This is a genomic window from Bradyrhizobium australafricanum (genome assembly GCF_020329495.1).
Taxonomy (GTDB): Bacteria; Pseudomonadota; Alphaproteobacteria; order Rhizobiales; family Xanthobacteraceae; genus Bradyrhizobium; species Bradyrhizobium australafricanum.
Genome location: NZ_JAGKJL010000006.1, coordinates 57,672 through 115,342 on the forward strand (window position 1 = coordinate 57,672; position 57,671 = coordinate 115,342).

The window sequence follows — 57,671 nt, forward strand, 5'->3', positions numbered from 1 at the left end:
ATGCGCATCGGCCGCCTGCGCATCCCCAACGTAGGTCAGGGCTGAATTCTCGAGATTGAGCACGAAGGTCTCGCCGGTATCGGTGAAGCTCCAGTTCAGCACGATGCGCTTGCCCTCGGCCTTGGGGCCGTTGAGGCGGATGCCGAGCACGTCCCAAAGCTGCTCGGTGCGCAGCGCGGCTAGCGTCTCGCGCGGCATCGGCGAGCGCGGCGGCGTCTTCGGCATGCCCTGCCGCAGTTCCTGCGCGCCGAACAGATAGGCGTTGCGCCAGGTCGAGCTTTCCGCGGCATAGCCGAGCTGCTCGAACGTGTCGGCGAGGAGCGAACGCGCGGCCTGATTATCAGGCTCGGCGAACACGAGATGGCTGACGGCCTGCGCCACGAAACGGAATTCGCCCTTGGCAAAATCCGCCGCGGCGCGTTTCAGGATCGCGTCGGCGCCGCCCATATACTCGACATATTTCTTGCCGGCCTCGACCGGCGGCAGCGGATCGAGGTTGACCGGATTGGCATCGTACCAGCCGAGATATTTCTGGTAGATCGCCTTCACATTGTGCCTGATGTGGCCGTAATAGCCGCGGCCGTGCCAGGCGCCCTCCAGGCTCTGCGGCAGCCGGATCGTCTCGGCGATCTCGGCTGCATTGAGCCCATGGTTCATCAGACGGATGGTCTGGTCATGGGCGTATTTGTAGAGGTCGCGCTGCTCGCGGATCATGGTGTCGATCCGCTCCCGCCCCCACACCGGCCAGTGGTGCTGGCCGCACATCGCTTCCGCCTTGCCGCCCCACATCTGCAGCGCCTCGCCGAGATATTTCGACCAGGCCAGCGCATCGCGCACATCGGCGCCGCGGAACGGCAGCAGATTGTGGAAATTGTGCGTGCAGTTCTCCGCGAGATTCAACAGCTTGTAGCGCGGGATGAAGAAATGCATCTCCGCCGGCGCCTCGCTGTTCGGCGCCATCTGGAATTCGAACTCGACGCCGTCGATCACGCGCTTGTCGCCGGTCGCGATGATCAAATCGGTCGGCCGCAGCAGCGCCACGCCGCCCGCCGCCATGGTCTTGCCGAGGCCGCAGTCGACATGGCCGCGCACGCCCTTGGCGAGGAACGGCCCGAACTGGTATTGCGCACGGCGCAGCATCGCCGGCCCCGCGATGATGTTCTCGGAGACCGCGTGCTCCATGAAGAAATTCGGCGCGATGATCGGCACGCCCGCCGCCAGCATGGCATCGTCGAGCACACCGCGGGCGCCACCCCAATGGTCGGTGTGGGTGTGCGTGAAGATGACGGCGGCGACCGGCCGCTTGCCGCGGTGCCGGAAGTACAATTCCATCGCGGCGCGCGCGCCCTCGATCGAGGTCAGCGTGTCGACCACGATGACGCCCCTGTCGCCCTCGATCAGGGTCATGTTGGCGATGTCGAGGCCGCGCACCTGGTAGACACCCGGCACCACCTCGAACAGGCCGTGATGCATGTTGAGCCGCGACTGCCGCCACAGGCTCGGATCGACGGTCGCGGGCGCCTTCTCCTCGGACAGGAATCCGTAAGGCTCGAGACTCCAGACCACCCTGCCCTGGGCCGAGATGACGCGTGCGTTCTCGATGGTGCCGAGGAAGCCGCGCGCGGCGTCGTCGAAGTCCCTGGTGTCGGCGAACGGCAGCGCCTTCAGCGTCGCCGCGTGCTGCGCGATGACCGGCGCGGATGCCGCCTTCGGACCTTCGTGCGACGTTTCGCTTGCGGTTGTCTGGGCCATACTCAAGCACTCCCTCGATTGGCGGAAATCGGTTCCGATCGCGCTTCCCTCAGCGGAATTGCACGCCCTCGAACTGGCCGCTGCGGCGCCAGCCGTCGATATATTTGAAGTAGGCCAGCGCGCCCGCGGGATGGCCGACACTGAGCTTGGCCGCGGGACCGGGCTCACGGCCCTCATTGTTGTAGTAGCCGGGCGTGCAATCCGGCCCGCCGATCATCCGGCCGACGCCAGTCAGCAGCAGCTCGACCCAGCGATCCTCGGCTTCCTTGCCGACCTCGATTTCCATGAAGCCGTTGTCCCGCGCGTGGCCGACCATCAGCGCGATGGTCCGCGCCGCTTCGGTCAGATTGTGCGGCACGTTGGAGATCAGATTGGCGCCCTGGGTCGGCTGCACGAAGAACACGTTGGGGAAGCCGTGCACGTGGATGCCGTGCTTGGTACGCATGCCCTCGGCCCAGTGCTCCGATAGCTTGATGCCGTCGCGGCCGGTCAGATCGAAGCCCGCGCGCCGCTTGTACTCGGTACCGACCTCAAAACCGGACGCATAGATGATGCAGTCGAGCTGATATTCCTTGCCCGCAACGACGATCCCGTTCTCGGTGATCTCCTCGACGCCCTTGCCGTCGGTATCGACCAGATGGGTGCCCGGCGTATTGAACGCCTGCAGATAGGCGTCGTGGAAGCATGGCCGCTTGCAGAGCTGGCCGTACCAGGCCTTGAGATTCCTGGCAGTGTCGGCATCGCGGACGATGGTGTCGACCCGGTTGCGGATTTCCTCCATCTTCTCGAAGTCAGAATCCTCGAACGCGGCCCGCATGTTCTCCACGCTTCGCTGCTCGCGCGGCAGCAGCATGATCTTGGCGCGGATCCGCTTCGACAGGTCGGTCCAGCCGTCCTGCACCAGATCCTCCTCGGCCGATCCGCCGGCCTGGTTGGCGGTGAAATTCTCCAGCCAGCGCTGTTGCCAGCCCGGCGTCGCGATCTCGGCAAACCAGTCGGGATCGATCGGCCCATTGCCGCGCACGTCGACCGACGATGGCGTGCGCTGGAATACGTAGAGCTCCTTGCAGGCGCGGGCGAGGTGCGGAATGCACTGCACCGAGGTCGCGCCGGTGCCGATGATGCCGACGCGCTTGTCGGCAAGCTTGTCCATCAGCGCGCCTTTGGGGTCACCGCCGGTGTAGTCGTAATCCCAGCGGCTGGTGTGGAACGAGTGGCCCTTGAAGCGCTCGATGCCGGGTATGCCGGGCAGTTTCGGCACGTGCAGCGGGCCGGTGCCGATGCCGACATATTGCGCGGTGAACGCGTCGCCCCTCGTGGTGCGGATGATCCAGCGCGATCGCGCGGCGTCCCAATCGAGGCTCGTCACCTCGGTGTGGAACAGCGCGTTGTCGTAGAGATTGAATTGCCTGCCTATCCGCTGGCAATGCGCGAGGATCTCGGGCGCATGCGCGTATTTCTCGGAGGGCATATGGCCGGTCTCTTCGAGCAGCGGCATGTAGACCATCGACGCCGTATCGCACTGCGCGCCGGGATACCTGTTCCAGTACCAGGTGCCGCCGAAATCGCCGCCCTTCTCGACAATGCGGACGTCCGTGATCCCGGCCTCGGTCAGCCGCGCCGCGGTGGCGAGCCCGGCGAAGCCGCCGCCGATAAAGGCGAAGGTGACGTGATCGGTCTTCGGCGCGCGCTCAACGACCGGCGTGTAGGGATGGTCGAGATAATGCGCGAGCTGGCCCTTGATCTGGAGATACTGGTCATTGCCGTCGGGACGCAGCCGCTTGTTGCGCTCCTCCTGATACTTCAGGCGCAGCCGCGCCTTGTCGATCGCGGCGGGCTTTGCGTCTCGGGCTTGCTCGGTCATCGTCATCGGAGGGCGCCTCGCTCCAGCGGTCCTTATTCTCGGCAGATAAACCGATATCGATACGATTTGCAAATTCATTCCGATATATTGACAAATCCGACCATCTGAGACCAATATTCCGTATGACAGCATCTTCCCCTGCCGAGGTTCAGGCGGATCCGTCCTTTGCAACCACCCTGGCGCATGGCCTCGACGTGCTGGCGGCGTTTCGCCGTCATCCCGGCTCGCTGTCGAATGCCGAACTCGCGTTGCATACCGGCCTGTCGCGACCGACGGTGTCGCGGCTGACCTACACGCTCGAGCAGCTCGGCTATCTCAGGCGCGACACCAAGGGCCGCTTCGTGCTTGGGCTGGGCGCGCTCGCCGCCGCCTATCCTGTGTTGTCCGCGCTGAAGGTACGTCAGCTGGCACGTCCGCTGATGCGCGACTTCGCGACCTATGCCGGCGGCACGGTGTCGATCGCGATGCCGTTCGGGATCGACTTCATTTATGTCGAGACGTTGCGCACGACGGATACGGCGCCGCACGTGCCAGACGTCGGCTTTGTCAGCACGCTGGCGCCGACCGCGGTCGGGCGCGCCCTGCTGTCGCTGTTCACCGAGGACGAGCTCGGCGCCTATGTCGCGCGCGTCAAGGCCGAGCGCCCCGACGAGTTCGACTACGTGCAGAAGCGCACCTTGCCCGACATCGAATTGTGCCGCGAGCGCGGTTTTGCCGTCTCGCTCGGCGAATGGCGGCGCGAGATCTTCGGCGTCGCCGCCCCGCTCTATCGCACGCCGACCGGCGAATGCCTGTCGGTCAATTGCGGCGTCCCTTCCTTCCGCTTCAGCGCCGAGCAGATCGAGCGCGAATGCGGCCCGCGCATCCTCGGACTCGCCCGCAGCATCCGCGCTCTGGTGGAGGAAGGTTAGGCGGCGCGCTGGCGGCACGGGCTGCCTGCCATCGCGCCACGCGACGGCCGCCGCTTCACCTCGCCCCCGCGTGCGGGGAGAGGTCGGAACGCATCGTTAGATGGGTTCCGGGTGAGGGGAGCCTTCGCAAACGCAACTATCACTGTATTCGCGGAAGCAGCTCCTCACCCCACCCTCTCCCCGCGAAGAGCAGGGCGAGGGAGCCCAGCCCCTTCGCCCTCGACGCGACAATACCACGCTCTACTCATGCGATGCCGGCCCGCTGTCGCGATAGGCCCACAGGCATTCGCGCGGCAACGCGACCTGTGCCTCGACGCCGACCTGATGGCGCGCGGCGGTGCCGAGCTCGATCGCTTCCAGCCGTTTGCCGAACAGCTCGATGCCGTAGGCGGTCTGGGTGCCCTGATATCTGCGGTCGAGCACCTTTGCCGAGAACGTGTTGGCGCCGTCGGGCCGGCCGATCGCGATGTTCTCGGGCCGCAGCGCGATCCGCACTTTCTCGTCGGGCTTGAGCGCCTGGCACAGCGCGACCTCCCCCTGCCGGCCGTCACCGAAATCGACCACCCCATAGCGGCCATTGCATGTGACGAGCGTGCCCGCGAGTTCGTTGGTGGCGCCGGTGAAATTGGCGACGAACAGATCGGCCGGACGGTTGTAGATCACGTCGGGCGTGTCCATCTGCAGCAGCTTGCCGTCGCGCATCACCCCGATCCGGTCGCCGAGCACGACCGCCTCGGCCTGGTCATGGGTGACGTAGAGCGCGGTCATCCCGGTCTGCTTGAGGATGACGCGAAGGTCGTCGCGCAGCCGCAGGCGCAGTTTGGCATCGAGGTTCGACAGCGGCTCGTCGAGCAGGAGGAGTTGCGGCCGGTACACCATGCTGCGCGCCAGCGCGACGCGCTGCATCTGGCCGCCCGACAGCGCCACCACCGGCCGGTCGGCATAGTCGGACAGTCCGACCAGCGCCAGCGCCTCCTCGACCATGCGGGCAGCATCGGTGCGCCCGATCTTGCGGTGCTTCAGCGGATAGATCACGTTCTGCCGCACCGTCATATGCGGCCACACCGCATAGGACTGGAACACCATGCCGAGATCGCGCGAACGCGGCGGCACGAGGATGCCGCTTGCCGGCGAGGAGACCACCCGCCCGGAAATGCTGATCTCGCCACCGGTCGGATGCTCTAGCCCGGCGACGCAGCGCAGCGTCGTGGTCTTGCCGCAGCCGGACGGCCCCAGCAGCACCACGATCTCGCCGGCCGGCACGCCAAAGCTGACGCCGTCGATGGCCGGGCGGCCGATCGAGAACTGCTTCCTGAGACCGGTGACTTCGAGCGTCGCCGTCATCGCTGCACCATCAGCCTATTGCCGGTAGCCAAACGTCTTGTCCCAGTCCGCGACCCACGCCGCATGCAGCTTCACATACTCGTCGAACTTCGGATACCAGAGCTTGACCACCTTTGGATCGAACCCCTCCGGATATGCCGGCGGCGCCTTCAGGGATGTGAGATTGCCGAGCTCCTTGATCATGAAGGTCTGTCCTTCCTTGGACAGACACCAGTTCAGGAACAGCTTTGCTGCATTGGGATGGGCCGCCGTCTTCGGAATGCCGGTCGCGTAGGGATTGACCGGGGCACCTTCAGGCGGAAAGAAGATCTCGATCGGCGCGCCGTCCTTCTTCTTCTGGTAGATCACGTTGTAGAGCAGCGGCGCGATCGCGATCTCGCCGCGCACCAGCGCATCGGCCGTCGGTGCGCCGGAGGGATACAGCACCGGATGGGTCGCCGCCTGCTTTGCCCAGTAGTCTTCGCCGAGCACCTGGCGCTCGAACATGATCCGCGTCCAGGTGGTGCCGCCGGACTGTGCGAATACCTGCCCGATCAGCTTGTCGTATTGCGGCTTGGTCAGGTCCATCCAGGATTTCGGCGGGTCCTTCACCAGCTCGGTGTTGTAGGCGATCGACCAGGCGATCGTCGCGCGCGGCCAGTATTTCGGCGAGATCAGCGCGTGCGGATCGTAATCGGCCGCGTTCGGCGGCGCGTAATCCTGGAACAGGTCTTCCAGCGGCTGCATCAGCGCGCGGTCGGAATGGTCGATGACATCGGCGATCAACTTGCCGGCCGCAGCCTCCGTCTTGACGCGGGTGATCAGCTGGCCGCCGGGCGCACGGACCATCTCGACCTTGATCTCGGGAAAGCGCTTGTTGAAGGCCTTGATGACCTGCTGCTCGATCTCGGCGAAGTTCGCGGTGTAGTAGACGAGCTTGCCTTCGGACTTGGCCGCCGCGATCAACTCCGCCGAGCCGAACTCCTGCGCCTGTGCCGCAGGCGCCAATGCAAGCGTCGCCACGCTTGCCAAGGCCAGTGTGGTGAAGGTTCGTCTATCCATCGCAATCCTCCCCTTATTCGTTGTTATCCGGTCCGCGCCACGTTGCCCTGCGCCGATCCGCGCGACAGCCAGTTGGCGCCGCCGATCAGAACACCGAGCAGCACGGTCTGCACCAGGCTGAAGGCCGCGGTCTTGCCGATATTGCCGCCTTCGTAATAGTCGAGCAGCAGCACCGACATCACCATGGTGTTGCTGGTGTAGAGGAACAGCGACGAGCCGAGCTCGCGGATCGCCAGCACGAACAGCAGCGTCATCGACGCCAGCACGCCCGGCCGCGCCAGCGGCAACACGATCGTCCTGATGGTGCCGAGCATGCCCTTGCCGCAGACCCAGGCGGCCTCCTCGAGCTCGCGGTGGATCTGCAGGAACGAGGTCGACAGCGCCTTCACGGTGTCCGGCATGAAGCGCGCAATGAAGGCCAGCGCGAGAATCCAGATCGTGCCGTAGAGCCCGCTCGGCACGCCGATCCAGGCCCAGAGATAGGCGACGCCGACCACCAGCCCGGGGATCGCGACCGGCAGGGTCGAGATCAGGTCGATGGCGCCGCGTCCGCTGACGCGGGCGCGATGGATGGTGTAGCCGATCGCAAAGGCGAGCGCGCCGCCGACAACAGCCGTGATGACGCCGACCTCGACCGCATTGTAGATCGAGCGCATCGTCAACGGATTGTCGAAGATGCTCTCGAAATGCGTCAGCGAATATTGCCGCATGTCGAACAGGCTCGCGACGTCGCGGATGAACATGAACTTGCGGAACGCCGCGACGATCAGCGCCAGCGACGGCAGCACCACGACGATGAGAAGGTAGACGATCCCGATCGCGAAGGTGAGCCAGCGCCATGGGCCGAGATCGAGGCTGCGCGGCCGGAACGCCTTGCCCGCGACAGTGGTGTAGCTGCGTCCGCTCAGCAATTTCTGCTGCAGATAGACCAGCAGCCCCGTGACAACCATCAGGATGATCGCGACCGCAGCCGCGGTGTTGTAGAGCGGCGGCGACCAGTTGGTGAGCTTGAAGATGTAAGTGGTGAGCACGTTCAGGTTGGTCGGCGCGCCGAGCACGGCGGGGATGCCGTAGATGCCGAGCATCACGATGAACGACAGCAGCATGCCCGAGACGATCGCCGGCATGATCAGCGGGAACGTCACCGTGAACAGGGTCGCGACCGGGCTCGCGCCGGAGATCTCCGCGGCCTCCTCCAGGCTCGGGTCCATGTTGCGCAGCGCCGACGAGGTGAACATGTAGACATAGGGCGCGTAGTAGATGCCGAATACGAACACCAGGCCCCACATCGAATAGAGATCGACGCGCAGGTCGGAGCCCATCCACTTGAACATCGTATTGATCAAGCCGGTCTTCGGCGAACCGAGAATGGCCCAGGCCACCCCCGCGACCAGCGGCGGCGCGAACAGCGGCAGGATGCTGGCCGCGGCGATGAAGCCCTTGAACGGCGTGTTGGTGCGCACCACGATCCAGGAGAACAACAGCCCGATCGCGACCGCGATCACCGTGCCGCCGCCGCAGGCAATCAGCGTGTTGAGCAGCGCTTCGGCGACGTTCGGATTGGCCAGCACGGCGAGGAAATTGGCGATCGACAAATGGCTCAGGCTGAGACGGATGCCGTCGACCACCGGATTGGTGTCGGTGAGCGCGCCGAGCAGCAGCATGAAGACGGGATAGATGACCAGGAAGGTCAGGATCGCCAGCAATGCCGCGACCCAGAGGCCGGTGAACGCGCGGCGGCGAGTTCCCTCGCTGGCGCTTCGCATGGCTTCGCTGCGCCGGTCGGCCTGTCCGTGCAATGCGCGTTCCCTCTTGCGGCCCGATCTGACGCCGGGCCTGCTTGTATACCAACGTAGTCGATCGCGACTGTGACGCAAGCTATCCGAAAGTCGCTTCGGCGCGTTTCTGTGACGCACCATGGGAACACGAAATCGATTGATCGCGTTCGCGCGCTGCATCCACCGCCGTCGTCCCGGCGAAGGCCGGGACCCATACTCCGCGGCGGATGTCTTGAACGGGACTCGTCGTTCCAGCACGCCCGACAAGCAGCATCGGTGGTTATGGGTCCCGGCCTGCGCCGGGACGACGATGCGGGTGGGGCGGAATTCGAGATGTCAAAACAGCCACTCGGTGTCATCACCCGCGCAAGCGAAAGCGGGTGATCCATCACTGACACCTCACTCCAAGGCATTGACGGACCAATCCAGCCAATGTTGATGTGTCAGCTATGTCTCCGAACACCCGTCAGTGATCTGTCCGGGCTGAACATCGAGCCGGGCGATGACAGACGTGGATGGGACGCAGTTGCGTCGCCACAGGCTGCCGGGACGCCGGCCCGGAACGATCCGGGCTGGCGTTGGCATCCTAGGCAAGGTAATTCCCTTCGAGTGCCGGCATGATGTCGAGCACTTCGAAATAGTGGTCCCAGAATCTCGTCTCGCGCAGGTGGTCGCAGAACCACGCCCAGGCCGAGAGGTCATCGGTCTCGCAGATCATGACGTCGGTCGCCCTGGTCGAGAAGGCCTCCGGCTCGAACCAGCGCACCTTCAGCTCCGGACGGCGCTTGAGCAAAGGAATGACCTCCTCGTGCAGGAAGGCGAGGCGCTGCTCGGTCTTCAGATCGAGCCAGTGCCGCGTGGTCTTGACCATGACGAAGATATGAAACCTGTGCGGATCGTCCTCGTGCTCGGGAAGCACGGGAGACGAGGTCGTTTGCAGTGTCACCATTGATCGGTTCTCCTTTCACGCCATAATGTGAGTAATTGCTCATATTCCACTACTCGCGTTTTGGGAGATGCCCGCCATGCCGCCGAAGCGGCGTACAAAGGCCCGGAAACAGCCGCTTCAGCAGCGTTCGCGGGAAACCGTGGCGGTGATTCTGGAAGCGGCGGCTCGCGTTCTGGAGGCGCGTGGGCTCGAGGGCTACAACACCAATGCGGTCGCCGAGCGCGGCGGGATCAGCATCGGCTCGGTGTACCAGTACTTCCCGAACAAGGACGCGCTGACGCTGGCTTTGATCACGAGGTTCGAGGACGCGCTGCTGGCGAAAGTACGGGATGCGGTCGCGGCATCCGAGGGCAAGAGCCTGACGGTATCGCTCAGCCTGATCGTTCGGGCCCAGCTCGAGGCGCATGCCGAGCGCGCCGGGCTCAATCGCATTCTGGAGGCCGAGGAGGATCGCCTGCGCCCGGCGTCATCGGGCACGTCAGCGACCGGCGAATTGAAGGAACTGGTCGCCGCCCTGCTGGCGCGGCATCGTCGTGAGATCGCAAGGCCAGTCGACGATGACGCCGTCGAGGATTTGATCGTGATCAGCCGCGCCATGGTCGACCACGCGCTTCAAAACGACCTCTCGCAGGCTGCGGCCAGCCGCCGGGTGCTGCGCGCCATCGAGGGATATCTGTTCGGTCCGCGGCCGGACTTTTGACGCTTCCGGCAAGGCCGCTTCGCATACGCATCATGCAATGGCGCGGCTGGGGAACGGGATGCCGGCGTAGTACATGGCGGTCCCGGAGACATTTTCAGGCATGCTCGAGAAGACCCCGACCACCGCGGCAGCGACGCCGATCACCGATGGATTGCCTTGGGAACGCCGCCGCTGGGCGGTGGCCGCGATCTTCACGGCGCTGGCGATGGCCTCGCTCGATACCGCGATCGCCAATATCGCGCTGCCGGCGATCGCGAGCGATCTGCATGTCAGCCCTGCGGAAGTGGTCTGGGTCGTCAACGTCTATCAGATCGCGCTGGTCGCGACACTGCTGCCGCTCGGCGCGCTCGGCGAGATCGTCGGCCATCAGCGAATCTATCTCGGGGGCCTCCTGCTATTCACATTGGCGTCACTCGGCTGCGCCCTGGCATGGTCGCTGCCGAGCCTCTTGGTCGCGCGCACCTTGCAGGGGCTCGGCGCCAGCGGCCTGATGAGCGTCAACACCGCGCTGGTGCGCTTCGTCTATCCGAGCCGGATGCTCGGCCGCGGCTTCGGCCACAATGCGCTCGTGGTCGCGACCGCCTTCACGCTGGGGCCGACCATCGCCTCCGGAATCCTCGCGCTCGGCCCATGGCCCTGGCTGTTCGCCGTCAACATTCCCTTCGGCGTCGTCGCGTTGCTGATCGGCATGAAGACGCTGCCGACGACGCCGCGCGCCACCCACGCCTTCGATTTCGCCGGCGCGGCGCTGGCCTGCGCCTGTCTCGGCCTCTTCATCATCGGCATCGGCAGCGCCGCGCACAAGGCCGCGCCGGCGCTTGTCATCGCCGAGCTTGTCGGCGCCGTCCTGTTCGGATGGATCCTGACCCGGCGGCATGCCGATCATCCGGCGCCGATGCTGCCGATCGACCTGTTCCGGCGGCCGATCTTCGCGCTGTCGGCCGCGACCGCGGTCTGCTCATTCGCTGTGCAGGGCCTCGCCTTCGTTTCGCTGCCGTTCTACTTCGAGGACATATTGCACCGCTCGCAGGTCGAGACCGGCTTCTTCATGACGCCCTGGCCGCTGGTGGTTGCCTTCATGGCACCGATCGGCGGACGGTTGTCGGACCGCTATCCGGCCGGCATTCTCGGCGGCATCGGCATGCTGCTGCTCGGGCTTGGCATGGTGCTGCTCGCGACCCTGCCGGCCGAGCCCAGCGTCGCCAACATTGTCTGGCGCACGATGATCTGCGGCATCGGCTTCGGCTTCTTCCAGACCCCGAACATGAAGGCGATTATGTCGAGCGCGCCGTCGCATCGCAGCGGCAGCGCCAGCGGCATCGTCGCGACCGCGCGGCTGACCGGGCAGACCACCGGCGCCGCCCTCGCCGCGCTCTGCTTCGCGCTGGCCGACCGCGAGGGTGCGACGGTAGCGCTGGCGTTGGGTTCCGGATTTGCCGCGCTCGGCAGCGTCATGAGCTTCCTGCGTTTGGCCGTCGCTTCACCGCAAAAGTCATGACAGGTATGCGGCGCGCACAGTCCGCGGCCAATCACCACAGCATCAACTTTCTTTCGCGCTGCGAGCGCATTTTCTTGATTTGAACCGTTCCAGTTTCAAGGCCAACATCGCTCTGCAGTCCGGTCGGAGGATCGGACCATTCAGGGGATCGCGATGGCAAACCTCAAAATTAACGGCAAGACAATCACTGTAGACGTCGAGGACGATACGCCACTGTTGTGGGCTATCAGAGAGAACGTCGGACTGACGGGGACCAAATACGGTTGCGGCATTGCCCAATGCGGCGCCTGCACCGTGCATATCGACGGCGTCGCGATGCGCTCCTGCGGCGTCACGGTGAGCGAAGCGGCCGGCAAGGAGATCACCACGATCGAGGGTCTCGCGGCGGGCGGCGTGATGCACAAGGTGCAGCTCGCCTGGATCGCCAGCGACGTGCCGCAATGCGGCTATTGCCAGAGCGGCATGATCATGGCCGTCGCGGCGCTCTTGAAGGACAATCCGAAGCCGACCGACGACGACATCAACGACGCCATCACCAATATCTGCCGCTGCGGCACCTTCCAGCAGGTGCGCGAGGCGATCCATGCTGCCGCGAACGCATAAGGACGCAGCGATGAACCAGCACGTCATGCCAAAGCTCAATCGCCGCGCCTTCGTGATCGGCACCGCAACCGCCGGCGCCGGCCTCGCGCTCGGCCTCGATCTGCCGTTCGGCGGCCCCTCCGTGGTGCGCGCAGCCGACGGCGCGCCCGAGGTCAATGCCTGGGTCGTGATCCGGCCCGACGACACCGTGGTGATCCGCATCGCCCGCTCCGAAATGGGCCAGGGCACGCTCACCGGCCTCGCCCAGCTCGTCGCCGAAGAACTGGAATGCGACTGGTCGAAGGTCACGACAGAATATCCGACGCCCGGCCAGAGCGTCGCCCGCAAGCGCGCCTGGGGCGACTTCTCGACCGGTGGCAGCCGCGGCATCCGCACCTCGCAGGACTATGTCCGCAAGGGCGGCGCCACCGCGCGCGTGATGCTGATCCAGGCCGCAGCCAACGAGTGGAAGGTGCCGGCCTCGGAGTGCAAGGTCTCTAACGGAGTCATCACCCACACGCCCTCGGGCAAGACGACGACCTACGGCAAGGTCGCGGAAGCCGCGGCCAAGCTCGAGCCGCCGGCCGACGTCAAGCTGATGGACCCGAAGGACTGGACCATCGCCGGCAAGGGCCTGAAGCGGCTCGACACCGTCGACAAGACCACCGGCAAGATGGTCTACGGCATCGACGTCAAGCTGCCGGGCATGCTGAACGCCGCGATCAAGGATTGCCCGGTGTTCGGCGGCAAGGTGAAGAGCTTTGACGAGGCCAAGCTCGCTGGCATGAAGGGCGTCAAGAAGGTGGTGCAGGTCGGCGACAGCGCCGTTGCCGTCGTCGCCGACACCTGGTGGCACGCCAAGACCGCGCTGGATGCGTTGCCGATTGTCTGGGACGAAGGCCCCAACGCCAAGGTCTCCAGCGAGACGATCGCGACATGGCTCGCCGAAGGTCTCGACAATGCGCAGCCGGCCTATGTCGGCAACCAGAACGGCGACGCCAAGGCGGCGATCGCCAGCGCTGCCAAGAAGGTCGAGGCGGTCTACAGCTATCCCTATCAGAACCACGCCACGATGGAGCCGATGAACGCCACCGTGCTCTACACGCCTGACAAATGCGAGGTCTGGTGCGGCACGCAGAATGGCGAGGCGGCGTTCGCGGCGGCGCTCGAGGCCTCCGGCCTGCCGGCGGAGAAGGTCGACGTGCACAAGCTGATGCTCGGCGGCGGCTTCGGCCGGCGCGGCATGACCGACTATGTGCGGCAGGCGGTGGCGATCGCCAAGCAGATGCCGGGCACGCCGGTCAAGCTGTTGTGGTCGCGCGAAGAGGACATGCAGCACGGCAAATATCACCCAATCACGCAGTGCAAGCTGACCGGTGCGTTCGATGCCGACAACAACCTGGTCGCGCTGCACTACCGGCTGTCGGGTCAATCCATCCTGTTCTCGGTGCGCCCGGAAGCGCTGCAGAACGGCATGGACCCCGCCGCGTTCCAGGGCGTCGCGCAAGCCGGCGAGGCCGCGATCGGCTATTCGGTGCCGAACCTGCTGGTCGAGCATTCGATGCGCAACCCGCACGTTCCGCCGGGCTTCTGGCGCGGCGTCAACGTCAATCACAACGCGATCTACATGGAATGCTTCATGGACGAGCTGGCGCTGGCGGTCGGCCAGAACCCGCTCGAATTCCGCCGCAAGCTGATGAGCAAGCACCCCAAGCATCTCGCCGTGCTCAACGCCGTGGCCGAGAAGATCGGCTGGGGCACGCCGGCGCCGCAGGGCGTCTATCGCGGCATCGCGCAGGTGATGGGCTATGGCAGCTATGTTGCCGGCGCCGCCGAGATCTCGGTGACCGACGGCAGCAAGATCAAGGTGCATCGCATCGTCGCCTCCACCGATCCCGGCTATGTCGTCAACCCGGCGCAGGTCGAGCGGCAGATCGCGGGCTCCTTCGTCTACGGCCTCAGCGCGCTGTTCTACGGCGGCTGCACCGTGAAGGACGGCCGCATCGAGCAGACCAATTTCGACACCTACAACTCGATGCGCATCAACGAAATGCCGAAGGTGGAATCGGTGATGGTACCGAGCGGCGGGTTCTGGGGCGGCGTCGGCGAGCCGACCATCGGCGTTGCGGCGCCGGCGGTGCTCAACGCCTATTTCGCCGCGACGGGAAAGCGCATCCGCAGCTTCCCGCTGCGCAACCAGAACATCAGCTTCGCCTGATCAAACCGGAAGCGGCGGCCCGACCGGCCGCCGCCTCCTTTTTTCGGATTCTCGTGCATGGCCGTCACGCGTCATCAGACGCGCAGGGATGTGATCCGTGGCGCCGCTGCCGTCGCAGCGGCCGCCTTGGCGCGTCCGGCGTTGGCGCAGGCGGCGCCGCGCATCGCGGTGATCGGCGGCGGCTTCGGCGGCGCGGCCTGCGCGCGGGCGCTGCGGCGGCTCGACACCAAGCTTCAGGTTACGCTGATCGAGCCGAACAGGACTTTCACCGCCTGCCCGTTCAGCAACGAGGTGATTGCAGGTCTGCGCGAGCTTGCCGCGCAGCAATTCACCTATGACAAGGTTGCGGCCGACGGCATCACGATTGCCGCACAGGCGGCGACGAAGGTCGACGCGCAGGCGCGCAGCATCGCGCTCGCTGATGGGACAACGCTGTCCTATGACCGGCTGGTGCTGGCCCCCGGCATCGACATGCGCTTCGACGCCCTCTCCGGCTATGACGAGGCAGCGGCCGAGAAGATGCCGCACGCCTGGAAGGCCGGCGAGCAAACCATGCTGCTGCGCAAGCAGCTTGAAGCCATGGACGATGGCGGCCTCGTCGTGATCGCGGTCCCGGCTGCGCCGCTGCGCTGTCCGCCCGCCCCTTACGAGCGCGCCAGCCTGATCGCGCATTATCTGAAGACGAACAAGCCGAAGTCGAAGATCCTGGTGCTCGACGCCAAGGACAATTACTCGCAGCAGAAGCTGTTCGAGAAGGCCTGGACGGAGCTCTATCCCGGCATGATCGAACGGATCGCGCTGTCGCAGGGCGGACGGGTGACGTCGGTCGATCCGGCGACGAATGAGATCGTCACCGACTTCGGCAACTATACCGCCGCGGTCGCCAATGTGATCCCGCCGCAAAGGGCCGGCCGCATTGCTGACATCGCCAGAGCCGCCGACCACACCGGCTGGTGCCCGATCGATCCCGTCACATTTGCTTCAAAGCTCGTGCCCAACATCCACGTCATCGGTGATGCCGCGATCGCCGGCGGCATCCCGAAATCCGCCTCGGCGGCGGCAGCGCAAGGCCGCGCCTGCGCGGCCGCGATCGTGAGCGCGCTTGCCGGCAAGGCACCGGAGACGCCGCGGCTGGATGGTGCCTGCTACAACACGGTCGCGCCGGGCTACGCCTTCTCGCTGAACGGCATCTATCAGCCGAAGGAAGATCAGTACGCCGAGGCGGAGGTCACCACGAGCCCGGTCGACGCGCCGCGCGAGGTGCGCCAGCGCGAGGCAGATCAGGCGCTCGACTGGTTCAAGAGGATCACGGGAGAGGCCTTTGGCTAGGCTCGCCCTCACACTCGCCGCGGGACTGTTCGCGGCCTGCTTGCCCGCCGGCGCCGAGGAGCTGCGGCCCTACACCGTCGTGGGCGATGAGATTCCAGCATCGCTGACGGGAACCAAGGGCGAAGTCGCGCGCGGCCGCGGGCTGATCGTCGAGCGTTCCTCCACTTGCATCCTCTGTCACAGCGGCCCATTTCCCGAGCAGGCGTTCCAGGGCGACCTCGCGCCAAACCTCGCCGGAAGCGGCAGCCGCTGGTCGGAAGGACAGTTGCGGCTCCGCCTGGTCGATGCGTCGCATCTCAATGCGGCGACGATCATGCCGTCCTACTATCGCGTCGAAGGGCTCGTGCGGGTCGGCACCTCATGGCGCGGCAGGCCGATCCTGTCGGCGGAGCAGATCGAGGATCTCGTGGCTTACTTGACGACACTGCGGAACTAGGACCAATCAATCGATGGCGAATTCGGACCACACCACACGCCGGACGTTTCTGAGCCTGACTGGCGGCGCCGCCGCGCTGGTGATCGTGCGCCCCGTGGACGCGACGCCGGCAATGCTGTCGGCCGCGATCCGCAAGGTCATCGGCGAGGCCGATGTGCACACCGGCAAGGTCAAGCTCGACATTCCGCCGCTGGTCGAGAACGGCAACACGGTGCCGATGACGGTCAGCGTCACCAGCCCGATGACGGCGGACGAGTATGTGAAGAGCATCCACGTCTTCAACGAGAAGAACCCGCAGCCGAACATCGGCAATTTCTATCTCGGGCCGCGCGCCGGGCGCGCCCAGGTGTCAACCCGCATCCGCCTCGCCGACAGCCAGAAGGTCACCGCCATCGCGCGGCTGTCTGACGACACGTTCTGGTCTGCAACCGCCGACGTCGTGGTGACGCTCGCTGCCTGCACCGAGGAGGCGATCTGATGCCGTCGGCCCTGATCAATGTCCCGGCCAAGGCCAAGCGCGGCAGCGTCATCGAGATCAAGACGCTGATGTCGCACATCATGGAGACCGGCTACCGCCACACGGCCTCGGGCAGCGTGGTGCCGCGCGACATCATCACGAGCTTCACTTGCCGCTTCAACGGCAAGGAAGTGTTCCGCGCCGATCTTTATCCTGCGATCGCGGCCAATCCGTTCATCACCTTCTTCACCACGGTGACCGAGAGCGGCAAGTTCGAATTCGAATGGATCGGCGACAAAGGGTTTTCGGAGACCGCGCGGGCTTCGATCACGGTCGAATGAGGATTGCGGTCTGCATCGCGCTGCTGGCGGCGATGGCGGGCGCCGCGCTCGCGACCGAGATCCCGCGATCCGAACGCCGCTCCGGCTACAGCTTCATGAGCGCCGACAGCAAGGCGATGCAGGACGAGGACACCGCCAATCCCGGCATGCTGTCCGTGCTCGACGGCGAGGCCTTGTGGACGCGCAAGGCCGGCGCCGCAAACAAGGCCTGCGCCGACTGCCACAATGATGCGCGCGTCAGCATGAAGGGCGTCGCGGCGCGCTACCCGGCCTTCGACAAGGCGCAAGGCAAGCCGGTCGACCTCGAGGGACGGATCAACCTCTGCCGCACCGACCACCAGCAGGCCTCGCCTTTCGCCTATGAAAGCCGCGAGCTGCTGGCGCTGACCGCCTATGTCGCACGGCAATCGCGCGGCATGCCGATTACGGCCGGCGGCGATCCGGAGCTCGCGCCGTTCGTCGAACAGGGCCACGCGCTGTTCATGCAACGACAGGGCCAGCTCAATCTCGGCTGCACCAACTGCCACGATGATAACTGGGACAAGAAGCTCGCGGGCAGCGCGATCACGCAAGGGCAGCCGACCGGCTATCCGCTGTACCGGCTGGAATGGCAGGCGCTCGGATCGCTGCAGCGACGGCTGCGCGCCTGCATCACCGGCATCCGCGCGCAGGCTTATGATTACGGCTCGCCCGAGCTGGTCGAGCTCGAGCTCTATCTGATGGCGCGGGCGCGCGGCATGCCGATCGAGACGCCGGCGGTCAGGCCTTGACTACACAGCTCCATCCGCGTCATTGCAAGGAGCGGAGCGACGAAGCAATCCATCCCTCCGTGCGCTGGGTAGCAATGGATTGCTTCGCCTCGCTCGCAATGACGGCGAAATGTGCGGGCTTCAGCGCTCGGCGAACGCCTTCTCGACCACGAACTGCGCGGGCTCGCCGTGATTGCCTTCGACGAAGCCGCGGCCGTTCAGCAGCGTGCGGGTGTCGGCGACCAGCGCGGGCGAACCGCAGATCATGACGCGGTCATGGGCGGCATCGAGCGCCGGCAGGCCGATGTCGGTGAACAGCTTGCCCGAGGTGATGAGGTCGGTGATGCGGCCGCGGTTGCGGAACGGATCGCGCGTCACGGTCGGGTAGTAGATCAGCTGGTCGCGCACCAATTCGCCGATCAGTTCGTCCTGCGGCAGCTTCTCGGTGATCATCTCGCCATAGGCGAGCTCCTTGACGCGGCGGCAGCCGTGCAGCAGCACGACCTTCTCGAACCGGTCATAGGTCTCGGGATCCTTGATCACGCTGAGGAACGGCGCGAGGCCGGTGCCGGTGCCGACCAGATAGAGGTTGCGACCATCCTCGAGGTTGTCGATGACCAGCGTGCCGGTCGCCTTGCGGCTGACGATGATCTCGTCGCCTTCCTTGAGGTGCTGGAGGCGCGAGGTCAGCGGGCCGTCCGGAACCTTGATCGAGAAGAACTCCAGCGTGTCCTCGTAGTTCGCGCTGGCGACGCTGTAGGCCCGCAGCAGCGGCTTCTCGCCGATCTTGAGCCCGATCATGGTGAACTCGCCGTTGCGGAAGCGGAACGACGGATTGCGCGTGGTTTTGAAGGAGAACAGCGTGTCGGTCCAGTGGTGAACGCTGAGGACGCTTTCCTGGTTGAAATTGCTCATCGTCAGTTTCCTTGACGCGCGGGCCGGATTGGCGGCAAAATCATTTGTACACGATCGTTCGTATACAAATGAATAATCCAGCTTGATCCGGCCGTCAAGCCACGGGCACAATGGCCGGCGAAGGCGTTGAACCAAAAGGAAAAACCATGGCGCACGATGCACCCCAGGCGACCGGTCCGAGCAAGCTGGTGATCCGCAATATCGGGCTGTTGCTGTCGGGGGCCCTGGAAAAGCCGATCCTGGATGCCGATACCATCGTCGCCGAGAACGGCAAGATATCGGCGATCGGCCGCCTCAAGGACGTCGACACCGAAGGCGCCACCACCATCGTCGATGCCAACGGCACGACGGTCGCGCCCGGGCTGATCGACAGCCACGTCCACCCCGTCGCCGGCGACTGGACGCCGCGGCAGAACCAGATCAACTGGATCGACAGCTACCTGCATGGCGGCGTCACCACCATGATCTCCGCCGGCGAAGTGCACATGCCCGGGCGGCCGCGCGACGTCGTCGGGTTGAAGGCGATGGCGATCTTCGCGCAACGCGCGTTCTGGACGCTGCGACCGGGCGGCGTGAAGGTGCATGCCGGCGCGCCCGTGATCGAATGCGAGATGGTGGAGGACGACTTCAAGGAAATGGCCGCCGCCGGCGTCAAGCTGCTCGGCGAGGTCGGGCTTGGCGGCGTCAAGGACGGACCGACCGCGCGCAAGATGGTCGGCTGGGCGCGCAAATACGGCATTCAGAGCACGATCCACACCGGCGGCCCGTCGATCCCGGGCTCCGGACTGATCGACAAGGACGTGGTGCTGGAGGCCGACACCGACGTGGTCGGCCATATCAATGGCGGCCACACCGCCCTGCCCGACGACCAGATCCGCTGCATCTGCGAGGGCTGCAAGCGCGGGCTCGAGCTGGTGCATAACGGCAATGAGCGCTCGGCGCTGTTCACGCTGCGCACCGCGCGCGAGATGGGCGATCTGCACCGCGTTATCCTCGGCACCGACGCGCCCGCCGGCTCCGGCGTGCAGCCGCTCGGCATCTTGCGGATGGTTTCGCTATTGTCCTCGCTCGGCGAGCTCCCGGCCGAGCTGGCGTTCTGCCTGGCGACCGGCAACACCGCGCGGATGCGCGAGCTCGATTGCGGCCTGATCGAGGTCGGCCGCTCGGCCGATTTCGTGCTGATGGATAAGGCACAGCATTCGCCGGGCAAGAACATCCTGGAGAGCGTTCAGCTCGGCGATCTCCCGGGCATCGGCATGACCATCATCGACGGCATCGTCCGCACCCAGCGCAGCCGCAACACGCCGCCCGCGGGCAAGGTGCCGGAGGTGGTGGCGAAGTGACGTGCACCAAAGCCGTTGCGCGGAGGTAACGGGGTGAACAGCGGTGCAACATATCCGGTGTCGCCCCGGCGAAGGCCGGGACGGCGCTGAACGTTTGGTGCCACTCGTCAGTCATACATTTACTTGCTCTCAGGGTGATCGTGCTGGATCGCTTGCTCAACCCCTTGAGCGGGCTGCCAGATCGCGCGCCCGGCGGCGCGCGGCTTTGCCGCGCCGCCTGCGTAACCGAACCTTGTTTTCACCTGTCACCATTGCGGTGTATCCTGACCGCAAGCGAACCTTAGCCGGCGGCACTCGCAAGAGGCATTTTCGATCCGGATAGTTCTTGCTGCTGCGTGCCGCCATGCCGTGTTGATCTACACCAGGCAATCAGGAGGCAGCCGATGACGATGAGGCCAGATCCTACGTTCCACGCGTCGCCGAAGCTCGCGATGGAAGCGCCGGCCGAGAGCTTTGCCTACACCGTGCTGCTCAGTCCGGATTTTTCAAAGCCGGACGCACTCGCGGTGATCGACGTCAAGCCCGGCTCTCCGACCTACAGCAAGATCGTCCATACGGTGACGATGCCCAACAAGGGCGACGAGTTCCACCATTTCGGCTGGAACGCCTGCTCGTCGGCGCTGTCCCCGCTGGCCGGACACGCCTTCCTCGAGCGTCGCTACCTCATCATCCCCGGCATGCGATCCTCCCGGATCTATATCGTCGACACCAAGCCGGACCCGACGCAAGCGAAGATCCACAAGATCATCGAGCCGGAGGAAATCTTCAAGAAGACCGGCTATTCGCGACCGCACACCATCCACTGCGGGCCGGAAGGCATCTATGTCAGCACGCTCGGCGGGAGTGGCAAGGACGGCACCGACGGCCCGCCCGGCATCTTCATCATGGACTGCGAGACATTCGAGGTGCTCGGCCGGTGGGAGATCGATCGTGGGCCGCAGACCAAGCATTATGACTTCTGGTGGAATCTGCCGCGCGACTACATGGTGAGCAGCGAGTGGGCCTTGCCGCCGCAGTTCGAGAACGGCATCGTGCCGGAAGACCTGCTGTCGAACAAATACGGCCATCGGCTGCATTTCTGGGACCTGCGCGCCCGACGCAATGTCCAGACCATCGACCTCGGCGCCAATCATCAGATGGCGCTGGAGGTGCGTCCGGCGCATGATCCGGTTCGCGAACACGGCTTCGTTGGCGTCGTGGTCGATACCACGAACCTCGAGGGTTCGATCTGGACCTGGTGGCGCGAGGGCGGCAAGTTTCACATCGAGAAGACGGTGACGATCCCGCCCGAGCCTGCATCGAAGGACCAGCTGCCGCCGCTGCTGCAGGGTTTCGGCGCCGTACCTCCGCTGGTGACCGATATCGACTTGTCGATGGACGACAAGTTTCTCTACGTCGCCTGCTGGGGCACCGGCGAGATGCGCCAATACGACGTCAGCGATCCGCGCAAGCCGAAGCTCGCCGGATCGGTCCGCATCGGCGGCATCGTTCATCGTGCGCCTCACCCGAACGGACAGGCCTTTGCCGGCGGGCCGCAGATGGTCGAGATCAGCCGCGACGGCAAGCGGGTGTACTGGACCAATTCGCTCTACTCGACCTGGGACAACCAGTTCTATCCAGAAGGCATTCCCGGCGCCGAGGTGATGGCGAATGCAAGCCCGGGCGGAGGGCTCGAACTGGCGAAGGACTACTGGGTCAGCTTCCCCGACGGCTACCGGGCGCACCAGATCCGGCTCGATGGCGGTGACTGCTCCACCGACTCGTTCTGCTATCCATCGGTCTAGAGCGTTTTCGAGCGAAGTGGGTACCGGTTCGCGTGAAGACAACGCGTCAAAACAAGAATCCAGAGCCCGTTCCGATTCGATCGGAACGGAAAAGGCCTTGACGTGAGCCCGGCCGACTGGACTCCGGCCTGGCTGTGGCTGGCGGTCATTGCGAGCGGCCTCTACCACGGGATCAACCCGGGCATGGGCTGGCCGCTCGCGGTTTCTGCGGGATTGATGCAGAGGAGTTCGCGCGCGCTGGTGACCGCGCTTGGCCCGCTCGCGATCGGTCATTTGCTGGCGATGCTGCTGGTGATCCTTCCGTTCGCGCTCTTGATCACCCTCGTCGAATGGCAGCGCACGATCCGGATCGGCGCGAGCCTGCTCGTCATCCTGTTCGGCGTCTACCGGCTGATCGACCGACGCCATCCGCGCGCCCTGGCGCGGATACCGCCGACGCAACTCGCTTTGTGGTCGTTCGCCGTGGCGATCGCGCATGGCGCGGCGCTGATGCTGGTGCCGATCTATCTGGGGCTGTGCCGCGAGGCTGAAGCGGACCAAGGCCATGCGGCTGCCAACAGCCTGATCGATACCAGCCTCACGATGGCCGTACTGGTCTCCGTCGTCCATGCCGGCGCGATGATCGCGGCCGGCGGATGCCTGGCGTGGCTGGTCTACCGCTACCTCGGCCTCAAATTCGTATCCCGGAGCTGGTTCAATCTGGACACGGTTTGGGCCCTCAGCCTGGTGCTGGTGGGTGTCGTTGCGCTGGTGCTTGGTCTTGCAACGTAGTGCGGGCGCGGCACGCTGCCCGTAGGTAAGGTTGCGAGGTAATGCGCCATGAGTGACCCGTCATCCTGAGGTGCACGCGCAGCGTGCCTCGAAGGGTGAACGGCCCGGCGATATCTGCGCGGCGAAAGCCGGGCCGTCGACCCTTCGAGACGGTCGCTTCGCGACCTCCTCAGGGTGACGGTGTTAGATTTGCGTCAGCGGAGCTTGCCGAGCAGCGCGATCAGCGTCTCGCGCTCCTTGGCATCGAGCGGCGCCAGCGTCTCCCTGGAGATCACCAGCGCATTGGGCGCGGCCTTGTCGGCCATCTGCTGGCCGGCGCGCGTCAGGCTCACCAGTAGACGGCGGCCGTCGTCGGGATCCGGCGAGGTCTCGGTCAGGCCGCGCGCGGTCAGGCGATCGATCACGCCCTTGATGGTCGCAACGTCCATCGAGGTCAGCCGCCCGAGCTGGTTCTGCGAGCAGGCGCCGACCTCGGACAGCTTCGACAGCGCCGCCCACTGTGTCGGCGTCAGATTGATGCCGATCTCGCGGGCGAAGATCACGGCGTGGCGCTGCGACACCTGGCGCAGGATGAAGCCGATCTGCTCGTCCAGCACATATCCCGGCTTCGTCGCCTTCCCGTTTCGCTTCGGTGCCGCACTCCTCGCCATTGTCCACTCCGCCCTTACAGCGACAGATGCGCGTCCCGGATATCCGGACGCGCATCGAGCTCCGCCATAGTGCCGCCGAAACAGATCCGGCCGCGCTCGATGATATAGGCGCGATCCGAGATCAGCCGGGCGAAATGCAAATTCTGCTCGGAGACGACGATGCTAACGCCCTCTTTCTTCATCGCCAGGATCGCATCGACCATCTGCTCGACGATTTTCGGCGACAGCCCCTCCGAGGGCTCATCGAGCAGCACCAGCGACGGATTGCCCATCAGCGTGCGCGCGATCGTCAGCATCTGCTGCTCGCCGCCGCTCATGCGTCCGCCGGGCCGGCCGCGCATCTCGCCGAGGTTCGGGAATAGCTTGAACAGTTTTTCGCGATCCCATTGCGGCGCGCCTGCCCGCTTCGGCTGACGGCCGACCTCAAGATTCTCCTCGACCGTCAAATCCGTGAAGATGCGCCGCTCCTCCGGGACATAGCCGAGCCCGCCCCGCACGATCGCATGCGTCGGCAAATCGGAGACGTCCCGGCCCTCGAACATCACGCGGCCGGAGCGGTTCTCGACCAGGCCGACGATGGAGCGGAACGTGGTCGATTTGCCGGCGCCGTTGCGCCCGAGCAAGGCGACCACCTCGCCCTCGCCGACCTCGAGTGCGATGTCGAACAGGATATGCGCCGGGCCGTAGAAGCTGTTGAGATCCTTTACCGTCAGCTTCATGCCGATGCTCCCTCGCGGTGCCGCGCATCGTAGACGAGGCCCTCGCCGAGATAGATCGCCCGCACCTGGGCATTGCCGCGCACCTCTTCGGGCGAACCTTCGGCGATCAGGCTGCCGCGGTTCAGCACCAGGATGCGGTCGGCATGCTCGAACACCACGTCCATGTCGTGCTCGGTGAACAGCACGCCGATCGACTGCTCGCGCGCGATCCGAGCCGTCAGCCGCATCAGCTCGACGCGCTCGCGCGGCGCCATGCCGGCGGTCGGCTCGTCCATCAAGAGCAGCTTCGGCTGGTTGGCGAGCGCGATCGCAAGCTCGAGCCGCTTGACGTCGCCATAGGCGAGCTCGCCGCAGGGCCGCTCCACATAGGCACCCATGCCGACCAGATCGAGCAGCCGCCCGGCCTCGTCGCGCGCGTGGCGGGCGGTCGAGGCCCACAGGTTGAACAATTGCCCGCCATGCGAGACCAGCGTGACCTGCACGTTTTCGCGTACCGTCATGGTGGGGAATGTCGCCGCGATCTGGAAGGTGCGGCCGACGCCCATGCGCCAGATCACGCGCGGCTTCTTGCCCGTGGTCTCCGCGCCCAGCACGCGAATGCGGCCGCTGTCGGGAATGTTCTGGCCGTTGAGCATGTCGAAGCAGGTGCTCTTGCCCGCGCCGTTCGGCCCGATCAGCGCCAAAATCTCGCCGGCACCCAGCTCGAAGGAGACGCCGCGCACGGCATGCACGCCGCCATAGGATTTGGTCAGCCCCTCGACCGACAGCAATGTGGGAACCATGCTCATTCGGCGCTCTCGATGCGGGAGGTCAGCAGGGGCGATACCGACGACGAGGATTTGCGCCGGCGATGCATGAAGGCTTCCAGCGTGCCGACGATGCCCTTCGGGAACGCGACCACGATCAGCACCACGAAAGCGCCGAGCACGAGTTTTGACCAATCGGTCTGGCTGACCAGCCAGATGTTGAGCGCCTTGTAGACGATGGCGCCGACCACCGCGCCCGACACCGTCTCGACGCCGCCGAGCAGCACCATGACCAGCGCATCGACCGACAGCGAGATGCCCATATTGTCGGGGAACACGCTGCCCTTGAGATAGGCGAACAGCGCGCCGGCCAGGCCGGCGACTGTGCCCGCGATCACGAAGGCGGTCCACTGGATGCGCTTGCCGTCGATGCCGATGGCTTCGCTCCGCAGCGGCGAATCGCGCGTCGCGCGCAGCGCAAAGCCGAACGGCGAGAACACGATGATGCGGAGGATCACCACCGCGAGCGCGGCGATGCCGAGCGACAGCCAGTAGAAATGCGACGGGCTCGCCGCCCATTTTTCCGGCCAGACCCCGAGGATGCCGTTATCGCCGCCGGTGACCGACACCCACTGGAACGCGATCGACCAGACGATCTGGGCAAAGGCCAAGGTCAGCATCGCGAAATAGACCCCGGCGAGCTGCACCGCGAAGAAGCCGAACACGGCGGCGCCGGCGAGCCCGAGCAGCGGCCCGAGCAGCAGGCAGGCGATCATCGGCAGGCCGGCCATCTTGGCGAGCAGCGCTACGCCATAGGCGCCGAGGCCGAAATAGGCGGCGTGGCCGAACGACGCGAGCCCACCGACCGACATCAGAAAGTGCAGGCTGGCCGCGAAGATCACGAAGATCGCGATCTCCGAGCCGACCGTGAGCACGTAATTGCCGGCGACGAACGGCAGCGCGGCGGCGAGCACGAGCACGGCAATCGCGGCCAACCGCTCGTTCATCGTCAGCGGCCGCCACGGATTGACGGTCAGCCCCGGCGTGCGCCGTGCCGGCGCCTCCGGCTTGCCGAACAGCCCCCACGGCCGGACGATCAGCACCACCGCCATCACCAGGAACACCAGGATGATGGAGATCTTCGGGAAGATCAGGATGCCGAAGGCGTTGAGCTCCGACACCAGCACCGCCGCGACGAACGCACCGATGATGCTGCCGAGGCCGCCGATCACGACCACGACGAAGACCTCGACGATGACGCGCAGATCCATCGCATGATTGACCGCATCGCGCGGAATCTGCAGCGCGCCGCCGAGCGCGGCGAGGAAGACGCCGAGCGCGAACACGCTGGTGAACAGCCATTTCTGATTGACGCCGAGCGCCGCGACCATGTCGCGGTCCTGCGTCGCCGCGCGCACCAGCACGCCCCAGCGGGTGCGCTGGAACAACAGCCAGAGCACGCCGAGCACGACCGGCCCGAGCACGATCAGGAACAGATCATAGCTTGGAATATTCTGGCCGAAGAAATCGATCGCGCCCTTGAAGCCGGGCGCGCGACGGCCGACCAGATCGTCCGGGCCCCAGATCAGCACCACGAGATCCTCGACCATCAGCGTCAGGCCGAAGGTGGCGAGCAACTGGAACAGCTCCGGCGAATGGTAGATCCGGCGCAGCAGCACCATCTCGACCAGCACGCCGATGGCGGCCACGGCCAGCGCGGCAACGACGATGCCGCCCCAGAACCCGAACGCGCCCGAGAAGCGCTCGGTCAGGGTAAAGGCGACATAGGCGCCGAGCATGTAGAACGCGCCATGCGCGAAATTCACGATCCGCGTCACGCCGAAGATGATCGACAGACCCGAAGCGACCAGGAACAGCGACGCCGCGCTGGCAAGACCGGTCAGGAACTGGACGACGTAGAAGGCCATGGGCGGTCCGCGTTGGAGTTTCCGTTCACCTCGCCCCGCCTGCGGGGAGAGGTCGAATTCAAGCGCCAGCTTGAATTCGGGTGAGGGGGACTCTCCGCGCGCTCGTTCGCGGAAATAGCCCCTCACCCCACCCCTCTCCCCGTAAGAACGGGGAGAGGGAGAAGTTCAAGTCTCTCCCCGCAAGAGCGGGGCGAGGGAGAAGGTTGCAGTTCAATCCTTCGGCCGCAGCTTCTCGATCTCGGCATCGCTGGGCAGATAGTCCGAGCCCTTGCGATAGGCGGTGTCGACCATGATGCCCTTGCCGTCCTTCAGCGCAGTCTTGCCGGTGAAGGCGCCCAGCGTCGACTGGTGATCGATCTTGCGGAAGGTGATCTCGCCGAACGGCGACGGCATCGAGATGCCTTCCGCCGCCGCGATCAGCTTCTCTGGATCGCTCGAGCCGGCCTTGGCGAGGATCGCCGCCGCCGCCTTAATGGTCTGGTAGCCGACGATCGAGCCGAGCCGCGGATAGTCGTTGTACTTGGCCTGGTAGGCCTTCAGGAATGCGTCATGCTCCGGCGTCTTGATCGCGTACCAGGGATAGCCGGTGACGATCCAGCCTTCCGGCGTCTCGTCCTTGAGCGGATCGAGGTATTCCGGCTCGCCGGTCAGGAAGCTCACCACGGTGCGGCCCTTGAACAGGCCGCGGGTGTTGCCTTCGCGCACGAGCTTGACGAGGTCGGCGCCGAAGGTGACGTTGAGGATCGCTTCCGGGTTCGCCGCGGCAACCGCCTGCACCACTGGGCCGGCGTCGATCTTGCCCTGTGGCGGCCACTGCTCGTCGACCCACTGGATGTCAGGCCGTTTCGCCGACATCAGCTTCTTGAACACCGCGACCGCCGACTGGCCGTATTCATAGTTCGGCGCGATCGTCGCCCAGCGTTTTGCAGGCAGTTTTGCGGCTTCTTCCACCAGCATTGCCGCCTGCATGTAGTTCGACGGACGCAGGCGGAACGTGTAGCGGTTGCCTTTCGACCACGTGATCGCGTCGGTCAAAGGCTCAGCCGCAAGGAAAAACACCTTCTTCTGGTTGGCGAAGTCAGAAACCGCAAGGCCGATATTGGAGAGGAACGTGCCGGTGAGCATCGCGACGTTCTCGCTCGACACCAGCTCGTTCGCCGCGGTCTGCGCATCCGCAGGCTTGCCGCCGTCGTCCTTGGAAACGACAACGAGCTTCTTGCCGCCAATGCCGCCGGCGGCATTGATCTCTTCCACCGCGAGCTGCCAGCCCTTGCGATAGGGCTCGGTGAACGCCGGCAGCAGCGAGTAACTGTTGATCTCGCCGATCTTGATTTCGCTCTGCGCCAAGGCCTGCGTTGTCATGGCGCTCGTTGCCATGGTCGCGACCGCGATCGCCAATCCCGCCCCTATGAAATAACCACGCATCCCGTCCTCCAGTTTTTCTTCAAAGAGATTATCGCAATCCGTCTTCGCCCTTGATCTCGCCGACCGTCAGCCCGCCGACGCGCGGCAGCGGCCGCCCGCTGTCGGTCACCGCGACCGCGACCATGATCTCGTTGGCCCGCGGCGCGTCGTTGATCTGCACTTCCATACCGTCGAAATGGCTGCGCACGAAAGCCGCGTCCTTGTGCCCGAGCGGAATATCCAGCGTGGTGCCGGGCCCCGAGCGCTTTTTCGACGAGGGGATCAGCGCCGCGCCTTTCGAAAGCACCTTGCGCACCGGCGCACCCATCTTCGGATGCAGGATCGCCGCCGCATGTTCGAGCTCGCCATTCTCGCCGACGGCGGCGGCCTTGCCGTAGCTGTGCGCCTTGGCGCCGTCGATGCCGAGCGCGGCGACGGCCCGCTTCGAGAGCAGTTCGCCAAGTTCCTCGCCGATCGCGATCAGCGGCGACAGATCCTCGACATAGCGGCCGGCAAAGGGGTTTTCGATCACGGCGATGGCGGCGGCACGCCTTGTCGGCGGTGCGATGGTCTTGCCCATCTCCAGATGGGTCTCCTCGACCACGGTGACGATCTTGCGAATGACGGCGCTCATCTTGCCTCGCTTCCAGTCATGCCCGCAGCATGTGTTCTATCGTTTGTCCCTGAAACGCGTGCGACGCCGGCGCCCCAATCCCAGTTGCACCGACAAGCCGCGTTTCGCCCAGTAGACGCAATGCCGCGCCCTCGATCAATCCCGACATCAGGAGGTCGCGCGCCCGCGCCGCCCCCGCCTCGAGTGCCTGCTCGACCTCGTGTTCCGCCAGCCGCCCGACATCGCGCGTCACCAGCCGTGCGCCGAGATCACTGTCCGGTTGCAGTTCGTTCGCTGGAACGCGCAGAATCGCGGGATGATTGGGCAGATCGACCGCATTGGCGATCACGGTCGCCGCGGCATCCGCCTGCGACGCCGTCCGCGCCAGTACGGTGACGGCATCGGCGATGCCGAGCGAAAAGCTGCGGCCGTGCCGGCCGCTGGTCGCGATGCCGCGAACCGGCATCTCGGCATCGACCGTCATGGCGCGCATCACGCCGTGGCGGTCCGGCCGATCCATCAGGCCGACGGCGAATTGTTCGCCGTCGCCGAGATGCAGGGCAATGTCGCCGCCATTGTTGACATAGGCGCGATCGAGCGGCGCGGCCTCAAGCATCGCGCCCAAAATTTCCTCGGCGACCGAGCCCGCGACCGCTGCCATCGGCGTGATGAAGCAATCGGCGGCAAACGGCGCGACCGCCGCATGCATGCGCCGCGCGACCACGCCTCTCAACACGCAACGATGCGGATCGGCTGCACTGCGCAGCTCGGTGAGTTCCGCGCATAGCTCGTCGAGCAAACCGGTGAAGCGCTCGGCCGCCGCTCGATAGGCGGCGCTGACGTCGTCGTCCCTGCCCTTCGCCTCGATGACCAGATCAATCGGACCGTCCTGCAAATGCAGCCGCTTGCCGTCAGGAAGAAGCGCGATTTGCGGAAGCCTAGTCATGCGCGCCGCCCGGGCATCGGCCGGACCTCAGCGCTGTCCCGCAGTGACGACAGCGGCCGGACATAGTCCATGTGACCGCCCAGCGCCGCATAATCGGACCTGCGCATCGTGAATTCAATCGGCGCCACCAGTGCCGGGGTCGGCACATAGCCGAAGGCACCGGCCGGCATCTGCGTGACATCGACCATGTAGGTAATGCCCCCGCCCGGCCAGACATAGACCGGCGCGCCGCCGCTGGTCACCCGCGTCAGCGCGTCCTTGACCGAACGGGTCAGCCGCACCGGATTATCGGTGACGCCGGCGCGCAACGATCCGCCCGCGCCGCCCATGAACAGCACGGTGCACAGCGCCGGCTCGCAATTCTCCTGGATGCGCTGGACCGAAAATCTGAGATCGGCGGGCATCTCGGTCTCGACCGGCTTCAACGCCTCGTCGAGCACGTAATAGGACGCATGCTCGCCGGTGGTCGAGACCATCAGCATGGTGAGCCCCGGCCGCGCCTCCTTGGCATTGAAGGGGCCGAGGATCGACAGCGGATCGGAGATGTTGGTGCCGCCCCATCCGGTGCCGGGATCGGCGACCTGGAAATAGCGGCCCGGCGTCGAGCGCCGCCCCTTCATCTTGATCCCGGTGTCGGCGATGTCGAGCAGCTTGCCGGCCTGGTGCTCGCTGAGCACGCCGGTGATGTGATCGTCGACCACCACGACCTCATCGACCTTGCCGTGCCATTGCTTGGCGAACATGCCGATCGTCGCCGAGCCACAGCCGACCCGCATGCGCTCTTCTGCCACACCATTGACGATCGGCGGCCTGCCGGCCTGCACCACGACGGTGGCGCCGCCGTCGATGGTCAACTCGACCGCCTTGCAGTTGGAGAGATCCATCAGCGTGTCGCAGGTGACGCGGCCTTCCTTCTTGGAGCCGCCGGTCAAATGATGCACCCCGCCGAGCGAGAGCATCTGCGAGCCATATTCGCTGGTCGTGACATGGCCGACCGCCTCACCGTCCGCGCGCACGGTCGCGGTTTCCGGGCCGAGGTAGCGGTCGGTGTCGATCTTCACCTTGACGCCGCAATACGAGAAAATGCCTTCAGTCACCACGGTGACCATGTCGACGCCGTCGACCTCCGACGACACGATGAAGGGCGCCGGCTTGTAATCCGGATAGGTTGTTCCTGCGCCGATCGCGGTGACGAACAGTTCGGGCTGGCGGACGATCTTGCCGTCCCAGTCGCCGCCCACCTGGAACGGAACCAGCTTGCCGCCATGCGACACGGTGCGCTCCAGCACGACGTGCGGATCGACGCGCACCAGCGTGCCGTCATGATTGGCATAGCGGTCGCAGGCGCCGGCCGCGCCCGGCTTGATGTAACACATCACCGGACAGGCATCGCAGCGGATCTTGTCGCCGGCGGCGACGGTCATTGTGTCAGCCATCGTGACCAAGCCTGGACTTGTGGCGGCGGTCGATCATACTGCGCTTCCGCCTCCCATGCATATCGTTCGTATACGAATGATCCTGCGCGCGAGCCCGGGAGCTGTCAAGCGGCCTTTGCAATCAAACCCTGCCCTTCGCTTGCGCACCCTGTTCATAAAGCTGGCACGCGCTGCAGCGCGGCATGCCGCCGCTTGCACGTTTGTATACAAACGTTATCCTCGCCGGCGATCCGACGCTGGCGTTGCAGCGCAAAACATCAGGGAGAACCGGGGCAATGCGCCTGACCGTGAACGGCAGGAATCATGATGTCGACGCCGCTCCCGACACCGCATTGCTTTACGTGCTGCGCAACGACCTCGAATTGAACGGACCGAAATACGGCTGCGGGCTCGGCGAGTGCGGCGCCTGCGCGGTGCTGATCGACGGCGTCGCTGCGCGTGCCTGCGTGCTTCCGATCGAAGGCTGTGCGGACCGCAACATCGTCACGCTCGAAGGCCTCGGCAGCCGCGAGCATCCCGATCCGGTGCAAGATGCCTTCATCCACGAACAGGCCGCGCAATGCGGCTATTGCCTCAACGGCATGATCATCACCACCAAGGCCTTGCTGACGCGCAATCCCAATCCGTCCGAGCACGAGGTGCTGGAAGCGCTGCGCTACAACCTCTGCCGCTGCGGCGCGCATATCGAGATCATCCGCGCCGCGATGCGTGCGGCCGGCCACGCGCTCGAGGCGCGCGATTGATGGTCGACGCACGGGCTCCCGAGCAACGCCAGCGCGGCTCGCTGTCGGTCGTCCGCCCCGCGGTGCTGGGCGCGGAAGGCGCGTCCGAGACCTTCATCACCATCACGGCCGACGGCACGGTCAACGCATACAACGGCCATGTCGATCTCGGCACCGGCATCCGCACCGCGCTCGGACAGATCGTTGCCGAAGAGCTCGACGTCTCCTTTGCCCGCGTCGTCGTGATCCTCGGCGACACCGCCGTGGTGCCGAACCAGGGCGCGACGATCGCGAGCGAGACCATCCAGATCACCGCCGTTCCCCTGCGCAAGGCCGCCGCGCAAGCGCGGCACTTCTTGGTCGCACGCGCGGCCGAGCGGCTTGAGCTGCCGGCTGTTGACCTCACGATCGAGGACGGCCTGATCCGCGGTCACGACAACCGCAGCATCAGCTATGGCGAGTTGATCGCGGACGAGACCATCCGGCTCGATCTCGCCGACGAGGTTCCGGTCAAGGCGGTGAGCGCCTATTCGGTCGTCGGTAAGTCGGTGCCGCGCGTCGACGTGCCGGCGAAGGCTACCGGCGAGCTCGTCTATGTCCACGATGTGCGCGTGCCCGGCATGCTGCACGGCCGTGTCGTCCGCCCGCCTTACGCCGGCGTCGATGCCGGCCCGTTCGTCGGCACCAGCCTGATCGCGATCGATGAAGCGTCGGTGCGGGATATTCCAGGCCTCGTCGCCGTGGTGCGGATCGGCGATTTCGTCGGCGTCGTTGCCGAGCGCGAGGAGAATGCGATCAAGGCTGCCGCGCAGCTCACGGTGAGCTGGAAGCCCGGACCGGCGCTGACCGATCTTGCCGACGTGGAGAAGGCGCTGCGCGCCAATCCCTCGACGCCGCGCCAACTGATCGACAAGGGCGACGTCGACGCCGCGCTCAAGGCGGCCGCCAAGCCGATGCAGCGGAGCTATCTCTGGCCCTACCAGATGCACGGCTCGATCGGTCCGTCCTGCGCGGTCGCCGACTGCAGCGAGGGAGCGATCCGGGTCTGGTCCGGCACGCAGAACCCGCACATCCTGCGCGGCGACCTCGCGCTGCTGATCCAGCGGCCCGAGTCCGAGATCGACGTGATCCGGATGGAGGCGGCCGGCTGCTACGGTCGCAACTGCGCCGACGATGTCTCCGCCGATGCGCTGCTGCTGTCGCGCGCGGTCGGCCGTCCGGTGCGCGTGCAGCTCACCCGCGAGCAGGAGCATGCCTGGGAACCGAAGGGCACCGCGCAGCTGATGGACGTCAATGGCGGGCTCAACGCCGACGGCAGCGTCGCCGCTTACGATTTTGCCACGCGCTATCCCTCGAACGGCGCGCCGACATTGGCACTGCTGCTCACAGGGCGGATCGCGCCTGAAGCCGCGGTGTTCGAGATGGGCGACCGCACCGCGATCCCGCCCTACGACTACGAGAACATGCGCGTGATCGCCAACGACATGCCGCCGATCGTGCGCGCGTCCTGGTTTCGCGGCGTCTCGGCGCTGCCGAATACCTTTGCGCATGAATCCTACATCGACGAGCTTGCGGCGGAGGCGAAGGTCGATCCGATCGAATACCGGCTGCGCTATCTCAGGGACAAGCGCGCGATCGATCTCGTCAATGCCGTTGCCGAGCGCGCCGGCTGGACGCCGCGCCCGGTGTGGAAAGAGCCGGAGGCGGATGGCGATATCGTGCGCGGTCGCGGCTTTGCCTATGCGCTCTACGTGCACAGCAAGTTTCCCGGTTACGGCGCGGCGTGGTCGGCCTGGATCGCCGACGTCGCTGTCAACAAGGCGACCGGCGATGTCAGCGTGACACGCGTCGTCGCCGGCCAGGATTCCGGATTGATGATCAATCCGGAGGGCGTGCGGCACCAGATCGAAGGCAACATCATCCAGTCGACCAGCCGCGCGCTGATGGAGGAAGTGTCCTTCGAGCGCGGCGCGGTGACCGCGCGGGAATGGGGCGCCTACCCCATCATCAAATTCCCCGAGCTGCCGAAGATCGATGTGCTGATGCTGCCGCGGCAGGATCAACCGCCGCTCGGCGTCGGCGAGTCCGCCTCGGTGCCGAGCGCCGCCGCGATCGCCAATGCGATCTACGACGCGACCGGCGTCCGCTTCCGCGAATTGCCCTTCACACCGGAACGCATCCTGAAGGGATTGCGCGGCGAGCAGCCGGTCGCGCCCGCCCCGCTCCCGCCGCCTGCGCAGACGGCTGATCTCAACAGGTGGCAGAATCCGTTTGCAAAACGCGGCGGGGTGCTTGCCGGCATTGCAGCGATGTGCGCAGCCGCGATCGGCATCGGCGCGGCCGTGCTGCCGTGGCGCGCGATCGCGCCGATCGCCCGGCCCGACGCCTCGGTCTATTCCGCTGCGACGATCGCCCGCGGCAAGGAGCTTGCAGCGCTCGGCGCCTGCGCCGTCTGCCATACGTCGGAGCATGGCGCTTCGAACGCCGGCGGCCGGCCGCTGGAGACGCCGTTCGGCACCATCTTCACCACCAACATCACGCCCGACGTCGACACCGGCATCGGCGCCTGGTCCTATCCCGCCTTCGAGCGCGCGATGCGCGAGGGCATCCATCGCGACGGACGCCATCTCTATCCGGCGTTCCCGTACACGCACTTCGCCAGGACCAGTGATGCCGACCTGCAGGCGCTCTATGCCTATCTGATGGCGCAGACGCCGGTGCACGCCGAGACGCCGGCCAACGCGCTCGCCTATCCGTTCAACCTGCGGCCGCTGCTCGCCGGATGGAATGCGCTGTTCCATCAGGCGCAGGCGTTCCAGCCCGATCCATCGAAGTCAGCGATATGGAATCGCGGCGCCTATCTGATCGAAGGGCTCGGCCATTGCAGCGCCTGCCACTCGCCGCGCAATGCGCTCGGCGCCGAACGGCAGCGCGCCTATCTCGCCGGCGGCTTCGCCGAGGGCTGGGAGGCGCCGGCGCTGACGTCGCTGTCGAAGGCGCCGATCCCCTGGAGCGAGGACGAGCTCTACGCCTATCTGCGCACCGGCGAGTCGCGCCTGCACGGCGTCGCCGCGGGACCGATGGCGCCGGTCGTGCAGGAGCTCGCCGCGCTGCCCGACCAGGACATTCGTGCAATGGCGGTCTACCTCGCCTCGTTCAACGACGGCGCCGACCAGCCGGCGCACGATGCCTTGGCCGCTAAGCTCGAAACCGGCACCGTCGTCACCACCGCGGCCTCGGCGGGAGGCCGGATCTATCAAGGCGCCTGCGCGGTCTGCCATGAGGTCGGCGGCCCGCCGCTGTTCGGCAGCCGGCCGTCGCTGGCGCTCAACAGCAATCTGCACAGCGACGCGCCCGACAATCTGATCCAGGTGATCCTGCACGGCATCGCCAAGCCGGCCGTGACCGATCTGGGCTACATGCCGGCGTTCAAGGACAGCATGAGCGACGGCCAGGTCGCCGAGCTCGTCAGCTTCCTGCGGCGGCAATTTGCCCCTGACAAGCCGGCCTGGGCCGATGTCGCCGCCACCGTCGGCCGTATACGGCAGACCATAGCGCGCTGACCTGCCATGTTCCGCCCGATACCCACTGGGCGGGCGGCGCCCGGCAGGCTAAGGTTCCGGCATGACCGTGACAGATATCGCGACCCGGACCTACAACCACGGCTGGCGGCTCGACCCGATCGTGCGCAGCCTGCTGGACACCGATTTCTACAAGCTGTTGATGCAGCAGATGATCCGGGAATGCTATCCGGACACCCGCACGACCTTTTCGGTGATCAACCGCTCGACCCATATCCGGCTCGCCGAGGTCATCGACGAGGCCGAGCTGCGCGCCCAGCTCGACCACGCCCGCACCATCCGTTTCACCAAGAAGGAGCTGATCTGGCTCGCCGGCAACACGTTCTACGGCAAGACCCAGATGTTCTCGCCCGACTTCATCAACTGGCTGTCGAACTTCCGGCTGCCCGAATACGAGCTGCACAAGGTCGACGGCCAGTACGAGCTGCATTTCCACGGGCCGTGGACCCACACCACGATGTGGGAGATCCCGGCGCTCGCGATCCTCAACGAGCTGCGCTCGCGCGCGGCGACCAAGACCTACGGCCGCTTCGCGCTCGACGTGCTCTACGCCCGCGCCAAGGCCAAGCTGTGGGCCAAGGTCGAGCGGCTGCGCAAGCTGGACGGCTTGCGGCTGTCCGATTTCGGCACACGCCGCCGCCATGGCTTCCTCTGGCAGCGCTGGTGCGTCGAGGCAGTGAAGGAAGGCCTCGGTCCCTCCTTCACCGGCACGTCGAACGTGCTGCTCGCGATGGACAACGACCTCGAGGCGATCGGCACCAACGCGCATGAGCTGCCGATGGTCGCCGCCGCGCTCGCCAATGACGACGAGGCGCTGCGCTGGGCACCCTATCGCATCCTCGACCAATGGCGCCACACCTATGGCGGCAACCTCTTGATCGCGCTGCCTGATGCCTTCGGGACAAAACCGTTCCTGCGCGACGCGCCCGATTGGGTCGCCGACTGGACCGGCTTTCGACCCGACAGCGCGCCGCCGATCACGGCCGGCGAAGAGATCATCAAATGGTGGAAGCAGAAGGGCCGCGATCCCAAGGAGAAGCTGCTGGTGTTCTCCGACGCGATGGATGTCGGCTCGATCGAGGAGACGTTCCACCATTTCAAGGGACGCGTGCGCGTCAGCTTCGGCTGGGGCACCAACCTCACCAACGATTTCGTCGGCTGCGCACCCGATGGCACCGCCGAGCTCGATCCGATCTCGATCGTCTGCAAGGTGACGTCGGTCGACGGACGCCCGGCCGTGAAACTCTCCGACAATCCGGAGAAGGCGACCGGCATCCCCACAGAGGTCGAGCGCTATTTGCGCGTGTTCGGCAATGTCGGCCGCGTTCGCACCGCAGTTCACGTCTAACAAAGCGTTTTCAAGCGAAGTGGACACCGGTTCGCGTGAAGAAAACGCGTCAAATAAAAGACTCCTCGCCAACCCACCATTCCCATCGACTGACCTGACGAGTTTCGCATGCCCGCACCCAAGCCGCCTGCCTTCGAAACCCTGAGCCTGCACGCCGGCCAGCGCCCCGATCCCGCGACCGGCGCGCGCGCGGTTCCGATCTATCAGACCACGTCCTACGTGTTCCAGGATGCCGATCATGCCGCGGCGCTGTTCAATCTGGAGCGCGCCGGCCACATCTACACCCGCATCTCGAACCCGACGACCGCGGTGCTGGAAGAGCGGATCGCCGCGCTCGAATGCGGCGTCGGCGCGATCTGCACCGCCAGCGGCATGGCCGCGATGCATCTTGCGATCGCAACCCTGCTCAATGCCGGCGATCACATCGTAGCCTCCGCCTCGCTCTATGGCGGCACCATCAATTTGCTGGCGCACACGCTGCCGCGGTTCGGCATCACCACGACCTTCGTGAAGCCGCGTGCGCTCGACGAATTCCGTGCCGCGATCAAGCCGAACACCCGCCTCGTGATCGGCGAGACCATCGGCAATCCCGGCCTCGAGGTGCTCGATATCCCGGCGGTCGCGGAGATCGCGCATAATGCGAAGATCCCGCTGCTGATCGACAACACCTTTGCGACGCCCTATCTCAGCCAGCCGATCGAGCTCGGCGCCGACATCACGATGAACTCGGCGACCAAGTGGATGGGCGGCCATGGCATTGCGATCGGCGGCGTGATCGTCGACGGCGGCCGGTTCGACTGGCGCGCCTCCGGCAAATTCCCGCAGCTCACCGAGCCCTATGCCGGCTATCACGGCATCGTCTTCGACGAGCAGTTCGGCAAGGCCGCCTTCATCATGCGCGCCCGCACCGAGGGCCTGCGCGATTTCGGCGCCTGCCTGTCGCCGACCAACGCCTTCCAGCTGCTGCAGGGCATCGAGACGCTCGGCGTCCGCATGGACCGCCACGTCAGCAACACCCATGCGGTGCTGGACGCCCTCGCCGCGAACAAGGCGGTCGACTGGGTGCTGCATCCCTCGCTGGAGACGCATCCGGATTACGCGCTGGCCAAGAAGCTGTTGCCGCGCGGCGCCGGCTCGATCGTCAGCTTCGGCATCAAGGGCGGCCGCGCCGCCGGCAAGAAGTTCATCGAGTCCCTGAAGCTGATCAGCCATCTTGCCAATGTCGGCGACGCCAAGACGCTGGTAATCCATCCCGCCAGCACCACGCACCAGCAGATGGATGCCGAGCAGCTCAAGGCCGCCGGCATCGGCGAGGAGTTGGTGCGGCTGTCGGTCGGCATCGAAACCGCGCAGGATATCATCGACGATCTCGGCCAGGCGCTGCGCGCCTCGCAAAGGACTTGAGCGCCATGCAGCTTTCCGTGAACGGATCAGACACCTTCATCGCGACCGGCGGCAAGCCGTTCGATCCGTCGCTGCCGGCGGTGGTGATGATCCACGGTGCCGGCTTCGATTCCTCGACCTGGGCGCTGCACAGCCGCTGGTTCGCCCATCACGGTTTTTCCGTGCTGGCGCCGGATCTGCCGGGCCATGGCCGCTCCGCCGGCAAGCCGCTCCCGACCATCGCCGAGATGGCCGACTGGATCGCGGCGCTGATCACGGCAGCCGGCGCGTCGAAGGCCCGACTGATCGGCCATTCGATGGGCTCGCTGATCGCGATCGAGACCTCGGCGCGGCATCCCGACAAGGTCTCCGGCCTCGCGCTGATCGGCACCGCCGCGACCATGACGGTCGGCCCCGATCTGTTGAAGGCCGCCGAGGCCAATGACGTCGCTGCGATCGACATGGTCTCGATCTGGGGCCTCGGCTTCAAGGCCGGGCTCGGCGGCAGCCTCGCGCCCGGCCTGTGGATGCATCAGGGCGCGCAGCGGGTGCTGCAGGAGGCGAAGCCGGGCGTGCTGTACAACGACCTCAACGCCTGCAACGCCTACCAGAACGCGCTCACGGCTGCTGCCGCGGTCAAGGTGCCCGCGACCTTCATCCTTGGCGAGCGCGACATGATGACCCCGGCCAAGGCCGGCAAGACACTCGCCGCCGCGACGCCGAACGCCCGCATTGTGGTGCTCGCGGGCGCCGGTCACATGATGATGGTCGAGCAGCCCGACGAACTGCTGGCGGCGCTGCGGTAGCGCGCGAGGTCCTCTTCCCTTCTCTCCTTGTGGGAGAAGGTGGCCATAGGCGGCCTACGGGCCGCCGTCCTTCAAGAACGCGGCTATGCGCAGTCCGCGACGGTCTCTATCCGCGGAGAAAGACCCCTCAGGCGGCTCCGATGCTGTCGCATTCGAAGTGCCCTTTACCGCCACCACTGCAGGTGAACCTCCTTCGAAGGAGCGCGCCTCCAAAATATTGAAAACAACCCCATGCAAAGTAGCATGGGCGGCCGCCGGCCCTCGGACAAGCAACTTGACATGTCGGGCAAATCAGCGATATCTTCCATTATTCCGAAATCTTGAGAGCGCCACGTCGCCTACGCAACAGCGTGCGCGTCCGTCGCGATTGCGGCCAACAATTCGCGCCCACCATGCCATGCAAGGGTGACCTGGCGGGTAAGCACGGGATCCGTATCAATGACCAATGGCGCGTCGTGTTCAGGTGGACCGACGCGGGTCCGGAGGACGTGGAGATAATCGACTGTCACTATCCAGAGCGTGTACTCATAAATCGAGGCGGCTCGGATCACGCGCGTTGGATGTCTGCTATGGGCCCTGACAGGAGCGCGAAAGCGAACTTTGTCGCAAGTCAGAGAGGGCCACTTGCAGACATGGCCCCTGCGCAATTTCATTTTGCTGGCGCCGCTTTTTCCACTTGAGGTAGGCTTTCAAGCATTGAGGGGGCAGACCATGCGCAGCGTTCTGGCGGCAATTCTATTTTTTAGCTTTCACTTATTTGCGTTCGCACAGGAGCGTCCACCCATTCATAGAGCGTATCAAATTTCCATGACCATTGACGTATTGTGGAACGCACGAGCTGCCGTCACGAAATACCCACTGGATCAACGTATCAAGCTATACCAAATGGTGTCAGTGCGCCTGACTCAATGCGGATTGCTCTACGCCGTGATTAACAAGGAAGCACCCAAAGAGAAAAAGGACGCTCAAACAAGTGCGAGCTTCGACGGCATCAGCCGTGTTTACATGCTCGCCGGCTCGATCACATATCCGGAAACCGGAGCGCCATACCAAAAGATGCTCGAGAGCTCGTTGGCTCAGATTACCAAGATGAAGCAGACAAATGACAGGGTCCAACCGGTCATTATCCTGAAAAGCTGCAAGGATCTTGCTGGCACCGAGGAAGACGCAGCAAAGGCGATCGCGCGACTTCCCTTGGAGTAATCCACACCGAGTTCACTTAGGTAGCTGGAGGCAAGGTCCACTCATCAAGGCCACGCTCTCTGAAGAATACGTCGATTAATCCGGCCAGCTTTGCCGCGCCCTCCTCAAATGGAAAGCTGTCGAAGCCCACAAACATAGCGGCGAGTGTTGAGTATTGCAGATGATAGCCAATCAATTTGGCGGTTCGCAGCTTGCCCAATATTACGGGCGTTACTTGATACATGGCGTTTATGAGCCCGTTGTCATTAACCCGCGACACGCGGAGCTCATGTAATGGAATGATTTCATCGTCAATTGAGAGTTGGTCCGTTTCCATCTGGAGAATTGATTCGGCGTCTTTGCCGCCGCCGAAGATCACATAGAAGAACATGTTTCCCTTCGAAGGAAACACCAGCATAAACTTTTGTATCCCGTATATCGTGTCTCGCTCACCTTTCAGGTAGAGCATGCAATCGTAACTCTCGGTGGTCCACTTGGCGGCCTTTATCCCGTTATTCACGACGCGGAGACGCTTCATAGTATCCGGCGGTACCTCGAAAATATCGTCTGAGGGAAAGTCCGAAGCGAGTGAGAACAGTTCGACATCGACATCCATTGATCGGATGTATTCGACCACGGATGCGGCCAGCACTTGGGCATCGTCGGCAGCGCGCGGAGACGTGTCATTCAAGGTGAACCGGTGCACGCCATACTTGGATTTGCCGGAGACGAAACGAAATTCCCCGCCGAGGAAAGCGAGCGCCGCCGCGCTCATGCATTCGCCGTCCAGCGTATTCTGAAAATCACGCTCGCGGGGGCCCTTCTTGCCCACGTGCGTTATGAGTCCATGAGCGCGAATAACCCGCCCGAGATTCATACCGCCGACAAGGCTCCCTCCGGATGAATCGATAAACAGCTCCGACCCGTCAGGGATACGCTGTTCGGCGAGAAGCAATTCGAGAGTCTCGCCGTCCTTCAGATCGACTTCGCCGGTCGCGTAAATATCCCAGCTCGAGCCCCCTCTCAGGATCGTCACCATATCCGGCGGCAGCGCCTCGAAGAACATCGCCGTGTGTCCTTTACCGCACTATGCCACGGTTTGGACGACGATACTGCGGGGGCAGAGCTTTGCCGCGCCATCCTAGCGTTTCCCCTCGCACCTTCCAGCAGCCGTGACTGCCGTGTGGCCCTTTCCATTCCTTATCCAGAAGTGTCACCAGCGTCTTGCCGTATGCGCTCATGAGCTTGGTGTAGCCGAGCCACAAATGATCATACAAATTCTGCCCTTCTTGCGTGTCCTGCATCGTGAGCGCGCAGGGGTACCGGAACCACGAATCCAGACCGGACTCGAAGGCTTCCAGCACGTGCGTGTAGGTTCTCTTGTATGGGATTAGTTTTGAACGCCCTCGCAGACCTGTCAATTTGTGCGACTTGAGCTCGCCAGACAGCCTTCCGTTTGAGATCCAGTGGGGGTTCTCGTAGACGAGGAACGCCTTAATCGCATTCTCTAACGCGAAGCCCCCGAGCAGAAAGACCGACTTGTCCACCCCGCGCGTCTCCTGAAGCACTTCTCCTTTCGCATTCCGTCTTGTTAGAATGCTTGATCCACTCCGGCGACTGTAAATTGCTGCCGCCTGTTCATGCAGATTGTCCGCCGTCAGTAGCCACGCATGAGGGTTCGCGTAATCGTCCACAAAGCGCTTGTGCTCGTCATTTATTCCCTTGCCGCCGCTATCGACGATAGAGTCATCGTCCGTCTTCGTCCACGCCATAGCCGAATCCCTACAATAGCCTATCCTTCGCCGTTACTCTCACACTCTATTCACTCTTTCTACATTCGGCGCTTCTCGCGCCCTGATCCTCCTCGGCTCTTCCGCCCTGTTCGCGCAGGTCTCCGACCGCGACTTCCGTATTCTGTTGTCTTCTTTCCTGTGCTGACCCTCATCCGCTTATGTCGATGGGGAAACCTTACTTATCGGGATAACGAACACCTGACGGCGTCCGTTACGACGACCATTGATGTCCGCTCTGCTATTCGCCTCGGTCATTCGCAGACATCGGCAGCTTCGCTAGCAATGTATGCAAAGGGTCACAACCGGTAAGGCTCAGGACCAGCACAAGATTTCCGCTTCGCCTTCAAGACCCGACATTTTGCACGTTTTTGAGTACACGCCCTGGTACGGTCGATCCACACGATCGCTTAGCCGGAAGCGCTTACGCGCACGACCACGCAGCGGTCGGAAACAATTTCTACGCGGCTGCTGGCGGCATCCGTCGAATGGCGAAGGCGCAGTTTGGCGGACGATGCCGCGACGCCGAACGCGAGGTGCCGGCGACGAGCTGCTGGCGGCGCTGCGATAGTTTCGGCACAGTCCTGCCTCACTCCTCATCCTGAGGAACGCGGAACGCGCGTCTCGAAGGATGAGGCCCCAGTCGGGCCACATGGTTCGAGACGCCGCGGAGCCTGTCATCGGGCCGCGCTTTGCGCGGACCCGTTGGCGGCTCCTCAGCATGAGGGGCTGATATCAGCAAGCGCTTCTCACTGCTTCGCCGGCTTGCGCTCGATCGGGTGGATGTCGATCGCGCGCAGGCGGCCGAGGCGGAGCACGTCCATCGACAGGGTGCGGTCGATCCGGCTGTGGTCGAGCGCGCGGATCAGATCGTCGACACCGTTGATCTCGATGCCGTCGAGTCTGATCACGACGTCGCCTGGCAGCAGCGCCGCGCGCGCGGCCGGGCTGTCCGGCTCGATCTGCATCAGGAGCGCGCCCATCTTGTTCTCGACCCCGGCCAGCACCGCATGGCGCCGCGGCACCGGCGCGGTCTGCCCGGCGACGCCGATATAGGCGCGGCGGACATAGCCGTGCCGGATGATCTCCGACAGCACGAACTGCGCGGTGTTGCTGGCGACCGCAAAGCAGATGCCCTGCGCGCCGTTGATGATCGCGGTGTTGATGCCGATCACCTCGCCCTTCGACGACACCAGCGGCCCGCCCGAATTGCCGGGGTTGAGCGCGGCATCGGTCTGGATCACGTCCTCGATGGTGCGCCCGCTCACCGAGCGGATCGAACGTCCGAGCGCCGAGACCACGCCGGCGGTAACGGTCGATTCGAAGCCGAGCGGATTGCCGATCGCGACCACGAGCTGGCCGCGCCGCAGCGTCTTGGAGTTACCGAGCGACGCGTAAGGCAGATCGCGCGCGCCATCGGCCCGCAGCAAGGCGAGATCGGTGTCGGGATCGACGCCGAGCACATGCGCATCGGTGACGAAGCTCTCGGTGTCGCGCAGCCGGATCTCCTTCGACGATCCGACCACGTGGCTGTTGGTCAGCACGAACCCGTCTGGCGAGATCACGATGCCCGAGCCGAGGCCGCCGCGCTCGCGCGCATTGCGCACCTTCGGCCCGGTTTCGACCCGGACCACGGCGGGGCCGACGCGGTCGGTGACGTCGATCACGGCATTGGAATAGGCATCCAGCAAGGCCCGGTCGTTATCCCGGGCAGCATCGGCCGTTCGCGGTGACGGCGTGTCACCGGCGGCATCTGAGGTAATATCCAGCATGGCGAGAGTCCTTTGGTCTCCTCAGATGGTGACCGGTTCCCCGCGCCGCAAGTGGTTACCTGCCCGGTCGGCTAGGGCGCCCGCCGCAGCACCCCGCCGCGCTCCCTGACCGGATCGAGCAGCGACCAGTCGCCCTCCGGCAGCACATGACCTTTGGGGAACGGCGCGCGCAGCTCGAGGCCGAGCGAGCGCAGCACGCGGTCGTCGCGGTAGTAGCACTGCAGCACCACGCGGACGAGCGTCGCCGCGGCCGCGCCACCACGGGCGCGAAATTCCTGCGCCACCGCATCGCGCCCGGCATCGTCGAGTTCGGCGAGCGGCTTGCCGGCGAGATCGGCCAGATGATCCAGCGCCCGCGCAACCAGCGCGGTGTCGCGGCCGAGCGTTGCCAGCATGTCGGCCTGGATCGCGGCGTCGTCCGCCCCCGGCACCTTGTACTCGTCACTTTCGGGAACGATCATCGCGGCGACGGTGCGCAGATCGGCGCGCTGGGCTACGGTCAGTTCTTTGCTATCAGACATGTCGGTCTCTGACGGTCTCAGTCGAACAGATTGGCGAGGCGCTGCTTCATCTGGTCGGCGATGTAGAGCGCAAGGGCCTGGATGGTGGAGGTCGGGTTCACGCCGCCCGAGGTGACGAAGATGCTGCCGTCGACGATGAAGAGGTTCTTCACGTCGTGCGAGCGGCCCCATTCGTTGACCACGGAGCGCGCCGGATCGGTGCCCATCCGCGCGGTGCCGAGCAGATGCCAGCCGCCCCACGGGATCGGATCGTTGATGCAGATGTCGGTGGCGCCGGCGGCCTCGAGAATCTCCCGGCCGCGCGCCAGCCCATGGTCCATCATCTTCCGGCTGTTCGCGCTGATCGTGTAGTCGATTTTCGGCGCAGGGATGCCGTGGCTGTCCTTCAGCACGGGATCGAGCGTGACGCGGTTGTGCTCCTCCGGCAGATCCTCGCAGATCGCCGATACCGCGAGACGATGGCCGTTGAGCTTGCGGAACACGCGGTGATGATCCTTGCCCCAGGGCAGGATGCCCTTCTGCTCGCTCGCGACCGCCTCGAACACCGGCCCGGCGCCGCGGCCGAACTGGATGCCGTAGCCGCGGACGAAGCCGCGCGACAGATCGGTGTCGTAGAACTCTTTGCTCCACAGGCAGGTCGGCGGGGCGCGGTTGCTGTCGGTCGGCTCCTTCACGAAGCCGTAGATCTGCGCATAGGGGTGGAACATCAGGTTCTTGCCGACCAGGCCCGACGAGTTGGCAAGGCCATTCGGGAATTTGCCTGACACCGAATTGAGCAGCAGCCGCGGCGTGCCGACACCGTTGCAGGCGATGATGACGACTTCGGCCGGCTGAAACTGCTCGACGCCGTCCTTGTCGTAATAGACCACGCCGGAGGCCATGCCGTGCTCGTTGGTCAGGATCTCGCGTACCCGGCAATGGGTCTTCAGCTCGACCCCGGCGCGGACCGCGTGCGGCCAGTAGGTGATGTCGGTCGAGGCCTTGGCACCCTGCGCGCAGGCCGGCGTGCAGTGACCGAGATTGATGCAGCGCGCCCTGCCCTCGTAATCCATCGTCGCCACGGTCGTGTCCGACGGCCACCAGTGCCAGCCGAGCTTGTTCATGGCCTTGCCGATCAGCGGGCCGGATAGCCCGAGCGGCTGCTGCGGCATCGGCGGGTGGCTCAGCGGCGACAGCGGATCGCCCGACAGGCCCGAGACGCCCATTATCCGATCGTTCTCCTCGAAGAACGGGGTGAGCGCGTCGTAGTCGATCGGCCAGTCATCTGCGACGCCGTCGAGCGTCTTCACCTTGAAGTCGGACGGATGCAGCCGCGGCCAGTGCGCGGTGTACATCACCGTCGAGCCGCCGACGGCGTTGAAGTTGACGACTTTGATCGGCGAATTGTCGTCGTTGATCGGATAGTCCTCGGGCCGCTTGCGGACATTCGGGCTCGACGACCACTCGCCGTAGAACTTCGCCTCCCAGTCGCGCTCGGTGCTCGGATATTCGGCCGGATTCATCCAGCCGCCCTGATCGAGGCAGAGGATGTGCATCTTGGTATCGGCGAGGCTCCAGGCCACCGCAGCGCCGGAGGCGCCGGCGCCGATGATCAGGACGTCAACGGGATCGTTCTTCATTCTTGTTCCTTGAAGTCTCTACTTCTGTCATTGCGAGCGAAGCGAAGCAATCCATGCTTTCCCAAGCGGAAAGGTGGATTGCTTCGTCGCTTCGCTCCTCGCAATGACGGATGGGATTCAATCGACGATTCTCACCGGCAAGCTTCGTATACCGCGGATGAAATTGGAATAGAGCCTTTGCGGCGGGCCCATCAGCTCAAAACGCAGATCGCGCGCCAGAACCTCCTCCCAGAGGATTCGCAGTTGCTGCTCGGCCAGGCGGTCGCCGACGCAGCGGTGGACGCCGGCGCCGAAGGCGAGATGCTGGCGCGGCTTGGCACGGTCGATGATGAATTCATCGGCACGCTCGATCTTGTCCTCGTCGCGGTTGCCGGAGATGTACCACATCACGACCTTGTCGCCCTTCTTGATCCGGCGGCCGGCAAGCTCGACGTCATTGCGTGCAGTGCGGCGCATGTGCAGCACCGGCGTGTGGTAGCGGATGGTCTCGGACACCAGGTTCGGGATCAGCTCGTGCCTCGCTCGGACCAGCTCGAACTGCTCCGGGTTCTCGCACAGCGCCATCAGCCCGGCCGACATCGAGTTGCGCGTGGTATCGTTGCCGCCGACGATCAGGAGCCCGATCGTGCCGATGAACTCGCGCGGCTCCAGATTCCTCGTCGCCTCCGAATGCGCCAGCATCGAGATCAAATCGAAGGTCGGCGGCGCATCGACCCGCGCGTCCCACAGCTTGCGGAAATATTCTCCCATCTTGACCAGCTCGGCGGTGCGTTCAGCCTCCGAATGCACCACCGCGTCGGGGGATTCGACGTTGGCGATCGCGACATCCGACCACCAGGTCAGCTTGGCGCGGTCTTCCGAGGGGAAATCGAACAGCGTCGCCAGCATCATGTTGGTGAGGTCGACCGAGACCCGCTCGGCCCAGTCGAAGGTCTCGTTGCGCGGCAACGCGTCGAGCACGGCTGAGGTGCGCTTGCGGATCAGGGTGTCGAAATTGGCAAGGTTCGACGGTGCCACGATCGGCGCCACGGTGCGACGTTGCGCGGTGTGGCCGGGCGGGTCCATGCGGATGAAGCTCGGCCGCTCCTGCCCCTTCGGCTGGTCCGCGACCTGGATACCGCCAAGCTCGGAGGCCGACGAATAGTTCTGGTGATCCAGCTCGACCGTGAAGATGTCGTCGTAGCGCGTCACCGACCAGTAGGGGCCGTAGGCCGACGCCTCGCAGTAATGCACGGGATCGTCGCGGCGGAGCTGCGCGAACAGCGGCCGCCAAGTGTCGTCCTGATAAAGCCGGGGATTGCTGACGTCTATGGACGTCGGCCTGCGCAGCGCCTCTCCCATCGCTTCACTCCCGTTAGGTTCCGTCGCCGCTTGGCGGGCGATCGTTGTGTCGGGCCGACGATAGAGGGAATCCCGCGGCCGAGTAAAGCCGCAGGGCGGACAGTCCGCCGCGCGGAATGCGCGCGGACCGACGCACCCGGCAAATCCCGATAGCTGCCCCGCTCCGCGATGTTTGTCGGCAGCAGGAAGACCGGTTAGCCTTGCCGGCAACCAATCCATCAGGGAGCAACGACAGGTGGCCGAATTGCGCCAAGACAACATCGCCCAGACGGCTGCGCTGGACTACGACGTCATCATCATCGGCGCCGGCCTGTCCGGCATGTACCAGCTCTACCGGCTGCGCGAGCTTGGTCTCAGCGCGCGCGTGTTCGAGGCCGGCACCGGCGTCGGCGGCACCTGGTACTGGAACCGCTATCCCGGCGCACGTTTCGATTCCGAAAGCTATTCCTACGGCTACTCGTTCTCGAAGGAGCTGCTCGAGGAATGGGAATGGTCGGAGCATTTCGCCGGCCAGCCCGAGACCTTGCGCTACTGCAACTATGTCGCCGACAAGTTCGACCTGCGCCGCGACATCCAGCTCGAGAGCCGCGTCACGTCCGCGATGTACCAGGACGACACGCGAAGCTGGCAGATCACGCTCGAAAGCGGCGCGCAGCACTCCTGCCGCTTCCTGATCACCGCGATCGGCCCGTTGTCGACGCCGACCCTGCCGCGCATCGAGGGCCGCGATGATTTCGGGGGCCAATCGTTCCACACCGCGCGCTGGCCGAAGGAGAAGGTGGATTTCACCGGCAAGCGCGTCGCCGTGATCGGCACCGGCGCGACCGGCATCCAGACCATCCAGACCATCGCCGGCGAGGTCGGGCATCTCACCGTGTTCCAGCGCACCGCCAACTGGGCGGCACCGCTGCACAACGGCAAGATCGAAGCCGAGACGCAAGCCGGGATCAAGGCCGGCTATCCCGAGATCTTCGCGCGCTGCAAGGAGACCTTCGCCTGCTTCGTGCATACGCCCGATCCGCGCGGCGCGTTCGAGGTGAGCGCGGAGGAGCGCGAGGCGTTCTACGAGAAGCTCTATGGCGAGCGCGGCTTCGGCATCTGGCAGGGCAACTTCAAGGACATCCTGATCGACCGCGCGGCGAATGCCACGATCAGCGATTTCGTCGCGCGCAAGATCCGTCAGCGCGTGAAGAACCAGGCGGTCGCCGAGATGCTGATCCCGAAGAACCACGGCTTCGGCACGCGGCGGCTGCCGCTCGAGACCTTCTACTACGAGGTCTACAACCGCGACAATGTCGAGCTGGTCGACATCAAGGAGACGCCGATCGAGCGGATCACGCCCGAGGGCATCCGGACGACCGACAAGGACTACGCCTTCGACATCATCATCTACGCCACCGGCTTCGATGCCATCACCGGCAGCTTCGACAGGATCGATTTCCGCGGCGCACACGGTGCGCGGCTGAAGGAGAAATGGACGCACGGCCCGGAAACCTATCTCGGGCTGATGGTCGACGGCTTCCCCAACATGCTGATGTTGATGGGCCCCCACACCGCGCTCGGCAACATCCCGCGCAGCATCGAATACAGCGTGGACTGGGTCACCGGGCTGATCCGCTTCGCGAAAGCGAGAGGCCTGATCTTCCTCGACGCCACGCCCGAAGGCACCGCCGACTGGACCGAGCATGTCAAGGCGCTCGGCGTCGGCCTGCTCTCCAACGAGGTCGATTCCTGGATGACCGGCATCAACCGCAATGTCGAGGGCAAGCAGACCCGCATCGTCGCCCGCTACAGCGGCAGCGCGCCGGCATATCGCGCGCGATGCGACGAGGTGGCGGCGAAGGGGTATGCGGAGTTGAGGTTGGGGTAGCTGTCTCGGCTGTCCGGTCTAACTCTCTCGGTGACACCAGACGCCTGCGCCATCCACCACTGTCGTCCTGGCGAAAGCCAGGACCCATAACCACCGCATTCGGTGATGAACGGGATCGCTACCCCAGCGTCGCGCAACAACTATGATTCGGGGTAATGGGTCCTGGCTTTCGCCAGGACGACATCCCGTAGGATGGGTGGAGCGAAGCGATACCCATCATTTGCGCCGCGGATAGAGAATTGATGGGTTTCGCTTCGCTCTACCCATCCTACACATCCAGCTTCGCTTACCACGCATCGATACACGGCCGCTTGCGGTGGGTCCGCGGCTCGGCCTTCGGCACCGAGCGGAGGCCGGCCATGATCCAGTGCCTGGTGTCGGCGGGATCGATCACCTCGTCGATCTCGAGCACCGAGGCGATCGAGACCGCCTTGCCGTTAGCGTAGAGCTCGGCGACCTTGGTCTGGAAATACTTCTCGCGCTCGACCGGGTCCTCGATCGCCTCCATCTCCTTGCGGAAGCCGAGGCGGACATAGCCTTCGAGACCCATGCCGCCGAACTCGCCGGTCGGCCACGCCACCGTGAAGAACGAGGCGTGGAAGCCGCCGCCGATCATCGACTGTGCGCCGAGGCCATAGCCCTTGCGCAGCACGATGCCGAACAGCGGCACCGTGATGCTCGCGCCGGTGACGAACATCCGCGCGACATGGCGCACGATCGCGGTCTTCTCTGCCTCGGGCCCGACCATGAAGCCCGGCGTGTCGCAGAGCGAGACGATCGGGATGTCGAAGGCGTCGCACAGCTGCATGAAGCGCGCGGCCTTGTCGCCGGCAGGCGCATCGATCGCGCCGCCGAGATGCTTTGGATTGTTGGCGATCAGGCCGAACGGCTTGCCCTCGATACGGATGAAGGCCGTGATCATGCCGACGCCGAAATCCCTGCGGATCTCCAGCACCGAGCCCTCGTCGGCGATCAGGTCGATCACGTTACGAATGTCGTAGACCCGGAGGCGATTTTCCGGGATCGCACGGCGCAGCAGCCGCTGGTCCGGCGCCTTCCAGTCCTGCACGGCGCCCTGGAAGTAGGACAGATATTTCTGCGCCACCATGGTCGCCTCGGCCTCGTCCTCGACCAGGATGTCGATCACGCCGTTGGGCGACTGGAACGAGACCGGGCCGACCTCGGCCGGATGGTAGACGCCGAGCCCGCCGCCCTCGATCATCGCCGGACCGCCCATGCCGATCGAGGCATTTTTGGTGGCGATGATGACATCGCAGACGCCGAGCATCGCGGCATTCCCGGCGAAGCAATAGCCGGAGACCACGCCGACCACGGGCACCAGCCCGGAGAGTTTTGCGAACTGCACGAAGGACGGGCCGTCGAGGCCGGTCATGCCGAGCCGGTCGGTATCGCCGGGACGGCCGCCGCCGCCCTCGGCGTAGAACACCAGCGGCATGCGCCACTGCTCGGCGAGGCCGAGCATGCGGTCGATCTTCTTGTGGTTCATATGGCCCTGGGTGCCGGCGAGCACGGTATAGTCGTAGGAGATCACCATGCAGCGCGCGCCATCGGCGCCGAAATCCTTGGCGTTGACGGTGGCGACGCCTGATATCAGGCCGTCGGCCGGGGTGTTCTTGATGAGGTCCTCGACCTTGCGGCGGCGGCGCTGCGCCGCGATCGCGAGCGAGCCGTATTCGACGAACGAACCCTCATCGACCAGCTGCGCGATGTTCTCGCGCGCGGTGCGCTGGTTGGTCTTGCGGCGGCGCTCGACCGAGGCCGGGCGGTTCTCGTCCAGCGTGATCGCCTTGCGCGCGATCAGTTCGGCGAGATCAGGCCGGATGTGATCGAGATCGATCGCGGTCTCTTCCGCCGCGTGATGGCCGTCAACCTCGGCAGGCTCAAAGAACAGGATCGGCTCGCCATGCATCAGGGTGACGCCGATGCCACCCGCGATCCTGGTCACCCGGCCGCCATGGGGCGCGGTGACGAGATGCTCCATCTTCATCGATTCCAGCACCGCGATCTGCTGGCCGGGCCGGACCAGATCGCCCTCCGCGACCTCAATCGCCACGATGGTGCCCTGCAGCGGCGCGGGCACCGGGAGCGATCCCTCGGGCGGCGCCTCAGTGGCGCCGGTCTTGGTCGCAGCCGCCTCGCTCACTTCAATCAACGGTGCGGCGAGATCCTGCGCCGCGCCGACCAGCGCCGCCACATGGGTATCGATGAAGTTGGTGCTGATCTTGTTCCGCGCAAAGCTCTGATGCGCCAGGATGGCACCGAGGAACGGGATGTTGGTGGCGACGCCGCCGATCCGGAATTCGCGCAAGGCGCGCGATGCCTTGTGCACCACGTCGGGCCATTTTGAACTCGGCGAATGCACAATGACTTTTGCCAGCAGCGAGTCGAACGCGGCAGAGGTCCGGTAGCCGGAATAGCCGAACGTATCGACGCGAACGCCGGGGCCGAACGGCAGGTCGAACACACTGAGCGTGCCGCCGGTCGGTTTTGTCACTCCCTTCTCGTCCATCACCTCCATGTTGACGCGCAGCTGCATCGCATAGCCGCGCGGCAGCGGCACCGCCGCCTGCGCGAGGCCGAGCGAGGCCAGCGTGGCGCCGGCGGCGACCGCGAGCTGTGCGCGCACGAGGTCGACGCCGAGCACCTCCTCGGTGACGGTGTGCTCGACCTGGAGCCGCGGATTGGCCTCGATGAAAGCGAAGGCCCCCTCGCCTTCGCCGGCCTCGTCATCGACCAGGAATTCGAAGGTGCCGAGATTGTCATAGCGCGCGGCGGTCGCGAGTTGCTTTGCCGCCTCGATGATGCGCGCGCGCATTCCCTCGCTCAGCGACGGGCTCGGCGCCACCTCGATGAGCTTCTGGTTGCGGCGCTGGATGGTGCATTCGCGCTCCCAGAGATGGCTGATCGCGCCGTGACGGTCGCCGATGATCTGCACCTCGATATGGCGCGCCTTGCGGATCAGCCGTTCGACATAAACGGCATTGCTGCCGAACGCCGCCTTGGCCTCCGACTGGCAGCGCGCATAGGCCTCGTCGAGCCTGGCCGCGTCCTCGACCACGCGCATGCCGCGCCCGCCGCCGCCGGCGATCGCCTTGATCATCACGGCGGCGCCGGCGCCGAGCGCGGCGAAGAACGCCTTTGCCTCGTCGAGACTGGTCGCGCCTGAAGTGCCGGCAATGATCGGGACGCCGCATTTTTTTGCCAGCGCCTTTGCCTTGGCCTTGTCGCCGAACAGATCGAGCGCCTCCGGCGACGGGCCGACGAAGGTGATCTTCTCCTCGGCACAGCGCCGCGCGAGCTGCGTGTTCTCGCTGAGGAAGCCGTAGCCCGGATGCAGCGCGTCACAGCCTGCGGCCTTGGCCGCCGCAACCACCGCCTCAATGTCGAGATAGGCCCGCGCGCCGCGGCCTGGAATCTCGTGGCTGGCGTCGGCGGATCGGACATGCAGCGAGGCGGCATCGTCGGCGGGATAGATCGCGACCGTCGCGATGCCGCTGTCGGCAGCGGCGCGGGCAATCCGGATCGCGATCTCACCGCGGTTGGCAATCAGCAATTTCTTGAAGGACATGATCGGTTCCGTAAGTTTGCTCACCTCGCCCCGCTTGCGGGGAGAGGTCGAAATTTGCGCGCAGCGCGAATTTCGGGTGAGGGGGACTCTCCGCGAGCTCGCCTGCGGAGACTCCCCCTCACCCGAAGCCTACGCTTCGCTTCGGCTTCGACCTCTCCCCGCAAGCGGGGCGAGGTGATGAGCGCGCGGCATCCCATCAGCATTTGTACCCTAGCGATCCTTCATGGTCGGATCGAGCACGACACGCAAGGATTCCCCGAGCGCATTGAACGCCAGGGAGACGACGAGAATGGCAAGACCCGGCGCATACATCTGCTCCGGGGCGATTTCCATGTATTGATAGGCGCGCGCCAGCATGGCGCCCCAGCTCGGGTCCGGCGGCTGGATGCCGAGGCCGAGGAACGACAGGCTGGCTTCGGCCAAGAGGGCAGCGGCGAGCAAGAGCGTCACTTGCACGATGACCGGCTGCAGCGTGTTCGGCAGCACGTGCCGCCACAGCACATGCCATGTCGGCGCGCCGAAGCCTCTGGAGGCATCGACATAGAGCTCCTGCCGCACGATCAGCGTGCGGGCGCGGACGATGCGCGCCAGCGCCGGAAACATCGTGATGCCGACCGCGATCATGCCGTTGGTGAGCCCGATGCCGAGCGCGCCGGTGACGGCGATCGCCAGCACGATGGCGGGGAACGACAGGAAGGTGTCGATGATGCGGCTGATGATGTCGTCGATCCAGCCGCCGAAATAGCCGGCGATGAGGCCGACCGGCAGCCCGATCAGGACCGCAACGCCGACCGCAAGCAGGCTGGCATAGACGGTGGCCGGCGCGCCGTAGATCAAACGCGAGAAGATGTCGCGGCCGAGGTCGTCGGTGCCGAGCAGATGCGCCGGCCCCGGCGGCGCCAGCATGTTGTTGACGTCCTGCGCGGTCGGCGCATAGGGCGCGATCCACGGTGCACCGATTGCGACGACGACGAGCACCACGAGCACCAGGATCGACAGCGCGGCGCGGAGGTCGCCGGCGAGCCAGCGCGCGAAGCGCCGCAGCCGCGTCGGCCTCGCCGGTGCCTTCAGGGGTGCAAGCGCCACCTCGGTCATTGCTCGATCCTCGGATCGACCGCGGCGCAGAGCAAATCGGTGATCAGATTCACCGCGATCACAACCACCACCATGGTGAAGACGACGCCCTGCACGATCGGGAAATCGCGCTGGATCGCGCCGCGCACGATCAGGCTGCCGAGGCCGGGAATGGCGAACACCGCCTCGATCACCACGGTCGCCGCCAGCATGCGGTTGACCAAAAGGCTGATGATGGTGAGCAGATTGACGCCGACATTCTTGAGGCCGTGCTGCCAGAGGATGCGGGACATCGACAGCCCCTTGGCATGCAGGGTGCGGACATATTGCGACGACAGCACCTCCAGCAGCGCGCCGCGCAGCTGGCGCGCGACCTCGGCCATGCCGTAGGCCGCGATCGCGATGCCCGGCAGCAGCGCATGCCTGATCGCATCGACCGGCGAGGCGCTGAAGGATTTTGCGCCGGTCGCCGGCAGCCAGTTCAGCTTCAGCGAGAATTCCGCCACCAGGATCATCGCGAGCCAGAAGCCGGGCACCGCGACGCCGAGCGACGCCAGCATGCTGATCAGCTTGTCGATCCAGCCGTTCGGCTTGATCGCGGCCATCACGCCCATCGGGATGCCGGTGACCAGCGCCAGCGCCAGCGCGATCACGACGATCAGCAGCGTGTTCGGAAACGCACGCCCGATCGAATCCGCGACCTTCTCGCCGGTCAATAGCGATTGCGAGAGATCGCCCTGCGCGACGTTGCCGAGCCAGGCGCCGTATTGCACCAGGAACGGGCGGTCGAGGCCGTAGATCTTCCTGATCTCGGTGATCCGCGCGTCGGTCGCGTTGTCGCCCGCCAGCGTCACGGCGATGTCGCCGGGCACCAGCTTGAGCAGCGCGAACACCATGAAGGTCGCGAGCAGGATCACGGGCAGCGCCTGCACGAGGCGGCTGCCGACGACCTTGACCGGTGACCGTCGCGCCATCGCCTAACTCCCGAGCCAGACGTCGTCGTATTTCGGCTTGCCGAGCAGGTTCGGCCGATAGCCCTGCACCTTCTTGTTCATGGCGACCAGCTCGAACTGGAACGCCAGCGGCGCGACGAAGGCGTTCTCCATCACCAGCCGCTGCACGGTGGAGAACGCTTTGCGCCTGGTGTCGATGTCCTCCGAGGCGTGCGATTCCTTGATCGCGGCCTCGAGCTCGGCCGGCACCGGCGCGCGGCCGCCGTTGTAATAGGCGTCCTTGGTGAACATCAGCGAATAGGTCAGGCTCGGGTCGGGCCGTCCGGTCCAGGCCGAGAGCAACCCGGCGCCCTTCTTCTCCGGACCGAAGAAGGCGGCAGAGGCTTCCGCGACCGGCGCGTTGACGAAGCGCACGCCGATGCCGGCCTTGCGCAGCTGCTCGATCAGGATCTCCTGGCGCTGCACCGAATCCTGGTCCGGATAGCCGCCGAACTCGATTGGAGTGCCCTCCTTGAAGCCGGCCTCGGCGAGCAGCTTGCGCGCCTTGTCGGGATCGTACGGATAGAGCTTTGCGACCTCGGCGTCGTAGGCCCAATGCGCCTTCGGCAGGTTCATGTAGGCGGGCTCGGCGAGGCCGGCGAGCGCGGCCTTGACGAAGGATTCGCGGTCGATCGCGAAGTTGAGCGCCTGGCGGACCTTGAGATTGTCGAACGGCGGCTTGGCCCAGTTGAGGAAGATCTGAAGCACGTAGAGCGTCGGGCCATGCAGCACCTTGACGCTGGAGGCACGCTCGATGATCACCTTCTGCCGCGGCGGCAGCTGGTAGATCAGGTCGTTCTGCCCGGCGGTGACCGAGCGGGCGCCGGTGGTGAGCTCGGGAATGATCGAGATCTCGATGCCGTCGGGAAGCGGCCGCTCCGGCTTCCAGTATTTCTCGTTGCGCTTGACCACGATCTTCTCGCCGTCGGCCCAGCTGACGAACGAATAGGCACCGGCGCCGACCGGCTTGCGCGTCACGACGCCGCCCTCGGCCACCTTCAGCGCCGTCGGCGACACCATCATGCCGGCGCGGTCGGAGAGAATCCCGGGCAGCGCGGTATCGGGTGTCTTCAGCTTCAACGTCACCTGCTGCGGGCCGGTGACCTCGACCGCGGCGACCGAGAGCAGATCGGCCTTGATGTTCGACTTCGCATCGCTGCGGTTGCGCTCGAGATTGAACTTGACGGCTTCCGCATCGAGCGGCGTGCCGTCATGGAAGGTGACGCCGGCGCGGATGTTGAGCACCAGCGTGGTGGGGTCGGTGAACTTCCAGCTTTCGGCAAGGCCGGGCTTCGGCTTCAGCGTGTCGAATTCCCATTCGGTCAACGTATCGTACATCGTGAACAGGAAGGCGTGGTCGGAGCCGGCGCCGCCGGTCGCCGGATCGAGGCTCGACGGATTGGCGGGCGCCGAGATGTGCAGGGTGCCGCCCTTCTTCGGCGCGCCTTCCGCAAACGCGCGGCCGCTGAGCGTGGTGCTGGCCAATGCGCCCGAGATCAGCGCCATGGCCTCGCGTCGTGTCGTCATTGTCATGGCGTCGTCTCCGGTTGTGAGTTCGGCGAAAAATTCGGGCGATCGGCGAAATGGCAGGCCACCCAGTGATCGGGCTTCAGCTCGCGCCACTCCGGCACGCGGTCGGTGCAGAGCGGCTGCGCGTGCGGGCAGCGGGTGCGGAAGCGGCAGCCCGAGGGCGGATCGATCGGGCTCGGCACCTCGCCCTGCAGGACGATGCGGCTCTCCTGCCGCATCGTGGACGGCAGCGGCCGCGGCTCGGCCGACAGCAGCGCGATCGTGTAGGGATGCAGCGGGCGCTCGGCGACCTCCTCGGTCGGCCCGAGCTCGACGAACTGGCCGAGATACATCACCGCGACGCGCTCGCTGATATGCGAGACCACGGCGAGATCATGGGTGATGAAGACGTAGGTCAACCCGAGGTCGCGCTGCAGATCGGCAAACAGATTGAGCACGTCGCCGCGGATCGACATGTCGAGCGCGGCCACCACCTCGTCGCAGACGATCAGTTTGGGTTTGAGCGTCAGCGCGCGGGCGATCACGACGCGCTGCTTCTGGCCGCCGGACAGCTGATGCGGGTAGCGCGCGCCGAACTCCTGCGGCAGGCCGACGCGCTCCAGCGCCTCCCGCGCCTGCCGCTCGCGCTCGGCACGGTTGCCGACACCTGCGAGCTCCAGCGGCTCCAGCACCGAGGCCAGAATGGTCATGCGCGGATTCAGCGCGGCGTTCGGGTCCTGGAAGATGATCTGGTAGTCGCGGCGATGACTTTGGAATTCCCGGCGCGGCAGCACCGTTGGATCGATGCCGTCATGCAGGATGGCGCCTGCGCTGGGATTGAGCAGGAACACCAGCGCGCGGCCGATCGTGGTCTTGCCCGATCCGGACTCCCCGATGATGCCAAAGGTCTCGCCGCGGCGGACGTCGAAATTGACGCCGTCGACCGCTTTCACGGTGGCGCGGCGGTCCGAGGTCTGGAAGCGGACCTGAAGGTCGCGCACCGAAACGATGGCGTCGCGGCGGGGCTCGGCACCGGCTGTGGTCATTGCGTCGCGACCTTCGCAGCCGCCGGTACGCCGGGCGGATGCAGCGCGCCCGGCAGATTGAGCTCGGCAAAGCGCCAGCAGCGCACTCTTCTGCCGCCACCGGCGTCCCGCAGCTTCTGCTCGGCCTCGCAACCCTTGGCCGCATGTAAGCAGCGGGCGCGGAAGCGGCAGCCGTTCGGCATCTCCGCGATCGACGGCACCCGGCCCGGGATCGACGGCAGCCGGCCGTGGCGCGGGCTCAAATGCGGCAGCGAGCGCAACAGTCCCGACGTGTAGGGATGCAGCGGCCGCACCAGCGCCTCGTCGACGGTGGCGTCCTCGA

47 protein-coding genes and 1 pseudogene (2 of these 48 cut by a window edge) are annotated in these 57,671 nt (G+C 65.3%); 21 read left to right on the top strand and 27 right to left on the bottom strand.

All coding sequences use genetic code 11. The features are described 5' to 3' along the window. Both J6525_RS07640 and J6525_RS07645 read right to left on the bottom strand, forming a co-directional pair. Window positions 1-1,752 carry the 5' portion of an alkyl/aryl-sulfatase gene (locus tag J6525_RS07640; RefSeq protein ID WP_225643339.1) on the bottom strand. It extends 192 nt beyond the left edge of the window, so the window shows 1,752 of its 1,944 coding nt (coding positions 1-1,752); its start codon is at window positions 1,750-1,752; its stop codon lies off the left edge, out of view. Window positions 1,753-1,801: 49 nt separating this feature from the next. Next, on the bottom strand, window positions 1,802-3,622 hold the full coding sequence (locus J6525_RS07645) for a flavin-containing monooxygenase (protein ID WP_225643341.1): 1,821 nt from the start codon (window positions 3,620-3,622) through the stop codon (window positions 1,802-1,804). 116 nt (window positions 3,623-3,738) lie between these two features. On the opposite strand from J6525_RS07645, the gene J6525_RS07650 reads away from it, so the two are divergent. Then, a complete protein-coding gene (locus tag J6525_RS07650) occupies window positions 3,739-4,527 on the top strand; it encodes an IclR family transcriptional regulator (protein WP_225643343.1) in 789 nt (262 codons plus the stop codon). Between the two features lie 240 nt (window positions 4,528-4,767). Here J6525_RS07650 and J6525_RS07655 read toward each other — a convergent pair whose 3' ends face one another. The 4 genes from J6525_RS07655 to J6525_RS07670 form a co-directional block, all read right to left on the bottom strand. Beyond that, window positions 4,768-5,871 (bottom strand): ABC transporter ATP-binding protein, encoded by a 1,104-nt coding sequence (locus tag J6525_RS07655; RefSeq protein ID WP_225643345.1) that lies wholly within the window; start codon window positions 5,869-5,871, stop codon window positions 4,768-4,770. 15 nt (window positions 5,872-5,886) lie between these two features. Continuing rightward, window positions 5,887-6,912, bottom strand: coding sequence for an ABC transporter substrate-binding protein (locus tag J6525_RS07660; RefSeq protein WP_225643347.1), 1,026 nt, complete (start codon window positions 6,910-6,912; stop codon window positions 5,887-5,889). A gap of 23 nt (window positions 6,913-6,935) precedes the next feature. Beyond that, on the bottom strand, window positions 6,936-8,678 hold the full coding sequence (locus tag J6525_RS07665; protein ID WP_225643348.1) for an ABC transporter permease: 1,743 nt from the start codon (window positions 8,676-8,678) through the stop codon (window positions 6,936-6,938). 598 nt (window positions 8,679-9,276) lie between these two features. Further along, window positions 9,277-9,639 carry a darcynin family protein gene (locus tag J6525_RS07670; RefSeq protein WP_225643350.1) on the bottom strand — a complete coding sequence of 121 codons (363 nt, stop codon included), beginning with the start codon at window positions 9,637-9,639 and terminating at the stop codon, window positions 9,277-9,279. A gap of 139 nt (window positions 9,640-9,778) precedes the next feature. Between J6525_RS07670 and J6525_RS07675 the strand changes: the two genes are divergently transcribed. From J6525_RS07675 to soxA, 9 genes are all read left to right on the top strand, one after another. Next, entirely contained in the window at window positions 9,779-10,339 is a 561-nt protein-coding gene (locus tag J6525_RS07675; protein ID WP_225643352.1) for a TetR/AcrR family transcriptional regulator, read from the top strand. Window positions 10,340-10,439: 100 nt separating this feature from the next. Beyond that, window positions 10,440-11,837: an MFS transporter gene (locus J6525_RS07680; protein ID WP_225643354.1), complete on the top strand. Its 1,398-nt coding sequence runs from the start codon at window positions 10,440-10,442 to the stop codon at window positions 11,835-11,837. Window positions 11,838-11,990: 153 nt separating this feature from the next. After that, the gene (locus J6525_RS07685; RefSeq protein WP_016846497.1) at window positions 11,991-12,440 is read left to right on the top strand and encodes a (2Fe-2S)-binding protein; all 450 of its coding nucleotides are present in this window, start codon (window positions 11,991-11,993) and stop codon (window positions 12,438-12,440) included. A gap of 10 nt (window positions 12,441-12,450) precedes the next feature. Beyond that, window positions 12,451-14,637 (top strand): xanthine dehydrogenase family protein molybdopterin-binding subunit, encoded by a 2,187-nt coding sequence (locus J6525_RS07690; RefSeq protein WP_225643356.1) that lies wholly within the window; start codon window positions 12,451-12,453, stop codon window positions 14,635-14,637. A 57-nt stretch (window positions 14,638-14,694) separates the two neighbouring features. Next, the gene (locus tag J6525_RS07695; protein ID WP_225643358.1) at window positions 14,695-15,966 is read left to right on the top strand and encodes an NAD(P)/FAD-dependent oxidoreductase; all 1,272 of its coding nucleotides are present in this window, start codon (window positions 14,695-14,697) and stop codon (window positions 15,964-15,966) included. Continuing rightward, entirely contained in the window at window positions 15,959-16,402 is a 444-nt protein-coding gene (gene soxX, locus J6525_RS07700; RefSeq protein ID WP_225643360.1) for a sulfur oxidation c-type cytochrome SoxX, read from the top strand. The genes J6525_RS07695 and soxX overlap by 8 nt, the downstream gene beginning before the upstream one ends. 13 nt (window positions 16,403-16,415) lie before the next feature. After that, window positions 16,416-16,880, top strand: coding sequence for a SoxY-related AACIE arm protein (locus J6525_RS07705; RefSeq protein WP_092082633.1), 465 nt, complete (start codon window positions 16,416-16,418; stop codon window positions 16,878-16,880). Next, window positions 16,880-17,200 (top strand): thiosulfate oxidation carrier complex protein SoxZ, encoded by a 321-nt coding sequence (gene soxZ, locus J6525_RS07710; protein ID WP_225643362.1) that lies wholly within the window; start codon window positions 16,880-16,882, stop codon window positions 17,198-17,200. Before J6525_RS07705 ends, soxZ begins: the two co-directional genes overlap by 1 nt. Continuing rightward, window positions 17,197-17,970, top strand: a complete 774-nt coding sequence (soxA, locus tag J6525_RS07715; RefSeq protein ID WP_225643364.1) for a sulfur oxidation c-type cytochrome SoxA — start codon at window positions 17,197-17,199, stop codon at window positions 17,968-17,970. Before soxZ ends, soxA begins: the two co-directional genes overlap by 4 nt. A gap of 120 nt (window positions 17,971-18,090) precedes the next feature. On the opposite strand, the gene J6525_RS07720 is transcribed toward soxA, so the two are convergent. Next, on the bottom strand, window positions 18,091-18,864 hold the full coding sequence (locus J6525_RS07720; protein ID WP_092082629.1) for a ferredoxin--NADP reductase: 774 nt from the start codon (window positions 18,862-18,864) through the stop codon (window positions 18,091-18,093). Between the two features lie 146 nt (window positions 18,865-19,010). Here J6525_RS07720 and J6525_RS07725 point away from each other — a divergent pair, with 146 nt between their 5' ends. The 3 genes from J6525_RS07725 (at window position 19,011) to J6525_RS07735 (ending at window position 22,762) form a co-directional block, all read left to right on the top strand. Next, window positions 19,011-20,207, top strand: a complete 1,197-nt coding sequence (locus J6525_RS07725; RefSeq protein ID WP_225643367.1) for an amidohydrolase family protein — start codon at window positions 19,011-19,013, stop codon at window positions 20,205-20,207. A gap of 383 nt (window positions 20,208-20,590) precedes the next feature. Then, on the top strand, window positions 20,591-21,991 hold the full coding sequence (locus J6525_RS07730; protein ID WP_225643369.1) for a selenium-binding protein SBP56-related protein: 1,401 nt from the start codon (window positions 20,591-20,593) through the stop codon (window positions 21,989-21,991). A gap of 102 nt (window positions 21,992-22,093) precedes the next feature. Continuing rightward, a complete protein-coding gene (locus J6525_RS07735; RefSeq protein ID WP_225643371.1) occupies window positions 22,094-22,762 on the top strand; it encodes a hypothetical protein in 669 nt (222 codons plus the stop codon). Between the two features lie 194 nt (window positions 22,763-22,956). Here J6525_RS07735 and J6525_RS07740 read toward each other — a convergent pair whose 3' ends face one another. The 8 genes from J6525_RS07740 to J6525_RS07775 form a co-directional block, all read right to left on the bottom strand. Further along, window positions 22,957-23,412: a MarR family winged helix-turn-helix transcriptional regulator gene (locus J6525_RS07740; protein WP_050385140.1), complete on the bottom strand. Its 456-nt coding sequence runs from the start codon at window positions 23,410-23,412 to the stop codon at window positions 22,957-22,959. Window positions 23,413-23,426: 14 nt separating this feature from the next. After that, window positions 23,427-24,131: an ABC transporter ATP-binding protein gene (locus J6525_RS07745; RefSeq protein WP_038383941.1), complete on the bottom strand. Its 705-nt coding sequence runs from the start codon at window positions 24,129-24,131 to the stop codon at window positions 23,427-23,429. Next, window positions 24,128-24,919, bottom strand: coding sequence for an ABC transporter ATP-binding protein (locus tag J6525_RS07750; RefSeq protein WP_225643373.1), 792 nt, complete (start codon window positions 24,917-24,919; stop codon window positions 24,128-24,130). Before J6525_RS07750 ends, J6525_RS07745 begins: the two co-directional genes overlap by 4 nt. Continuing rightward, window positions 24,916-26,805: an ABC transporter permease gene (locus tag J6525_RS07755; protein WP_225643375.1), complete on the bottom strand. Its 1,890-nt coding sequence runs from the start codon at window positions 26,803-26,805 to the stop codon at window positions 24,916-24,918. Before J6525_RS07755 ends, J6525_RS07750 begins: the two co-directional genes overlap by 4 nt. Window positions 26,806-27,015: 210 nt before the next feature. Next, window positions 27,016-28,230 (bottom strand): ABC transporter substrate-binding protein, encoded by a 1,215-nt coding sequence (locus tag J6525_RS07760; RefSeq protein ID WP_225643377.1) that lies wholly within the window; start codon window positions 28,228-28,230, stop codon window positions 27,016-27,018. A 28-nt stretch (window positions 28,231-28,258) separates the two neighbouring features. Beyond that, entirely contained in the window at window positions 28,259-28,843 is a 585-nt protein-coding gene (locus J6525_RS07765; protein ID WP_016842455.1) for an amino acid synthesis family protein, read from the bottom strand. A 16-nt stretch (window positions 28,844-28,859) separates the two neighbouring features. Continuing rightward, window positions 28,860-29,768 carry a UPF0280 family protein gene (locus J6525_RS07770; protein WP_225643379.1) on the bottom strand — a complete coding sequence of 303 codons (909 nt, stop codon included), beginning with the start codon at window positions 29,766-29,768 and terminating at the stop codon, window positions 28,860-28,862. Then, the gene (locus J6525_RS07775) at window positions 29,765-31,204 is read right to left on the bottom strand and encodes a 6-hydroxynicotinate reductase (protein ID WP_225643380.1); all 1,440 of its coding nucleotides are present in this window, start codon (window positions 31,202-31,204) and stop codon (window positions 29,765-29,767) included. The genes J6525_RS07770 and J6525_RS07775 overlap by 4 nt, the downstream gene beginning before the upstream one ends. Window positions 31,205-31,479: 275 nt before the next feature. Here J6525_RS07775 and J6525_RS07780 point away from each other — a divergent pair, with 275 nt between their 5' ends. The 7 genes and pseudogenes from J6525_RS07780 to J6525_RS07810 all read left to right on the top strand — a co-directional run bounded on the left by J6525_RS07780 (window position 31,480) and on the right by J6525_RS07810 (window position 40,247). Further along, entirely contained in the window at window positions 31,480-31,947 is a 468-nt protein-coding gene (locus J6525_RS07780) for a (2Fe-2S)-binding protein (protein WP_225643382.1), read from the top strand. Beyond that, window positions 31,947-35,489, top strand: coding sequence for a molybdopterin cofactor-binding domain-containing protein (locus J6525_RS07785; protein ID WP_225643384.1), 3,543 nt, complete (start codon window positions 31,947-31,949; stop codon window positions 35,487-35,489). Before J6525_RS07780 ends, J6525_RS07785 begins: the two co-directional genes overlap by 1 nt. Window positions 35,490-35,550: 61 nt before the next feature. Further along, complete coding sequence (gene pncB / locus J6525_RS07790) at window positions 35,551-36,855, top strand: nicotinate phosphoribosyltransferase (protein WP_092082610.1); 1,305 nt, start codon at window positions 35,551-35,553, stop codon at window positions 36,853-36,855. Window positions 36,856-36,963: 108 nt separating this feature from the next. After that, window positions 36,964-38,259 carry an O-acetylhomoserine aminocarboxypropyltransferase gene (locus J6525_RS07795; RefSeq protein WP_225643387.1) on the top strand — a complete coding sequence of 432 codons (1,296 nt, stop codon included), beginning with the start codon at window positions 36,964-36,966 and terminating at the stop codon, window positions 38,257-38,259. 5 nt (window positions 38,260-38,264) lie between these two features. After that, a complete protein-coding gene (locus J6525_RS07800) occupies window positions 38,265-39,044 on the top strand; it encodes an alpha/beta fold hydrolase (RefSeq protein WP_225643389.1) in 780 nt (259 codons plus the stop codon). Window positions 39,045-39,445: 401 nt separating this feature from the next. After that, window positions 39,446-39,553: pseudogene (locus J6525_RS46925) on the top strand (type II toxin-antitoxin system RelE/ParE family toxin); the annotation flags it as partial. 115 nt (window positions 39,554-39,668) lie between these two features. Further along, window positions 39,669-40,247 carry a hypothetical protein gene (locus tag J6525_RS07810; RefSeq protein WP_225643391.1) on the top strand — a complete coding sequence of 193 codons (579 nt, stop codon included), beginning with the start codon at window positions 39,669-39,671 and terminating at the stop codon, window positions 40,245-40,247. Window positions 40,248-40,263: 16 nt separating this feature from the next. On the opposite strand, the gene J6525_RS07815 is transcribed toward J6525_RS07810, so the two are convergent. From J6525_RS07815 to J6525_RS07840, 6 genes are all read right to left on the bottom strand, one after another. After that, the gene (locus tag J6525_RS07815; RefSeq protein WP_225643393.1) at window positions 40,264-41,292 is read right to left on the bottom strand and encodes a COG3904 family protein; all 1,029 of its coding nucleotides are present in this window, start codon (window positions 41,290-41,292) and stop codon (window positions 40,264-40,266) included. Window positions 41,293-41,305: 13 nt separating this feature from the next. After that, the gene (locus J6525_RS07820) at window positions 41,306-41,998 is read right to left on the bottom strand and encodes a hypothetical protein (RefSeq protein ID WP_225643395.1); all 693 of its coding nucleotides are present in this window, start codon (window positions 41,996-41,998) and stop codon (window positions 41,306-41,308) included. Between the two features lie 767 nt (window positions 41,999-42,765). Continuing rightward, window positions 42,766-43,788, bottom strand: coding sequence for a S1C family serine protease (locus J6525_RS07825; protein WP_225643397.1), 1,023 nt, complete (start codon window positions 43,786-43,788; stop codon window positions 42,766-42,768). Between the two features lie 71 nt (window positions 43,789-43,859). Continuing rightward, window positions 43,860-44,309, bottom strand: coding sequence for a hypothetical protein (locus J6525_RS07830; protein WP_225643399.1), 450 nt, complete (start codon window positions 44,307-44,309; stop codon window positions 43,860-43,862). 17 nt (window positions 44,310-44,326) lie between these two features. Then, window positions 44,327-45,928 carry a GMC family oxidoreductase gene (locus J6525_RS07835; RefSeq protein WP_225643401.1) on the bottom strand — a complete coding sequence of 534 codons (1,602 nt, stop codon included), beginning with the start codon at window positions 45,926-45,928 and terminating at the stop codon, window positions 44,327-44,329. 117 nt (window positions 45,929-46,045) lie between these two features. Then, window positions 46,046-47,269 (bottom strand): cytochrome P450, encoded by a 1,224-nt coding sequence (locus J6525_RS07840; RefSeq protein ID WP_225643404.1) that lies wholly within the window; start codon window positions 47,267-47,269, stop codon window positions 46,046-46,048. 235 nt (window positions 47,270-47,504) lie between these two features. Here J6525_RS07840 and J6525_RS07845 point away from each other — a divergent pair, with 235 nt between their 5' ends. After that, window positions 47,505-49,139, top strand: a complete 1,635-nt coding sequence (locus J6525_RS07845) for a flavin-containing monooxygenase (RefSeq protein ID WP_225643405.1) — start codon at window positions 47,505-47,507, stop codon at window positions 49,137-49,139. Window positions 49,140-49,425: 286 nt separating this feature from the next. Here J6525_RS07845 and J6525_RS07850 read toward each other — a convergent pair whose 3' ends face one another. The 6 genes from J6525_RS07850 to J6525_RS07875 form a co-directional block, all read right to left on the bottom strand. Continuing rightward, window positions 49,426-52,728: a carboxyl transferase domain-containing protein gene (locus J6525_RS07850; protein WP_225643407.1), complete on the bottom strand. Its 3,303-nt coding sequence runs from the start codon at window positions 52,726-52,728 to the stop codon at window positions 49,426-49,428. Between the two features lie 210 nt (window positions 52,729-52,938). Continuing rightward, window positions 52,939-53,823 carry an ABC transporter permease gene (locus J6525_RS07855; RefSeq protein ID WP_028343670.1) on the bottom strand — a complete coding sequence of 295 codons (885 nt, stop codon included), beginning with the start codon at window positions 53,821-53,823 and terminating at the stop codon, window positions 52,939-52,941. Beyond that, window positions 53,820-54,776 (bottom strand): ABC transporter permease, encoded by a 957-nt coding sequence (locus J6525_RS07860; protein WP_057015154.1) that lies wholly within the window; start codon window positions 54,774-54,776, stop codon window positions 53,820-53,822. Before J6525_RS07860 ends, J6525_RS07855 begins: the two co-directional genes overlap by 4 nt. A gap of 3 nt (window positions 54,777-54,779) precedes the next feature. After that, entirely contained in the window at window positions 54,780-56,327 is a 1,548-nt protein-coding gene (locus J6525_RS07865) for an ABC transporter substrate-binding protein (RefSeq protein WP_225643408.1), read from the bottom strand. Next, a complete protein-coding gene (locus J6525_RS07870; protein WP_225643410.1) occupies window positions 56,324-57,349 on the bottom strand; it encodes an ABC transporter ATP-binding protein in 1,026 nt (341 codons plus the stop codon). The genes J6525_RS07865 and J6525_RS07870 overlap by 4 nt, the downstream gene beginning before the upstream one ends. Then, window positions 57,346-57,671, bottom strand: the end of a protein-coding gene (locus J6525_RS07875) for an ABC transporter ATP-binding protein (RefSeq protein WP_225643412.1). It continues 751 nt past the right edge of the window; the window shows 326 of its 1,077 coding nt (coding positions 752-1,077); its start codon lies off the right edge, out of view — the gene reads right to left on this strand; it ends in the stop codon at window positions 57,346-57,348. Before J6525_RS07875 ends, J6525_RS07870 begins: the two co-directional genes overlap by 4 nt.

Excerpts from the sequence above, each read along its gene's own strand:
- J6525_RS07645 (WP_225643341.1), bottom strand. The coding sequence starts at position 3,622 with ATGACGATGACCGAGCAAGCCCGAGACGCAAAGCCCGCCGCGATCGAC.
- J6525_RS07650 (WP_225643343.1), top strand. The coding sequence starts at position 3,739 with ATGACAGCATCTTCCCCTGCCGAGGTTCAGGCGGATCCGTCCTTTGCA.
- J6525_RS07655 (WP_225643345.1), bottom strand. The coding sequence starts at position 5,871 with ATGACGGCGACGCTCGAAGTCACCGGTCTCAGGAAGCAGTTCTCGATC.
- J6525_RS07660 (WP_225643347.1), bottom strand. The coding sequence starts at position 6,912 with ATGGATAGACGAACCTTCACCACACTGGCCTTGGCAAGCGTGGCGACG.
- J6525_RS07665 (WP_225643348.1), bottom strand. The coding sequence starts at position 8,678 with ATGCGAAGCGCCAGCGAGGGAACTCGCCGCCGCGCGTTCACCGGCCTC.
- J6525_RS07670 (WP_225643350.1), bottom strand. The coding sequence starts at position 9,639 with ATGGTGACACTGCAAACGACCTCGTCTCCCGTGCTTCCCGAGCACGAG.
- J6525_RS07680 (WP_225643354.1), top strand. The coding sequence starts at position 10,440 with ATGCTCGAGAAGACCCCGACCACCGCGGCAGCGACGCCGATCACCGAT.
- J6525_RS07685 (WP_016846497.1), top strand. The coding sequence starts at position 11,991 with ATGGCAAACCTCAAAATTAACGGCAAGACAATCACTGTAGACGTCGAG.
- J6525_RS07690 (WP_225643356.1), top strand. The coding sequence starts at position 12,451 with ATGAACCAGCACGTCATGCCAAAGCTCAATCGCCGCGCCTTCGTGATC.
- J6525_RS07695 (WP_225643358.1), top strand. The coding sequence starts at position 14,695 with ATGGCCGTCACGCGTCATCAGACGCGCAGGGATGTGATCCGTGGCGCC.
- J6525_RS07705 (WP_092082633.1), top strand. The coding sequence starts at position 16,416 with ATGGCGAATTCGGACCACACCACACGCCGGACGTTTCTGAGCCTGACT.
- soxZ (WP_225643362.1), top strand. The coding sequence starts at position 16,880 with ATGCCGTCGGCCCTGATCAATGTCCCGGCCAAGGCCAAGCGCGGCAGC.
- soxA (WP_225643364.1), top strand. The coding sequence starts at position 17,197 with ATGAGGATTGCGGTCTGCATCGCGCTGCTGGCGGCGATGGCGGGCGCC.
- J6525_RS07720 (WP_092082629.1), bottom strand. The coding sequence starts at position 18,864 with ATGAGCAATTTCAACCAGGAAAGCGTCCTCAGCGTTCACCACTGGACC.
- J6525_RS07725 (WP_225643367.1), top strand. The coding sequence starts at position 19,011 with ATGGCGCACGATGCACCCCAGGCGACCGGTCCGAGCAAGCTGGTGATC.
- J6525_RS07730 (WP_225643369.1), top strand. The coding sequence starts at position 20,591 with ATGACGATGAGGCCAGATCCTACGTTCCACGCGTCGCCGAAGCTCGCG.
- J6525_RS07740 (WP_050385140.1), bottom strand. The coding sequence starts at position 23,412 with ATGGCGAGGAGTGCGGCACCGAAGCGAAACGGGAAGGCGACGAAGCCG.
- J6525_RS07745 (WP_038383941.1), bottom strand. The coding sequence starts at position 24,131 with ATGAAGCTGACGGTAAAGGATCTCAACAGCTTCTACGGCCCGGCGCAT.
- J6525_RS07750 (WP_225643373.1), bottom strand. The coding sequence starts at position 24,919 with ATGAGCATGGTTCCCACATTGCTGTCGGTCGAGGGGCTGACCAAATCC.
- J6525_RS07755 (WP_225643375.1), bottom strand. The coding sequence starts at position 26,805 with ATGGCCTTCTACGTCGTCCAGTTCCTGACCGGTCTTGCCAGCGCGGCG.
- J6525_RS07760 (WP_225643377.1), bottom strand. The coding sequence starts at position 28,230 with ATGCGTGGTTATTTCATAGGGGCGGGATTGGCGATCGCGGTCGCGACC.
- J6525_RS07765 (WP_016842455.1), bottom strand. The coding sequence starts at position 28,843 with ATGAGCGCCGTCATTCGCAAGATCGTCACCGTGGTCGAGGAGACCCAT.
- J6525_RS07770 (WP_225643379.1), bottom strand. The coding sequence starts at position 29,768 with ATGACTAGGCTTCCGCAAATCGCGCTTCTTCCTGACGGCAAGCGGCTG.
- J6525_RS07775 (WP_225643380.1), bottom strand. The coding sequence starts at position 31,204 with ATGGCTGACACAATGACCGTCGCCGCCGGCGACAAGATCCGCTGCGAT.
- J6525_RS07780 (WP_225643382.1), top strand. The coding sequence starts at position 31,480 with ATGCGCCTGACCGTGAACGGCAGGAATCATGATGTCGACGCCGCTCCC.
- J6525_RS07785 (WP_225643384.1), top strand. The coding sequence starts at position 31,947 with ATGGTCGACGCACGGGCTCCCGAGCAACGCCAGCGCGGCTCGCTGTCG.
- pncB (WP_092082610.1), top strand. The coding sequence starts at position 35,551 with ATGACCGTGACAGATATCGCGACCCGGACCTACAACCACGGCTGGCGG.
- J6525_RS07795 (WP_225643387.1), top strand. The coding sequence starts at position 36,964 with ATGCCCGCACCCAAGCCGCCTGCCTTCGAAACCCTGAGCCTGCACGCC.
- J6525_RS07800 (WP_225643389.1), top strand. The coding sequence starts at position 38,265 with ATGCAGCTTTCCGTGAACGGATCAGACACCTTCATCGCGACCGGCGGC.
- J6525_RS07815 (WP_225643393.1), bottom strand. The coding sequence starts at position 41,292 with ATGTTCTTCGAGGCGCTGCCGCCGGATATGGTGACGATCCTGAGAGGG.
- J6525_RS07820 (WP_225643395.1), bottom strand. The coding sequence starts at position 41,998 with ATGGCGTGGACGAAGACGGACGATGACTCTATCGTCGATAGCGGCGGC.
- J6525_RS07825 (WP_225643397.1), bottom strand. The coding sequence starts at position 43,788 with ATGCTGGATATTACCTCAGATGCCGCCGGTGACACGCCGTCACCGCGA.
- J6525_RS07830 (WP_225643399.1), bottom strand. The coding sequence starts at position 44,309 with ATGTCTGATAGCAAAGAACTGACCGTAGCCCAGCGCGCCGATCTGCGC.
- J6525_RS07835 (WP_225643401.1), bottom strand. The coding sequence starts at position 45,928 with ATGAAGAACGATCCCGTTGACGTCCTGATCATCGGCGCCGGCGCCTCC.
- J6525_RS07840 (WP_225643404.1), bottom strand. The coding sequence starts at position 47,269 with ATGGGAGAGGCGCTGCGCAGGCCGACGTCCATAGACGTCAGCAATCCC.
- J6525_RS07850 (WP_225643407.1), bottom strand. The coding sequence starts at position 52,728 with ATGTCCTTCAAGAAATTGCTGATTGCCAACCGCGGTGAGATCGCGATC.
- J6525_RS07855 (WP_028343670.1), bottom strand. The coding sequence starts at position 53,823 with ATGACCGAGGTGGCGCTTGCACCCCTGAAGGCACCGGCGAGGCCGACG.
- J6525_RS07860 (WP_057015154.1), bottom strand. The coding sequence starts at position 54,776 with ATGGCGCGACGGTCACCGGTCAAGGTCGTCGGCAGCCGCCTCGTGCAG.
- J6525_RS07865 (WP_225643408.1), bottom strand. The coding sequence starts at position 56,327 with ATGACAATGACGACACGACGCGAGGCCATGGCGCTGATCTCGGGCGCA.
- J6525_RS07870 (WP_225643410.1), bottom strand. The coding sequence starts at position 57,349 with ATGACCACAGCCGGTGCCGAGCCCCGCCGCGACGCCATCGTTTCGGTG.